This is a genomic window from Spirosoma lacussanchae (genome assembly GCF_005870035.1).
Classification (GTDB): Bacteria; Bacteroidota; Bacteroidia; order Cytophagales; family Spirosomataceae; genus Spirosoma; species Spirosoma lacussanchae.
On the sequence record NZ_SWJG01000005.1, the window covers coordinates 288,358 to 346,028 of the forward strand.

The 57,671-nt window shown below is 54.8% G+C and carries 53 protein-coding genes and 1 pseudogene (2 of these 54 only partly in view); 32 read left to right on the forward strand and 22 right to left on the reverse strand.

Features of this window, described 5'->3' with window-relative positions:
- The 3 genes from FBR45_RS19005 to FBR45_RS19015 all read right to left on the reverse strand — a co-directional run.
- Positions 1–1,707, reverse strand: the 5' portion of a protein-coding gene (locus FBR45_RS19005; RefSeq protein ID WP_246082305.1) for a sialate O-acetylesterase. It extends 1,275 nt beyond the left edge of the window; 1,707 of the gene's 2,982 nt are visible here — the first part of the coding sequence; its start codon is at positions 1,705–1,707; its stop codon lies beyond the left edge, outside the window.
- A 467-nt stretch (positions 1,708–2,174) separates the two neighbouring features.
- Positions 2,175–3,956 (reverse strand): aspartate--tRNA ligase, encoded by a 1,782-nt coding sequence (gene aspS, locus FBR45_RS19010; RefSeq protein ID WP_138505194.1) that lies wholly within the window; start codon positions 3,954–3,956, stop codon positions 2,175–2,177.
- Between the two features lie 121 nt (positions 3,957–4,077).
- On the reverse strand, positions 4,078–5,547 hold the full coding sequence (locus FBR45_RS19015) for an amidohydrolase (protein ID WP_138505196.1): 1,470 nt from the start codon (positions 5,545–5,547) through the stop codon (positions 4,078–4,080).
- A 105-nt stretch (positions 5,548–5,652) separates the two neighbouring features.
- On the opposite strand from FBR45_RS19015, the gene FBR45_RS19020 reads away from it, so the two are divergent.
- On the forward strand, positions 5,653–6,618 hold the full coding sequence (locus FBR45_RS19020) for an HNH endonuclease (protein ID WP_138505198.1): 966 nt from the start codon (positions 5,653–5,655) through the stop codon (positions 6,616–6,618).
- Between the two features lie 318 nt (positions 6,619–6,936).
- On the opposite strand, the gene FBR45_RS19030 is transcribed toward FBR45_RS19020, so the two are convergent.
- Complete coding sequence (locus FBR45_RS19030) at positions 6,937–8,052, reverse strand: ATP-binding protein (RefSeq protein ID WP_317128629.1); 1,116 nt, start codon at positions 8,050–8,052, stop codon at positions 6,937–6,939.
- 105 nt (positions 8,053–8,157) lie between these two features.
- Positions 8,158–9,319 (reverse strand): annotated as a pseudogene (locus FBR45_RS19035) (cysteine desulfurase family protein).
- Between the two features lie 78 nt (positions 9,320–9,397).
- Between FBR45_RS19035 and FBR45_RS19040 the strand changes: the two are divergent.
- Positions 9,398–9,676 (forward strand): hypothetical protein, encoded by a 279-nt coding sequence (locus FBR45_RS19040; protein ID WP_138505202.1) that lies wholly within the window; start codon positions 9,398–9,400, stop codon positions 9,674–9,676.
- Between the two features lie 221 nt (positions 9,677–9,897).
- Here the strand turns inward: FBR45_RS19040 and tnpA are convergent, their stop codons facing one another.
- On the reverse strand, positions 9,898–10,359 hold the full coding sequence (gene tnpA, locus FBR45_RS19045) for an IS200/IS605 family transposase (RefSeq protein ID WP_138505204.1): 462 nt from the start codon (positions 10,357–10,359) through the stop codon (positions 9,898–9,900).
- Between the two features lie 773 nt (positions 10,360–11,132).
- Between tnpA and FBR45_RS19050 the strand changes: the two genes are divergently transcribed.
- From FBR45_RS19050 to FBR45_RS26430, 5 genes are all read left to right on the forward strand, one after another.
- Positions 11,133–12,605 carry an MFS transporter gene (locus FBR45_RS19050; protein WP_246082306.1) on the forward strand — a complete coding sequence of 491 codons (1,473 nt, stop codon included), beginning with the start codon at positions 11,133–11,135 and terminating at the stop codon, positions 12,603–12,605.
- A 134-nt stretch (positions 12,606–12,739) separates the two neighbouring features.
- A complete protein-coding gene (argS, locus tag FBR45_RS19055; RefSeq protein ID WP_138505368.1) occupies positions 12,740–14,554 on the forward strand; it encodes an arginine--tRNA ligase in 1,815 nt (604 codons plus the stop codon).
- A 23-nt stretch (positions 14,555–14,577) separates the two neighbouring features.
- The gene (locus tag FBR45_RS19060; protein WP_138505206.1) at positions 14,578–15,198 is read left to right on the forward strand and encodes a glutathione peroxidase; all 621 of its coding nucleotides are present in this window, start codon (positions 14,578–14,580) and stop codon (positions 15,196–15,198) included.
- A 72-nt stretch (positions 15,199–15,270) separates the two neighbouring features.
- Positions 15,271–16,179 carry a 1,4-dihydroxy-2-naphthoate polyprenyltransferase gene (locus tag FBR45_RS19065; protein ID WP_077921682.1) on the forward strand — a complete coding sequence of 303 codons (909 nt, stop codon included), beginning with the start codon at positions 15,271–15,273 and terminating at the stop codon, positions 16,177–16,179.
- 194 nt (positions 16,180–16,373) lie between these two features.
- Positions 16,374–16,514 carry a hypothetical protein gene (locus tag FBR45_RS26430; protein WP_171044920.1) on the forward strand — a complete coding sequence of 47 codons (141 nt, stop codon included), beginning with the start codon at positions 16,374–16,376 and terminating at the stop codon, positions 16,512–16,514.
- Here the strand turns inward: FBR45_RS26430 and FBR45_RS19070 are convergent.
- Positions 16,504–17,436, reverse strand: a complete 933-nt coding sequence (locus FBR45_RS19070; protein WP_138505208.1) for a TatD family hydrolase — start codon at positions 17,434–17,436, stop codon at positions 16,504–16,506. The genes FBR45_RS26430 and FBR45_RS19070 overlap by 11 nt on opposite strands.
- A gap of 150 nt (positions 17,437–17,586) precedes the next feature.
- On the opposite strand from FBR45_RS19070, the gene FBR45_RS19075 reads away from it, so the two are divergent.
- Together FBR45_RS19075 and FBR45_RS19080 are read left to right on the forward strand one after the other, a co-directional pair.
- Positions 17,587–18,255 (forward strand): DUF4136 domain-containing protein, encoded by a 669-nt coding sequence (locus FBR45_RS19075; RefSeq protein WP_138505211.1) that lies wholly within the window; start codon positions 17,587–17,589, stop codon positions 18,253–18,255.
- A gap of 118 nt (positions 18,256–18,373) precedes the next feature.
- Positions 18,374–19,045 (forward strand): hypothetical protein, encoded by a 672-nt coding sequence (locus tag FBR45_RS19080; RefSeq protein ID WP_138505213.1) that lies wholly within the window; start codon positions 18,374–18,376, stop codon positions 19,043–19,045.
- A 21-nt stretch (positions 19,046–19,066) separates the two neighbouring features.
- On the opposite strand, the gene FBR45_RS19085 is transcribed toward FBR45_RS19080, so the two are convergent.
- The 3 genes from FBR45_RS19085 to rpsU all read right to left on the reverse strand — a co-directional run bounded on the left by FBR45_RS19085 (position 19,067) and on the right by rpsU (position 21,084).
- Positions 19,067–19,741, reverse strand: a complete 675-nt coding sequence (locus FBR45_RS19085; protein ID WP_138505215.1) for an EboA domain-containing protein — start codon at positions 19,739–19,741, stop codon at positions 19,067–19,069.
- A 61-nt stretch (positions 19,742–19,802) separates the two neighbouring features.
- A complete protein-coding gene (locus FBR45_RS19090; protein WP_138505218.1) occupies positions 19,803–20,702 on the reverse strand; it encodes a tyrosine-type recombinase/integrase in 900 nt (299 codons plus the stop codon).
- A 184-nt stretch (positions 20,703–20,886) separates the two neighbouring features.
- Complete coding sequence (gene rpsU, locus FBR45_RS19095) at positions 20,887–21,084, reverse strand: 30S ribosomal protein S21 (protein ID WP_077921676.1); 198 nt, start codon at positions 21,082–21,084, stop codon at positions 20,887–20,889.
- 57 nt (positions 21,085–21,141) lie between these two features.
- Between rpsU and FBR45_RS19100 the strand changes: the two genes are divergently transcribed.
- The 8 genes from FBR45_RS19100 to FBR45_RS19135 all read left to right on the forward strand — a co-directional run bounded on the left by FBR45_RS19100 (position 21,142) and on the right by FBR45_RS19135 (position 28,107).
- Positions 21,142–22,089 (forward strand): Ppx/GppA phosphatase family protein, encoded by a 948-nt coding sequence (locus FBR45_RS19100; RefSeq protein ID WP_138505220.1) that lies wholly within the window; start codon positions 21,142–21,144, stop codon positions 22,087–22,089.
- A gap of 165 nt (positions 22,090–22,254) precedes the next feature.
- The gene (locus FBR45_RS19105) at positions 22,255–23,250 is read left to right on the forward strand and encodes a bile acid:sodium symporter family protein (RefSeq protein WP_138505222.1); all 996 of its coding nucleotides are present in this window, start codon (positions 22,255–22,257) and stop codon (positions 23,248–23,250) included.
- Positions 23,251–23,328: 78 nt separating this feature from the next.
- Positions 23,329–23,745 carry a MarR family winged helix-turn-helix transcriptional regulator gene (locus FBR45_RS19110; RefSeq protein ID WP_246082307.1) on the forward strand — a complete coding sequence of 139 codons (417 nt, stop codon included), beginning with the start codon at positions 23,329–23,331 and terminating at the stop codon, positions 23,743–23,745.
- Positions 23,746–23,780: 35 nt separating this feature from the next.
- Positions 23,781–24,236, forward strand: a complete 456-nt coding sequence (locus FBR45_RS19115; RefSeq protein ID WP_138505225.1) for a DinB family protein — start codon at positions 23,781–23,783, stop codon at positions 24,234–24,236.
- Between the two features lie 14 nt (positions 24,237–24,250).
- Entirely contained in the window at positions 24,251–24,781 is a 531-nt protein-coding gene (locus tag FBR45_RS19120) for a DUF4442 domain-containing protein (protein WP_138505227.1), read from the forward strand.
- Positions 24,782–24,843: 62 nt separating this feature from the next.
- Positions 24,844–25,506, forward strand: coding sequence for an alpha/beta hydrolase (locus tag FBR45_RS19125; protein WP_138505372.1), 663 nt, complete (start codon positions 24,844–24,846; stop codon positions 25,504–25,506).
- A 226-nt stretch (positions 25,507–25,732) separates the two neighbouring features.
- Positions 25,733–26,533 carry an alpha/beta fold hydrolase gene (locus FBR45_RS19130; RefSeq protein WP_138505229.1) on the forward strand — a complete coding sequence of 267 codons (801 nt, stop codon included), beginning with the start codon at positions 25,733–25,735 and terminating at the stop codon, positions 26,531–26,533.
- 2 nt (positions 26,534–26,535) lie between these two features.
- Complete coding sequence (locus FBR45_RS19135) at positions 26,536–28,107, forward strand: sensor histidine kinase (protein ID WP_138505231.1); 1,572 nt, start codon at positions 26,536–26,538, stop codon at positions 28,105–28,107.
- Between the two features lie 25 nt (positions 28,108–28,132).
- Here the strand turns inward: FBR45_RS19135 and FBR45_RS19140 are convergent, their stop codons facing one another.
- Together FBR45_RS19140 and FBR45_RS19145 are read right to left on the reverse strand one after the other, a co-directional pair.
- The gene (locus FBR45_RS19140; protein WP_138505233.1) at positions 28,133–28,828 is read right to left on the reverse strand and encodes a hypothetical protein; all 696 of its coding nucleotides are present in this window, start codon (positions 28,826–28,828) and stop codon (positions 28,133–28,135) included.
- A 16-nt stretch (positions 28,829–28,844) separates the two neighbouring features.
- The gene (locus FBR45_RS19145; RefSeq protein WP_138505235.1) at positions 28,845–29,591 is read right to left on the reverse strand and encodes an SDR family NAD(P)-dependent oxidoreductase; all 747 of its coding nucleotides are present in this window, start codon (positions 29,589–29,591) and stop codon (positions 28,845–28,847) included.
- Between the two features lie 389 nt (positions 29,592–29,980).
- Here FBR45_RS19145 and FBR45_RS19150 point away from each other — a divergent pair, with 389 nt between their 5' ends.
- From FBR45_RS19150 to eboC, 15 genes are all read left to right on the forward strand, one after another.
- Positions 29,981–30,967 carry a glycosyltransferase family 2 protein gene (locus FBR45_RS19150; RefSeq protein WP_138505237.1) on the forward strand — a complete coding sequence of 329 codons (987 nt, stop codon included), beginning with the start codon at positions 29,981–29,983 and terminating at the stop codon, positions 30,965–30,967.
- A 114-nt stretch (positions 30,968–31,081) separates the two neighbouring features.
- Positions 31,082–32,245, forward strand: a complete 1,164-nt coding sequence (locus FBR45_RS19155) for a 3-dehydroquinate synthase (protein ID WP_138505240.1) — start codon at positions 31,082–31,084, stop codon at positions 32,243–32,245.
- An 81-nt stretch (positions 32,246–32,326) separates the two neighbouring features.
- Positions 32,327–33,556: a metabolite traffic protein EboE gene (gene eboE, locus FBR45_RS19160; RefSeq protein WP_138505242.1), complete on the forward strand. Its 1,230-nt coding sequence runs from the start codon at positions 32,327–32,329 to the stop codon at positions 33,554–33,556.
- 43 nt (positions 33,557–33,599) lie between these two features.
- Positions 33,600–34,988: an alkaline phosphatase family protein gene (locus tag FBR45_RS19165; RefSeq protein WP_138505244.1), complete on the forward strand. Its 1,389-nt coding sequence runs from the start codon at positions 33,600–33,602 to the stop codon at positions 34,986–34,988.
- Between the two features lie 39 nt (positions 34,989–35,027).
- Complete coding sequence (locus tag FBR45_RS19170; RefSeq protein WP_138505246.1) at positions 35,028–35,585, forward strand: hypothetical protein; 558 nt, start codon at positions 35,028–35,030, stop codon at positions 35,583–35,585.
- Positions 35,586–35,670: 85 nt separating this feature from the next.
- Positions 35,671–36,198: a hypothetical protein gene (locus tag FBR45_RS19175; RefSeq protein ID WP_138505248.1), complete on the forward strand. Its 528-nt coding sequence runs from the start codon at positions 35,671–35,673 to the stop codon at positions 36,196–36,198.
- A 59-nt stretch (positions 36,199–36,257) separates the two neighbouring features.
- Positions 36,258–37,478, forward strand: coding sequence for an Rpn family recombination-promoting nuclease/putative transposase (locus FBR45_RS19180; RefSeq protein ID WP_138505250.1), 1,221 nt, complete (start codon positions 36,258–36,260; stop codon positions 37,476–37,478).
- 157 nt (positions 37,479–37,635) lie between these two features.
- Positions 37,636–41,118, forward strand: a complete 3,483-nt coding sequence (gene ileS / locus FBR45_RS19185) for an isoleucine--tRNA ligase (protein WP_138505252.1) — start codon at positions 37,636–37,638, stop codon at positions 41,116–41,118.
- A gap of 108 nt (positions 41,119–41,226) precedes the next feature.
- Positions 41,227–41,982, forward strand: a complete 756-nt coding sequence (locus tag FBR45_RS19190; protein ID WP_138505254.1) for a hypothetical protein — start codon at positions 41,227–41,229, stop codon at positions 41,980–41,982.
- Positions 41,979–42,383, forward strand: a complete 405-nt coding sequence (locus FBR45_RS19195; RefSeq protein ID WP_138505256.1) for a DUF2846 domain-containing protein — start codon at positions 41,979–41,981, stop codon at positions 42,381–42,383. Before FBR45_RS19190 ends, FBR45_RS19195 begins: the two co-directional genes overlap by 4 nt.
- Positions 42,384–42,389: 6 nt before the next feature.
- A complete protein-coding gene (locus FBR45_RS19200) occupies positions 42,390–43,418 on the forward strand; it encodes a sensor histidine kinase (protein WP_138505258.1) in 1,029 nt (342 codons plus the stop codon).
- A gap of 2 nt (positions 43,419–43,420) precedes the next feature.
- Positions 43,421–44,104 (forward strand): LytR/AlgR family response regulator transcription factor, encoded by a 684-nt coding sequence (locus FBR45_RS19205; protein ID WP_138505259.1) that lies wholly within the window; start codon positions 43,421–43,423, stop codon positions 44,102–44,104.
- 537 nt (positions 44,105–44,641) lie between these two features.
- Positions 44,642–45,052 carry a hypothetical protein gene (locus FBR45_RS19210; protein WP_246082308.1) on the forward strand — a complete coding sequence of 137 codons (411 nt, stop codon included), beginning with the start codon at positions 44,642–44,644 and terminating at the stop codon, positions 45,050–45,052.
- A gap of 83 nt (positions 45,053–45,135) precedes the next feature.
- Positions 45,136–47,475: a metallophosphoesterase gene (locus FBR45_RS19215; protein WP_138505262.1), complete on the forward strand. Its 2,340-nt coding sequence runs from the start codon at positions 45,136–45,138 to the stop codon at positions 47,473–47,475.
- A 9-nt stretch (positions 47,476–47,484) separates the two neighbouring features.
- The gene (eboC, locus tag FBR45_RS19220) at positions 47,485–48,360 is read left to right on the forward strand and encodes a UbiA-like protein EboC (RefSeq protein WP_138505264.1); all 876 of its coding nucleotides are present in this window, start codon (positions 47,485–47,487) and stop codon (positions 48,358–48,360) included.
- A 122-nt stretch (positions 48,361–48,482) separates the two neighbouring features.
- Here eboC and FBR45_RS19225 read toward each other — a convergent pair whose 3' ends face one another.
- The 10 genes from FBR45_RS19225 to FBR45_RS19270 form a co-directional block, all read right to left on the reverse strand.
- Positions 48,483–48,914: a BrxA/BrxB family bacilliredoxin gene (locus FBR45_RS19225; RefSeq protein ID WP_077921657.1), complete on the reverse strand. Its 432-nt coding sequence runs from the start codon at positions 48,912–48,914 to the stop codon at positions 48,483–48,485.
- Between the two features lie 72 nt (positions 48,915–48,986).
- Positions 48,987–49,301, reverse strand: coding sequence for a DUF59 domain-containing protein (locus FBR45_RS19230; protein ID WP_077921656.1), 315 nt, complete (start codon positions 49,299–49,301; stop codon positions 48,987–48,989).
- Positions 49,302–49,312: 11 nt separating this feature from the next.
- Positions 49,313–49,741 (reverse strand): SufE family protein, encoded by a 429-nt coding sequence (locus FBR45_RS19235; RefSeq protein ID WP_138505266.1) that lies wholly within the window; start codon positions 49,739–49,741, stop codon positions 49,313–49,315.
- Positions 49,742–49,744: 3 nt separating this feature from the next.
- The gene (locus FBR45_RS26895; protein ID WP_138505268.1) at positions 49,745–50,041 is read right to left on the reverse strand and encodes a type II toxin-antitoxin system RelE/ParE family toxin; all 297 of its coding nucleotides are present in this window, start codon (positions 50,039–50,041) and stop codon (positions 49,745–49,747) included.
- Positions 50,020–50,211 carry a hypothetical protein gene (locus tag FBR45_RS19245; RefSeq protein WP_138505270.1) on the reverse strand — a complete coding sequence of 64 codons (192 nt, stop codon included), beginning with the start codon at positions 50,209–50,211 and terminating at the stop codon, positions 50,020–50,022. The genes FBR45_RS26895 and FBR45_RS19245 overlap by 22 nt, the downstream gene beginning before the upstream one ends.
- A 20-nt stretch (positions 50,212–50,231) precedes the next feature.
- Positions 50,232–51,470: a cysteine desulfurase gene (locus FBR45_RS19250; protein ID WP_138505272.1), complete on the reverse strand. Its 1,239-nt coding sequence runs from the start codon at positions 51,468–51,470 to the stop codon at positions 50,232–50,234.
- 134 nt (positions 51,471–51,604) lie between these two features.
- A complete protein-coding gene (sufD, locus tag FBR45_RS19255; protein ID WP_138505274.1) occupies positions 51,605–52,930 on the reverse strand; it encodes a Fe-S cluster assembly protein SufD in 1,326 nt (441 codons plus the stop codon).
- A gap of 70 nt (positions 52,931–53,000) precedes the next feature.
- Positions 53,001–53,762, reverse strand: a complete 762-nt coding sequence (gene sufC / locus FBR45_RS19260) for a Fe-S cluster assembly ATPase SufC (RefSeq protein WP_449448571.1) — start codon at positions 53,760–53,762, stop codon at positions 53,001–53,003.
- A 213-nt stretch (positions 53,763–53,975) separates the two neighbouring features.
- The gene (locus FBR45_RS19265; RefSeq protein ID WP_138505278.1) at positions 53,976–55,766 is read right to left on the reverse strand and encodes a DUF11 domain-containing protein; all 1,791 of its coding nucleotides are present in this window, start codon (positions 55,764–55,766) and stop codon (positions 53,976–53,978) included.
- 30 nt (positions 55,767–55,796) lie between these two features.
- A protein-coding gene (locus FBR45_RS19270) for a GEVED domain-containing protein (RefSeq protein WP_138505280.1) crosses the window boundary here: on the reverse strand, positions 55,797–57,671 show its 3' portion. Its footprint extends 360 nt past the window's final position; only the last 1,875 of its 2,235 coding nucleotides appear in the window; the start codon falls outside the window, past its right edge; its stop codon occupies positions 55,797–55,799.

The window sequence follows — 57,671 nt, forward strand, 5'->3', positions numbered from 1 at the left end:
AACCCCGCCCACGCCGAAGGTAATGGGCGGGTAGTTGCGCAGGTAGTTATAATCGCCGAAGTCGGTATAGTCGGGCGCCTGCGAACTGGGCGGAACGGTGTACCAGCCGGTATCGGAAAAGCTGCCGCCGTCGATTCGTTCGATCCGGCACTGAACGGCGGTAGTGGCTTCGGCCATGAACCAGAAAGCCGGTACAACGGCTTCGTAGCGGTAGCCCATCCGCCGAATGGCCGGGTCGGGCGTACCACCCCGCACGTTCGGCGCGGTGGGGGTAGGCGGGCTGAACGAGGGCGCAAAGAAGTTGACGGTAAACGGTTCGCTCAGAGTGCCGGCCGCACCGGGCAGGGTCGAGAGCGTACGCAGGCGGTACTGCCCATCGGGCAGGTTGCCGGGCAGGGTCAGGGGAATAGGATTGGCGGTGGTCCGGGCCGATTCAGTGACGAGGCTATTGTCCGACGACCGCAGGAGTTGCGCAAAATACTGGCTGGACGCATCGTTGGGGTCGGCCCGGAGCGAAGGAGCCAGTACCGTTTCGCCGGGTCGGCGGGTGAGTGGAAGCGTATAGCTGCTGGTAAGCAGGGCCGACTCATCGGTGGGGGTAAAGGGCGCTGTCTGATAGAAAAAATCATCGGTCAGTGCCTGGTTCCAGCGGTCGGCAAAGCGTCGGAGGCCGTTGCCACCAATGTGTACATCGTCGCCCAGACGGTTGTCCGGGCCGATCATGTCGTCGGTCGAAGGCCCCGGATATACGTTGTTGACTTCGGCAATGAGCCGGTTCTGGGCGGCAATGACGTTGGGGTTTGTCTGGCCCTGGGTATAGCTCACCCGCGACATAAGCCAGGGCAGCTGGTTGAAACCGACCTGCTGGCGGGTTTTCTGAATAACGTATTGAAGGTTAGAGAAATAGGTGTTGTTGCTGCTGCCAATGTCGCCTTCGCCCTGATGCCACAGAATAGCCCGTACACCGGTTCGCAACGCATAATGCTGCAAGGCTACTCCCAGCCGCCGATAGGGGTACGGCCTTCCCTGGGCGTCGGTACTGCCTGCGGCCGATTGCCGCCACTGGTCGCTGGAGGTGCCGGGCTGGCCGCCACCCAGAAACAGCACCGGTACGTTGAGTCGCCGAACGAGCATATCACCCAGCATACCCCAGATATGCGGAGGGTGACTGGGCCCGATGCTGCTGCCGTAACTGACGTGACTGAACCGAAGCGGAAGCAACTGTTCATCCAGCGCGTCCTGTCGAAAATCGACGCACGACACCCGGTCTTCATCGGCACCGGGCTCGCGCTCAAACCCTCCTACGGCGTTCGACTGGCCGGCAATGACGAAGACTTCGCCCACACCCACCCGGTCAACGTTGGTCTGGGTCAGCAGGGTGCTGCCGTTTTTGGCCCGCACCTCCAGCCGGTACCAGCCCCCCGTCGCCAGCACGGAGCCTCGAAAGGCTTTGGTGGTGGCCAGAAAGGGCAGATTTGTCCAGGCCGTGAGCTGTCCCTGGCCCAGGGCGAGGGGCACCAGGCGGGCTTCGACGGCGGTGGCGTTGGAGGGGGCCAGTCCGGCCACCAGGATGTTGGCTTCGTTGTAGAGGTTGCGCTGTAGGACCATGCGGGCCACCGGGCTGCTGATGCTTAGCTGGGCGAAAACTGCACCGGACGACAGACAGGCCAGAAAGAGCCATATCCAGCAAACGTAGTATTTCTTCAAGGGCGTTGGACGGAATCAGATGGGTACTTACAAATCTACTATTCCTAGTGTCTATTAGGAAAACAGTGCAGTATGGCCATATGGTTAGGTACTGATTCTCGACAAGCAATAATTAGGCCTAAGCGACTATAAATAATTTTTGTTTTCTATAAGGTATAAATTAGTTAGAAGACTAAGTAGTTATTTTTTGCAAATATGTCAACTAATTGACTGAGTGTAATGGAGTGCCTTGCACATTATTTTTTATAAACGTAACATAAAATAAGTACGGAAATTACGCTGTAGAAGCGCATTACTTTATTGAGTCGTTTGGCCTGGCCGGAGCGGGCTTCCGTTTATCGACGAAGCAGTCGTGGTTTTACCATTCGATGTAAAGAGCGAAGAGCATAGTTTGCCGGGTCTTCATGAAAAACCCCTGGCAGGGCTTTAGCCACTACCAGGGGTTCGTATAACGTACAGGGCTGGGGTTAAACAACCGTCCTGATCTTCAGCTCGTCGAGTTGCTTATCGGCAATCGTTGAGGGTGAATCGATCATAACATCGCGGCCGGAATTGTTTTTCGGGAACGCAATGAAATCGCGGATCGAGTCGGCCCCGCCAAACAGCGAACACAACCGGTCAAAACCGAACGCGATACCGCCGTGCGGGGGCGCACCAAACTCGAACGCATCCATCAGGAAGCCGAACTGAGCTTTGGCTTCTTCGTCCGAAAAGCCGAGCAGGCTGAACATCCGGGCCTGCAGGTCGCGGTTGAAAATCCGGATCGAACCGCCCCCTACTTCGGTGCCGTTGATGACCAGGTCGTAGGCGTTGGCCCGTACGGCGCCGGGGTCGGTTTCCAGCAGCGGAATGTCTTCCGGTTTGGGCGAGGTAAAGGGGTGGTGCATGGCAAACCAGCGTTCCTCTTCTTCGCCGTATTCGAGCAGCGGAAAGTCGAGTACCCACAGCGTGCTGAACACGTTCGGGTCGCGCAGGCCCAGCCGGGTTCCCATCTCTAGCCGGAGTTCGTTCAGTTGCTTGCGGGCTTTGGCCGCATCGCCCGAAATGAGCAGCATCAGATCGCCCGGCTTAGCCCCGAACCGATCGGCCCAGGCCTTCAGCTCACTTTCGGTATAAAACTTATCGACCGATGATTTCAGGCTGCCATCTTCGTTATAGCGAACATAAATCAGCCCTTTGGCGCCGATCTGGGGCCGCTTGATCCACTCGGTCAGCTCGTCAAGTTGCTTGCGGGTGTACGACGCACAGCCCGGCGCGTTGATGCCGACAACGATCTCGGCCGAGTCGAAGACGCCGAACCCTTTGCCCGAGGTTAGATCAACCGTGTCGACTGTGCCGGATCCCCGGACCGCTTTCAGTTCGGTGAACTCCATGCCAAACCGGGTATCGGGTTTGTCGGAGCCATAGAGCCGCATGGCGTCGGCGTAGGTCATGCGCGGTACGCTGGCCAGGTCGATGCCTTTTACGGTTTTGAACAGGTGGCGCACCAGCCCTTCGAACATCTGCAGAATATCTTCCTGCTCGACGAACGACATCTCGCAGTCGATCTGGGTAAATTCGGGCTGGCGGTCGGCGCGCAGGTCTTCATCGCGGAAACACTTCACAATCTGGTAGTAGCGGTCGAAGCCCGATACCATCAGCAGTTGTTTAAACGTTTGGGGCGATTGTGGCAGGGCGTAAAACTCGCCGGGATTCATGCGGCTGGGCACTACAAAATCGCGGGCGCCTTCGGGGGTCGATTTGATCAGAACCGGCGTTTCGACCTCGATGAACTGCTGCCCATCCATATACAGCCGCGTTTGCTGGGCCATCCGGTGCCGCAGTTCGAGGTTCTGGCGTACCGGATTCCGGCGCAGGTCGAGGTAGCGGTACTTCATGCGGAGGTCGTCGCCCCCGTCGGTTTCGTCTTCGATCAGGAAAGGCGGCAGTTTGGCCGGGTTCAGCACCGTCAGGGCCGATACGCGTACTTCAACGTCGCCGGTGAGAATATTGGGGTTTTTCGATTTCCGTTCCACAACCTGCCCGGTTGCCTGGAGCACAAACTCGCGGCCCAGCGTGCGGGCGGTAGCAAACAGGTCGGCGGCTGTTACGCCTTCTTCAAGGATCAACTGGGTGATGCCATAGCGGTCGCGGAGGTCAATCCAGAGTACTCCTCCTTTATCGCGGATGGTTTGTACCCAACCCGAAAGGGTAACGGTCGTGCTGGCGTCAGAAAGGCGGAGTTCTCCGCACGTGTGCGTTCGAAGCATTTTATGATTAGTGAATTAGCGAATGAGTGGTTGAGTGATTGGTTCACAGCGTAGCTATTCGCTCAATCACTCAATCACTTATTCACTCAATAAAATTTGCTCCAAAGGTACACACTCCGGCTTATTTACGGTAGTCCAGCGCGGGTTTCCGGTCGCCGAGCAGGGCTTCGTATTTGAAATCCTGGCCGCGCTTCTGCACCCACTCGGCGCGGGCTTTCTCGATCAGGGCCGGGGTTTTGTACAAATCGAGGGCCGTTAGCGCTAAGGTCTTGGCTGCTACGATCATACCTTTCTGGCCAATGCTCATCCCGCTGGCCGCCGTCGACTGCCAGCTGTGGGCCGAGGAACCGGGCACCCAGGTGGCCGTCGAGAGGCCTACCGTCGGCACGGTCCAGCTCACATCACCCACGTCGGTGGAGCCGCCACTGGTAGCGCTTTCTGACGCATCGCGGAAATCTTTGACGAGGGCCGCGTTGGTGATGGGTACCTTCTGACCTTCGCCGAAGGTTTCGCTGATTTTCTGGGCAAAGGCCGTTTCGTCGGGGGTATAGGTAATGCCGCCTACCGTTTTCAGGTTTTGGTGCATTACCTCGGCCAGGGTTACGTTGGGCAGGAGGTTAAATACGCCCCCCAGCACTTCCCACTCCACTTTGGTGCCGGTTCCCTTAGCGGCTCCTTCGGCTGCGTTTTCGATGCGTTTCCAGACGCTTTGCAGCACCTCGCGGTCTTTGTGGCGGGCGTAATAATATACCTCCGCGAAAGCCGGCACTACGTTGGGTGCTTCGCCCCCTTTGGTGATGACGTAGTGAATCCGGGTGTCGGACGGGATGTGTTCACGCATCATGTTCACCATGTAGTTCATCGCTTCTACCCCGTCGAGGGCCGACCGGCCGCGTTCGGGCGAGGCTGCTGCGTGGGCCGCAATGCCCCGGAACCGGAACTTGGCGTTCTTGTTGGCCAGCGAGGTGCCCGCATCGGCGGCATTCTGCGAGCCGGGGTGCCAGTGCAGCACCACGTCGACGCCGTTAAAGAGGCCCTCGCGCACCATGTATACTTTTCCGGAGCCGCCTTCTTCGGCCGGGCAGCCGTAGATCTTGACCGTACCCGGCCGCCCCGTCGATTTCAGCCAGTTTTTGACCTCAACCGCAGCGGCCATCGACGCCGTACCGAACAGGTTATGGCCGCAGCCGTGGCCCCCTTTCTGGCCGGCAATAGGCGTAAACTCGGGTTTGGCTTCGGTAGCCAGACCCGGCAGAGCATCGTACTCACCGAGAATGCCGATTACGGGTTTGCCGCTGCCGTAGGTAGCCACGAAAGCCGTTGGAATACCAGCCACGCCCGCCTGAACATCGAACCCTTCTTTTTTGAGTTGTTCCTGCAGCAGCAGCGAGCTTTTTTCTTCCTGGTACCCGAGTTCGGCAAAATCCCAGATCTGCTTCGAAATACCTGCGTACTCGCCAAACCGACTGTCGAGGTTGGCCAGTACGGTCTGTTTGTCTTTGTCAGGGGCGGGCAGGGCGGCCTTTTTCGGTTTAGGCTGAGCCAGCGTCAGCAGGGGCAGCAGAGTAAGCGCAAGGAGTGGTGTTTTCATGCAGGTTGTTTGTTAAAAATGATTGGGCGTTTAAAAATAGGATTTTGTCTGATAGTATCGGCAATCCGGTAGTTTCTGCATATTTGACGAGTAATGTCATGACTCATGAATACAGCCGAAACTCAACGTCTGGCGGTTTATAAACGAAAATTTACCACACTCAGGCAGGGAGGGACTCCCTATGGTAAAGCACCCCATAAGCCGGTTTTTTTGCTAACGCTCCTGGAGTTGATCGAGCAGCAGTATATTACAGAGAATCGAATTGGCATCACGCCTGAACTAGTGGCTACTTTTAAGGAGAACTTCGCCCTGCTGGTCGACACGGCTCATACGGATGATTTTACCCAGCCTTTCTTCTACCTCAAAAACGAAGGGTTCTGGTTACTGAAGCCGAAAGCAGGAGCAACGATCGACTCCCATATCAAAAGTGTGCAGGTACTTTATGATCGACTCGATTACGCCTGTTTTACTGATGATCTCTACCGGTTGCTGACGGCTGATTATCCGCGGCTGTTTTTGAAAAATGCCCTGCTCGATACTTACTTTTCGGCTCGGAAGGCCGAATTCGTACAGGTTAAGCAGGCTGGGCGTAGCTATGTGCAGGATCTCGAAACCTATCTGCTAAACGAGCGGGCGGTGGCGTATCAGACGATCCTGCAACCAACTGCCGACGATGAGGAAACGCGTTTTGTACGGGGTGGTTTATTCAAGAGGCTGGTGCCGAAAGTGTATGATTTTACCTGCGCCATCTCAGGTATGAAAGTCATTGCCGTTGGTGGTTCGTCACTGGTTGAAGCCTGCCATATTGTTCCAATCAGTATTTCTGGTGACGATAGAGTTACGAACGGAATTGCTTTATGCCCGACATTGCACACCGCGTTCGACCGGGGTATGATTGGTATAGATGATCAATTCAGGGTGATCGTGTCTCCTTTGCTGACCGATAATGCAGCCAGTCCGTATAACCTACGTCAGTTTCACGGTCAGCCGCTTCGGTTACCTGTTGGGGCGGTGCATTACCCAAACCGAGAGGGTTTCGATTGGCATCTGAAAGAGCGGTTCAGGGGGTGAGGCTAGTCGCGGAGCCGGGCAATCAGCATAGCTAACAGTTGCAAGCCGCTAGCCCCACATGCCCACGTATGATGCAATTGCGAAACTGGGAAAATAAAATCCCAGTCGGGGCCCCAGACTGCGTTACCGCGCTCGATTCGGAAGCGCTTGAAATTGGCCAAACGGCGGTATTTGTCGTGCTGCGGGTAAGTATGGTTCAATACAAAAGGCTCAAAATCAAAGATTTGTGTAGTTCAATCTGAGAAACTCCACCGCAAACGAAGTTCGCCTACGTGTTCAGCCCCGGTCACTGCCAGCGTTCTCATAGTCTTTTAAGATTTAAGCCAACACACCTGACTCCGCCAGAACCTCCCAAACGTTGGTAATGCTGCATACGCGAACATCTTTTCGTAACCAGTAGCCGTCGGCTTCGGGCGTAACAATCAGGGTTTGTTCCAGGCTGAGGTCCATAATAGCCTGCGTGTTTCCGCGTGTTAAATTGGGGGCGTTGGAGTACCGAATTTCCAGCGCAACAACCGGCTTAACGCCTTTAACCAGCAACAAATCCAATTCGGCTCCATTTTGCGTCCGGTAGTAATAGGGCGTTACGTTCTGGGCCAGCCGCGACACAATTTGCTGTACCACATAGCCTTCCCACGAAGCGCCTAACAACACACTACCCAACAATGCATTGAAATCATCGATACCCGTTAGCCGATGTACCAGGCCGCTATCGCGCACAAAGACTTTGGGAGCCTTCACCAATCGTTTGCCGATATTGGCAAAGAAGGGCGGCAACCGACGAACTAAATACGCATTTTCCAGAAAACTGATGTAGTTCTGAACGGTTGATACGGACAAATCAAGCGAGCGGGCTATATCGCTGTAATTCAGTTGCCCTCCCTGGATACCTGCAAGCATAGTCAGCAAATTACGAACGGTAGAAGCCGGAGCCGATAAACCCAGGTCGGGCAGGTCGCGCTGTACATACGTTTGAATAAAGCTATCCATCCAGAGTTGCCAAATCGGTTCAGTCGGCGCTTGCAGCGCATCGGGGAAGCCGCCCCGTATCCAATGATCGCGGTAGTTGTATTGCGCTTCTACTTCCAGCAGATGTAAAGGAGCAAGTTCCAGGTAAACAACCCGGCCCGCCAGGGTTTCGGATGAGTTCTTGAGTAGATCCGGCGACGCAGACCCCAGCAGGACAAACCGACCGGGAATCCGGTGCTGATCAATCAAGGACCGCAACAAGGGGAACAATTGGGGCATCCGCTGAATTTCATCCAGCACGACCACCTTATCCTGATTAGCCTGAAAAAAAAGATCGGGCTCCCGCAGCCGATTTTGATCGGCAAAGTATTCCAAATCCAGATAAATAACTTCTTTTTCGGAAGTACTTAGCAGTGTTTTGACCAGTGTAGTCTTGCCTACCTGACGTGGACCCAATACAGCCACAGCCGGGAAATAGCTTATACTGGTTTCGAGTAACTTTTGGAGATGACGGGCGAACATTAATCAAGTAAATTTCCAACGAACATATAAATTTACTTGATTAATCCGCTAAACCAGCGCCCGCAAGCTCTCCATTACCTCCTTAACGGCTTTCACAGTAGTAGTAATATCGGCTTCGGTGTTGAAGCGCCCCAGGCTGAAGCGCAGGCAGGAAAAAGCCTCGGTTTCGTTCAGGCCCATGGCCAGCAACACATGCGAGGGGTCAATCGAAGCCGCCGTACAGGCCGAGCCGTTGGAAACGGCTGTGCCTTCCAGGCCCATGATGAGCGCGTCGGAGTCGCAGTTTTCGAAGTAAATGTTGGTGGTATTATAAAGCCGATGGTCGCGACTGCCATTAATCCGCGTTCCCGGAATGGTAAGGAGTGCTGTTTCGAGTTGATCGCGTAGAGACGCGACCGCCCGGCGGCCCGGCCTTCGCGTCAGCCACGGGGGCCAGTTCGGCCGCCTTCCCCATCCCCACAATGCCCGGCACGTTCAGGGTGCCACTCCGCAAACCGCGCTCGTGACCGCCACCGTGCAATAAGGCTTCCAGCTTCACTTTATTCGGCAGTCCAGCCCGGGAACGTCGTTGCCGAATGAACAGACCACCGATGCCTTTAGGGCCGTAAAACTTATGCGCCGAGAAGGTCAGTAAATCGATACCTGACGTATCCACATCAATCGGCAACTTACCCACCGCCTGCGTAGCATCGGTCATGAACAGAGCACCGGCTTCGTGAGCCAGTTGGGCAATTTGCTCAATCGGCTGAATAACGCCCGTTTCATTATTGGCCCACATCACCGACACCAGGATCGTATCTGGCCGCAGGGCAGCTTTAAGGTCGTTCAGATCGAGCAGTCCGTCGGGTTGAACGGGGAGGTACGTTACCTCAAAGCCACGCTTCTCCAGGTACTGGCAAACGTCCAGCACCGCCTTGTGCTCCGTCTGGACGGTAACGATATGCTTTCCTTTGTGCTGATAGCTCTCCGCAGTGCCTTTAATGGCCAGGTTGATGGCTTCGGTAGCACCTGAGGTAAACACCAGTTCGTGGGTTTCGCAGCGGAGTAGATCAGCCAGTTGCTGCCGGGCTACCTTTACCGCTTCGTTAGCCGACACACCGAAGGGGTGGGTGCTGGCCGCGTTGGCGAAGTTATCGGTCAGGAAGGGCATCATGGCGTCAAGCACCCGCGGATCAAGACGGGTTGTGGCGTTATTGTCGAGGTAAATCATTGGGTGAAGTTACGCAGATCCGAGTAGTTTCTCCAGCCAGATGGCTCATTCTGGTACGTCATTAACCACTCGATAGTCATGAAAACCATCACATTCTCGATTGATCTGAAATCGTTCTGCCTGGGCGTACTTACCCTGGGTGGGGTTCTTGTATTAGCCAACTTTACGCCGACCAGCCAGCGTCAGCCGGAGCCGGACCTGATCGACACGCGCCGGTTTCAGGCCGTATCCAGCGAGCGCGAGTCCATTATCCTCGATACGAAGACGGGCCGGTTTGTTATTTCGCCCAGCTACATAGGCAAACCACGCTGGATTCAGGGAGATTTTGAGTCGATACAGCAGGGCGAAAAGCGATGAAGAACCCGCCCCGTCTTCTGCAGATCAATGGCCCATCTATCCCGAAAATGCATCACCATAAAAACACCCCGCCCTAACCCACCGTCCCGTAGGGACACAACAGCGCAGCGTCGGTAGGATCGGGGGATAATTTCCCGCCCCACCGTCCCGTAGGGACGCAACAGCGCAGCGTCGGTAGCCAGGTAGCATGTAGGTAGCCAATCGGTCGCCACCCGCGTCGGTCAAGCAAGGGGTTTGAACACATACCGTTCGTCGTAGTCGATACCCAGGGTGTCCAGCATCTGATTGTATTCTTCAACGAATGATCGGGTTCGGTGATGTTCTTCCTGCGTGTCAATGTATCGGACAACCGCGGGTAGCTGGCTTTTGCTGTAGGAGAACGCGCCGTATCCTTCCTGCCAGGCAAATCGAATCCCGGCCAACTTGTTGTCGTTGATCCATTTGGACGATTCCTGTTTGAGTTGCTGCATCAGGTCAGAAAGCGATTGGGTTGGGCGCATGCCGATCAGGATATGAACGTGGTCAGGCATGCCGTTGATAGCCAGTACCTTGTGTGAATAATTCTGAATGATCCCCGTCATGTAGCCATACAAATCGTATTTCCAGTCGGGGGCGATAACGGCGGCCCGGTGTTTGACCGCAAAGACAAGGTGAAGGTGAATTTGCGTATAGGTGTTGGCCATGATTGGTAACGGAGCAGGTGAGCAGAAATATGGTTGTTTCGAGCCCGTTTGACCACAGATTGTAGACACGGTTTCGCCAGCTATGATGCCGGTTGGGGCCGGGTATACGCATCGGCGCCGTGAGTGAATATGATTATGACGTATCGGGGTGGCCAGCGGTGCATATGCGACCAACATTAGACCGACATGCTACCAACGTATTTTCTACCGACGCTACGCTGTTGTGTCCCTACGGGACGTGGGGTGGAGACAGGGCGTTTGGGCTACGATTTTCTACCGACGCTACGCTGTTGTGTCCCTACGGGACGGTGGGGCGGGAAATTATCCCCCGGCCCTACCGACGCTACGCTGTTGTGTCCCTACGGGACGTGGGGTGGAGACAGGGCGTTTGGGCTACGATTTTCTACCGACGCTGCACTGTTGTGTCCCTACAGGACGTGGGGTGGGGGGAGACAGGGAGACAGGGCTACGATTTTCTACCGACGCTGCACTGTTGTGTCCCTACAGGACATGGGGAGATTGGTAGGTGCGGTGCGATATTTCTCAGAGGCACAACAGAATCACATTGGTAAGCAACTCCTCGTCCCGTAGGGACGCAACAGCGCAGCGTCGGTAGGATCGGGGGATGATTTCCCTCCCCACCGTCCCGTAGGGACGCAACAGCGCAGCGTCGGTAGCAGCATGTGGGTAGCCTGTCGGGCGAATCGACGATCATCTTTGCAAACAACCCGGCAGGGGAGGAGTTATGAAAACGACTCCTTTCCGGTAATTCTGTGATTGCTAATTCGACGGTTTCTCCCCCGGCTGCACCCAACAAATGGCTCGTTCTGGCCACCCTGGCCTTTGGGACGTTCATGGCTACGCTCGACAGCAGCATCGTCAACATTGCCCTCCCGACCATCCGACGTGAACTGAACGCCGGCGACAGTGTGGAGTGGGTGGTGCTGAGCTACCTGCTGACGACAACCAGTACGCTGCTGATCATGGGTAAACTGTCTGACTGGCTCGGTCGCCGGCCGATGTACATAACCGGGTTCGTCATCTTCGTGCTGGGATCGCTGTTGTGCGGACTGTCGTGGAATAGCGCGTCGCTGATCGGGTTTCGGGTAGTGCAGGGGCTCGGCGCATCCATGATTTTTGCCATTGCGCCGGCCATCATCTCCGATACATTTACCCCCGCCGAACGGGGGCAGGCCCTGGGACTCATGGGCGCCATCGTTGCGGCCGGTTCCAGTACCGGTCCGGTTGTGGGCGGGCTGCTGCTGGGGAAATTCGGCTGGTCGAGCATATTTTTTGTCAACGTACCCATTGGCCTGATTGCAATTTGGCGGGCGTCAGTAGTGCTACCCGCGAGTCCCAAACAACCACGGCAACCGTTCGATCTGGTTGGGGCAGGCCTGTTTCTGGTCGGGGTAACGACGCTGCTTACCGGGCTCGATTTCGGTCCCGAGCCCGACTACGGCTGGAGTCATCCGCTGGTACTTGGACTGCTGGGTACGGGCGTCGTACTGCTGGTGCTGTTCTTTTTCTGGGAAGGCCGCACGCCAGCTCCGATGCTGCAACTGAGCCTGTTCCGGATTCGGCCCTACACCTCGGCCATTCTGGCGGCCTGGCTGGGCTTCGTCGCGTCGGGTGGCAATCTGTTCATTATCCCATTTTTTCTGCAACAGCTACTCGGGTTTACGCCCCAGATGGCCGGACTGGTTTTGTTATCAGGGCCGTTGACCCTTAGTATCATTGCACCCATCGGCGGCTACCTGTCGAGCCGGGTCAGTACGCGCTGGCTGGCCAGTACGGGGCTGATGCTGACCGCTGCGGGGTATTTCTCGTTTTCGTTTCTGTCGGCCGACTGGGTTTGGCAGGATGTGGTTTGGCGGAGCTCGCTGGTCAGTTTTGGGTTCGCCCTGTTTCAGTCGCCCAACAGCAGTAGTGCGCTCAACGCGGCTCCGCTGGCACAACGGGGCGTGGCCAGTAGTGTAATTGCCTTTATGCGCAACATGGGGCTGGTCGTTGGCATTGCTCTGGCGGCTGCAGTCTGGTATAGCACCCGAAACCAGTACGCGATGTCACACCAGATCGATCCGGCCAGTCCGGTTGCGCAGCTGGTGGGTATGCGCTACGTGTACTGGGCCATGACGGCACTGATTCTGACCGCAGCGGCTGTTTCGTTCTCGCGCGGAAGCGTCAACACCCGCACTCGCGAACCTGAAGTAGCCGGCGAAGGCGTATCGACCCTGGCGGGTTAGTCGAATTATACCAACTTGCCGGCTTAGTATCGCAACAAACGCGGCCCCGCCATTAGGGTGGCATGGGATACATTGTCCCCTTCTTCGTACTTTTGCCCCCGCAAAACCGGGCTCGCGTGTCCGGGCTATCGTCGATGAATATTCAGGAAGAAATACAAAGTGCCATTCAGCGCGCCGTTACCGAACTGTATCAGCAGACCGTAACGGAGGTGCCGCTCCAGCCAACCAAGAAAGAGTTTGAAGGAACCTACACCTTCGTTACGTTTCCGCTCACTAAAGCCCTTCGCCAGGCGCCCGCGCAGATCGGGCAGGCCATTGGTACGTGGCTAGTCGATCATACGACCATAGTGAGTGGCTTCAACGTAGTACAGGGGTTTTTGAACATCAGTGTGGCCGATGCAGCCTGGCTCGATCTGCTGCGCGACATGGCGGGTAATCCCGCGTTTGGTACCCTCAGCCAGCCCGACGGCGCGTCGGTCATGGTTGAGTTTTCGTCGCCCAACACCAACAAACCGCTGCACCTGGGCCACCTGCGAAATAATTTTCTGGGCGACTCGGTCAGCCGGATTCTGGCGGCCAACGGGTATCGCGTAACCAAAACCTGCATTGTCAACGACCGGGGCGTGCATATCTGTAAGTCGATGCTGGCCTACCGGATGTTTGGCACCGATGCGTCCGGACAACCCGAAACCCCGGCTTCGTCGGGTATGAAAGGAGATCACCTGATCGGTAAATATTACGTACTCTTTGACAAAGCCTACAAAGCGCAGGTCGAGGAGATGGTAACGGCCGGCACGCCCAAAGAAGAAGCCGAAAAGACGGCCCCGCTCATGCAGGAAGTGCAGCAGATGCTGCGGCTCTGGGAGCAGGGCGATCCGGAAACGGTGGCGCTCTGGCGGCAGCTCAATAATTGGGTTTATGCCGGTTTTGACGAAACGTACCGCAACATCGGGGTGAGCTTCGACAAGACGTACTACGAATCGAATACCTACCTGCTGGGTAAGGAAATCGTTGAGGAGGGGCTGGCCAAAGGCGTATTCTACCGCAAAGACGACAGCTCCGTCTGGATCGACCTCACCGACGAAGGCCTCGACCAGAAGCTCGTACTGCGGTCCGACGGAACTTCGGTCTATATGACGCAGGATCTCGGTACGACCGATATGAAGTACAGCGATTTCGGTACCGACCGGCAGATCTGGGTGGTAGGCAACGAGCAGGACTACCATTTCAAGGTGCTGTTCGCCATTCTGCGCCGGCTGGGACGGCCCTATGCCAACGGGCTGTATCACCTCAGCTACGGCATGGTCGATCTGCCGACGGGTAAGATGAAATCCCGCGAAGGTACCGTTGTCGACGGCGACGACCTGATTGCCGAAACCACCGAAGCGGCCGCTACGGCCGCCGACGAAGCCGCTAAGGGAAAGCTCGATGAGTTCAGCGATACCGAAAAAGCCGATCTGTTCCGAATGCTGGGGCTGGGCGCGCTGAAGTATTATCTGCTGAAGGTAGACCCGCAGAAACGGATGCAGTTCAACCCGGCCGAGTCGGTCGATCTGCATGGCAATACAGGGCCGTACATTCAGTACGTACACGCCCGCATCCGGTCGGTACTGCGGAAAGCGGCCAGCGAAGGCATATCGGTCAACCCAGCCGATCTGACCGTTGAAGCCGCCGGTCAGCTGGACCCGATCGAGCAGCAACTTATCTTCCTGCTGAGCCAGTACCCACAGCGCGTTCAGGAGGCAGGTACCGACTACGCGCCCTCGTATATTGCTCAATATGCCTATGAACTGGCCAAAACCTTTAACCAGTTCTACGATAAACTGTCGATCCTGAAAGAGAGCGACACCGCCAAGCTGAAAAATCGCTTAATTCTATCGGCGTTACTGGCTGAAACTATCTGTAAAGCAATGGGTTTATTGGGTATCGAAGTACCCGAAAAAATGTAACGTCCTGATCCCGGCAGACAATCATGAAGAAACCCATTGTTTTCACCCTAATTGGCATTACCCTCGTGGTAGCGCTTACCAGTTTTATGTCCTTAACAACGCTCGTAAAGGGGCTTTTCAGCGACAAGAAAGAAGCCGCTGCCGCGCCCGCCAATGCCAGTGCTCCGACCAAATCGCTGTACGATTTTACCGTCAACAGCATCGATGGCAAGCCCGTTGCGCTGAACGCGTACCGGGGAAAAAAAGTAATTATTCTGAACGTAGCCTCCAAATGTGGCTATACACCCCAGTATGCCGACTGGGAAAAATTCTACAAAGCTCACAAGGATAAGTTTGTGGTGCTGGGCTTCCCGGCCAATAATTTCGCCAACCAGGAGTCGGGCAACAACGAAGAGATCGCCACGTTCTGCCAGAAAAACTACGGGGTTTCATTCCCGATGTTCGAGAAGGTATCTGTCGTGGGTAACGATCAGGCTCCGCTGTACAAATGGCTGTCGACCAAATCGCTGAACGGCTGGAATGACAAAGCGCCGACCTGGAATTTCTGCAAATATGTCGTCAACGAAAAAGGGGAGCTGACTCACTTCTTCGCTTCGGGCGTAAAACCCGACGACGCCGAATTCCGCAAAGCGGTTAATCTCTAACGATGACTGATAACCGATTGGGGTCATTCGTCAACTGAGCCAATCGGTTATCAGTCATAATTCCTCCTTTTCATGAAGTCCTGGATTGCTGCGGCCCGTCCGCGCACCTTGCCGCTGGCGCTGGCCAGTATTATTCTGGGCAGTTTTCTGGCGGCTTCCAACGATCCGCTGGCCGCGGGTCATTTCAGCTGGAAGATTGCCGGACTGGCCGTTCTGACCACCATTTTCCTGCAAATCCTGTCCAACTTCGCCAACGATTACGGCGACGCGGTATCGGGCAAAGACACCGAGCTACGCGTAGGACCGCGCCGGGCCGTGGCTACCGGCGATATCTCGAAAGAAGCCATGCTGCGGGGTATTATCGTTACGGCGGTGCTGTCGCTGGTGTCGGGCGTGTGGCTGCTGGTGGTGGCTCTGTTTGGGGCGGGGTCGCGCGCTTTCTACACGCTGCTGGCGCTGGGGCTCCTTTGTATTGCGGCTGCGGTAGGGTATACCAATGGGAAGCGGCCGTATGGCTATGCCGGCTTCGGCGATATTGCCGTATTGCTTTTTTTTGGTTGGGTAGGCGTACTGGGCACGTACTATCTGCATACGCTGGAGTTTCGACCCCTGTTGCTGTTGCCCGCTACGGCCGTTGGCCTGTTTGCAACGGGAGTGCTGAATATCAACAATATCCGCGATATCGAAACCGATACCATGACCGGTAAAAAGTCGATTCCGGCCCGGTTGGGGTTACCGCTGGCTATTCGATACCACTGGGGGCTGCTGCTGGCCGGCATGGCCTGCGCGGTAGCCTATTCGTTTCTGGTCGATGCGCCCCCAACGGCGTATCTGTACCTGCTCTCGTTTCCTTTGTTCATACTAAACGGACGAGCGGTAGCCACGCACAAACGCGCTGCCGAGCTAAACCCCCGACTGGGTCAGCTAGCGCTTACTACCCTGCTGTTTGTGATTCTGTTCGGTATCGGGCAGGTGATCTAAGAAAAGGACAGCTCATCCCAAAACCCTCAGGGGCGAGATACCCAATATCCGGTAGCGCAATCCGAAGCACCAGCGGTGCGGGATGTCAATAGCCGCCCGACGGCACATTAACCAGAAGCGCCGTAGATGCGGTATGTAGATCGATCTACATACCGCATCTACGGCGCTTTTCTACACAATAACCTGCTGTGGACATGTCGCGCCTACGGCGCTGGGTCGATATGTCGTTTGTCGGCTATGGACATGCCGCACCGCCGGTTCTGTTCGAATCGGCGGTGGTCCGAACCCAACGCGATTCCTGTATAATCAATCCGGTATTGGCGTTTATCGGATAATGGTCGATTCTTTGTCGACACGCGGGGCCTGTCCACCGCGCAGGACCGAGCTACCATTAAAACGCTGGCTCTGGTCGATGGTGAGGGGCTGCGCCAGGTCGTCGAGGCTGAGCTGTCCGCTCTGGGCAAAAGCCGTTACCGCATTTTCGAACGTAACGAGCCGGATGGCCTCGTCCGATATGCCGTGCTGCCTCATCAGAGCCGCGGTTTTGGGGACGGCGAGCGGATCGCTGATACCCCAGTCGGCGGCTGAGTTGATCATGATGCGTTCGGGACCGTACTGCTTTACAATCTCGACCATGCGCTCATTGCCCATCTTCGTGAACGGGTAAATGGTGAAGCCAGCCCAGAAACCCCGGTCCAGCACTTCCCGAACGGTTTCTTCATTATTATGATCAACAATGACCATGCCGGGTGCAAGGCCGTGTTCGATGGCGATGTCCATGCTGCGGCTGGTGCCCTGTTTCTTATCGCGGTGGGGCGTGTGGATCTGTACCGGCAGGGCAGCTTCGCGGGCTAGTTCCAGCTGCGCCCGGTAGTATTTTTCCTCGGCCGGGGTCTGATCGTCGAACCCGATTTCGCCAATACCGACCACGCCTTCCTTGTAGATGAATAGCGGCAGGATGTCCATGACCTGCTCGGCCAGGGCTTCCTGATTGGCTTCTTTCGAGTTGAGGCCGATGGTGCAGTAATGCCGGATGCCAAACTGCGACGCCCGAAACCGCTCCCAGCCAACCAGCGTCGCAAAATAGTCGCGGAACGAGTCGACACCGGTGCGGGGCTGGCCCATCCAGAAGGCCGGCTCAATAACCGCCACTACACCCGCGTCGGCCATAGCCTGATAATCATCGGTAGTACGGGAAATCATATGGACGTGCATGTCGAAAAAAGACATGCCACGTATCGAATCCAGAAAATCCATGCGTGTACAGGGTTCGTTATAATCTATCGTCGCAAAAGTACGGCTTATAGAAACACCTTGCCGGGCTATTTCTAATCCGATTCTAACTACATTTCTGTAAACTTCAGCTTAGTCTATTCGTTAAGATGATAAGTAGGATAACATACAAGTATGAAAGCGCTCCAACAGATAAATGGGAAAACATGGGGAATTTACGCAGTGCTGCTGCTAACCCTCAGCGGTGGGCTTGTTGCCTGTCGGGATAATGCACTGAACGGCCTGACTCCGCAGGATAGCCAGGTCTACATTACGAACTACGACCGCTCCGTTAATTTCAGCCAGTATCGCACCTTTAGCCTGCCCGATTCGGTCGTGATTCAATCGAACGACCGGTTTACTACATCGACGGGCAGTGTTGAAAATCGATTTGTTACCAACGTAGCCAGCGCGCTGACGAGCCGTGGTTACCAGCGGGTTGCGCAGGGCCAGTCGGCCGATCTGGGCGTAGCTGTCGTGCGGGTCAATAACCGCTTTACGGGCGTGGGGGTAGATCCGTACTCGTATTACTCCAACTACTGGCTGGGGTATGGCGGGCTGGGTGGATACGGTTTAAATCCATATTATCCGAGCTATTATACGTACCAGGTGAGTGAGCAGTACTGGCAGGTGCAGATCGTCGACCTGAAAAACCGGCCGGTTTCCAACGGCCCCGATCAGGTGCAGCTGAACGTGATCTTCGACGCTACCATTCGCGGAGCCGATATCACCGAAACGACCGATGTCGATACGGCGATAACTACCATTTTCAACCAGTCGCCATTCCTGCGGGCTACTCAATAAACCGATGCACGGCATGTGGCTTTGCTGACGCATGAGTGAGACCACTCTTGTGTCAGCAAAACCGCATGGTAACCCCCCGAATTTCCGAAGACCGAAATCTTATTTCATTAGAGTTATCATGAAACGCATCTTAAGTATAGTAACCCTGTCGCTGCTGAGTGTGGCGACTTGGGCGCAGCAGACGTCACCCCGCAACAACGATGTATTCGCGTCGCCTTTCGACCGGTACGTGTCGTTCAATATATCGGCTCGCTATGGGGTGGCGATGCCGCTGGGTGGGCAGAAAACCTATATCGATCAGGTGTCGCCGGCCAACCTCGCCATTGACGGGGAGTGGTTGTTTCCGCAGCGGTTCGCTATCGGTTTGAAAACCGGCTACCAGTACAGCCAGCTGCGACGGCCCCGCGAGCTGGTGTCGTTTACAGATGGCAACAGCGTACAGGACGTCTCGGCTGTCCAGACCCGCACGCTGACCGTTATACCGGCCATGGCATCTCTGTCGTATTATTTCGCCGAGAACTCCACGGCCCTGCGTCCATATGTGCAGGTAGCCGGGGGGGGCGCCTATGTTGATTACGTTAATTTCTTCGGGTCGCTGTCGGATCAGAAAACCGGTTTCCGAACGGCTTTTGCACCGGCGGTTGGCGTGAAGTATTATGGTCAGCGCGAGCAGGGGTTCGGAGCTGAGCTACAGGCCCAGTACCAGCGCATTAACTTCAACTATGACCGCTTGCCCGGCAACGCGTCGTCGGTGATGCTCTCGGCGGGTATCGTATACCGGTTCTATTAGCCGAACAGCTTATCTTTTTGATTACATGAGCCGCTCGATATGGGGCGGCAGGCTGCGCCCGGCAGCCCGGCGTTCGGCGGCATAGTCGGCCAGCGTCTGGGCGAGCCGGGCGTTTTTTCGTTCATCCAGGCCGATGATCTGCGTTACGTCTTTATCGGTAAAAAAAGCTTTCAGAATGAGCTGATTCCAGGCGGCTTCGTCGAGATAATCGGCGGGGTAGGGATTGTGGAGCATGATGGCCGACTGCACATCGGCAATGTTGTTCCGGATGCCTTCGGTAGCCTGAAACCGCCACGCTTCGGGGTAAGCCAGCACGGGCAGGGCCGAGTACAGCGCCACCAGTTCGTTTAACTCCCCGGCTTTGAACAACTCCGTGATGGTACTGACGTAGGTCGACTGCTCATCGGTGGGGAGCTGCAGCAGCCACCACACCCGCGCCAGCCGGTCACGCGTCCAGCCCGATACGCTGAAACCCGGTCGGGCCTGCTGGAGCGCAAACGCCATATCGGCCGGAACCGTAAGAGGCTGTTTGCCAACAAAGCGGGGGAGCGCCGTAAAGACCCGGTAGAACGCGCTCTTCTGGGGGTTGGTATGAAACGCATCGACCTGCTGGCGGAGATAGCTGACCGCAGCGGCCGAGTCGGGTTGTTGTTCAATCAGGTAAAATAACGTCTGACTAAGCTGGAGACTATTCATAATATAATACAGCGCAGATGCAATCCGCTGGTGGGGTTAGTGTGACCAGTGTGCACCCGCATCATTTTTTAGCCTTCGGGTGGGCCTGGTCGTAGGTTTTTTTGAGTTGTTCGAGGCTGGTATGGGTATAAATCTGGGTAGCGGCTAAACTACTGTGACCCAGCAAATCTTTAATCGCGTTTAGGTCGGCCCCCCGGTTGAGGAGGTGCGTGGCGAAGGTATGCCGAAGCACGTGGGGACTGCGGGTCGACAGAGTCGTAACGAGCGTCAGGTGCCGTTTGACAATCCGCTGGATCAGCACCGGGTAAGCCGCAACGCCTTTGTCGCTCACGATCAGCACCGATCCGTCGGCTTTACCGCCAAACTCGGCTTCTTTCAGCTGGCTGTATTGCCGGATCAGGTCCAGCAGGGGTTGGGTAAGCGGAATGATGCGGTGCTTGTTACGTTTTCCCAGCACCATAATGGTTTGTTTGTACAGATCGACGTCGTTTGTTTTGAGGCCGATCAGCTCGCTCAGGCGAATGCCGGTGCCGTAGAGCAGTTCAAGAACCAGCTTGTCGCGAACGCCATCGAAGGTATCCGGAAAATCAACGTCCGTGAGCAGCGTTTCCATGGGTTTTTCTTCCACATAGACCGGCAGTTTTCGGCTGGTTTTGAGCGCCTGAATTTTGGCCATGGGGTCGGTCTCGATCAGCTTCCGGCGCAGCAGAAACCCGTAGAAGTTACGCAGGGTCGCAATCTTACGGTTCACTGACGATTTGTCGAGGCCGCTTTCGACCAGACTGACGATCCAGGACCGGATCTGCCGGAAATCGGCCCGGTCGGGCTGGCTAACGTTACATTCTGTAGCGAGAAAGGAGCTGAACTGCTCCAGGTCTTTGGCGTAGGCGGTGAGCGTATGATGACTCAGCCGTTTTTCGTAACGAATATGCTGGAGGAAGTCGTCGGAACCGAGGCTCATTGTTGTCAGACGATGCGTATACCGTCAAAGCTACAGCATTTTGCCGAGGCAGGCTAACGAACGGGCCAACAAAAAAGCAGCAAACATCCCTGCTTGCTGCTCCTGTTCTCGGGTCAGTGACCTTCTCTGCTGACTGCGCATTCAACAGATAGCGGTCTACTGCGCACCACCGGCGGCCTATGGCCTATTGCTCGGTGTGGTTGCCGTACATCCGCTCTTTGTACGTGGCTTTGATGATCTCGGTGCGACGTTTTACCGACGGTTTCTGGAAAGCCGTCCGCGCCCGCAACTGCCGCAACACGCCCGTCTTTTCGAACTTCTTTTTGAAGCGCTTCAGGGCCTTGTCGATCGACTCGTTGTCTTTAACGTTAATGATAAGCATGTTCTAAATGTTGTGTTTTAGCTAAAACCGGACGGCAAAGGTAGTAGTTTTGCTGGTATGAAGCAAGCGATTATCGACTTAGGCACCAATACGTTTCATCTCTTTATTGCCGACAAAAGCGATACGGACCACCAGACTCTTTTTCGCGAGAGCCGCCCGGCCAAAATTGGCATGGCTGGTATCAATCAGGGAATTATTACCGACGAAGCTATTGGTCGGGCGCTGGATGTGCTGAGCTACTTCCGGGAGGTGCTCGATCAGTATGGCGTGGCGCCGGAGCAGGTCGTGGCCATCGGCACCAGCGCCATCCGGGTGGCCCGGAATCAGGCCGAATTTATAGCGCGAATCCGCCAGGAAACCGGCATCCAGATCCGGGTTATTTCGGGCGAGCAGGAGGCTGATTACATCTACCATGGCGTTCGGGCGGCCGGCGCCCTCGATGACCGGATAGCGCTGGTGATCGATATTGGCGGGGGGAGCGTTGAGTTCATCCTGGGTAATCAGCAGCGTATTTTCTGGAAACAGAGCTTCGAAATTGGTGGCCAGCGACTGCGCGAACGGTTTATGCCCGGCGACGGCTCCGAACCTATCAGCGCGGGTAGTATTCGCCGGCTCAACGATTTCTTTCAGGAAAAGCTGCTGCCGCTGGCCAATGCCGTTCATCAGTATCAGCCAGCCGTGCTGGTGGGGTCGTCAGGTTCGTTCGATACGCTGGTCGATATGTGGTACAAGCAGGAGCGGGGCTACCTGCCTCCGCCCAATTACACCGCTTTCGACCTACCCCTAGCCGAGTTTTACCGGTCCTACGAACTGCTCATCAGCCGTAATCATGCCGAACGGATGGCCCTGCCCGGCATGATCGAGCTGCGTGTAGACATGATCGTTGTAGCTGTCTGCCTGATCGACTACGTACTGAAAGCCTGCGGGATCAGCCAGATTCGGACATCGACCTATTCGCTGAAAGAAGGCGTGATGGCCCTGGGAGTGATCGAGGATCAACGCTGAGTTCGTAGCCATGCGTAACGATGGGGGGAAGTCGCTCAGCCACAAACGGGTATGAGTTAGGGAAAAGGTGCTTTACTAAGCAATCTGAATGTCTATTGTACATAACTCATTCTTATTTGTACATTATCTGCGTCCCGATTTTCCCATATTCACTAGCCACTTATCATGAACTCTGAAACTGGGGCCCGTTCCTCTTACCGAAATCTGGTTTACACCGCGCTGATCATTGCTGTAGTGGTACTGGCTATGCTATTTCCGGCCCCATTCCGTGAAATTGGTGGTTTTCAGCTAAAAACACTTATAATCCCCTTGCTACAGATCATTATGCTGGGCATGGGTACAACCATGTCGCTGGCCGATTTTGGAGAAGTGGCCAAACAGCCCCGCGCGGTGCTGATTGGGCTACTATGCCAGTTTACTATTATGCCGTTTATGGGGTACTTTCTGGCAAGTTCGTTTGGGTTTCCTCCCGAGATAGCCGCTGGGGTTATCCTCATTGGTTGCTCACCCAGCGGTTTAGCTAGTAACGTGATGTGCTTCATTGCCAAAGCGAACGTGGCCTTGTCTATTACCATAACTTCACTGGCAACCCTACTGGCGCCCCTGATGACTCCGACTCTGATGAAGCTACTGGCCGGGCAGTTTATTGCGGTAAGCTTCTGGGATATGATGATTGATATTCTGAAAATTGTTATCGCGCCCGTTGTGGTAGGTCTGGTTCTGAATCGCGTACTTCGAAAATCGGCTGTACTGCTTAATCGGGTGATGCCGCTCATCTCAATGGCAGGTATCGTGCTTATTGTCGGAATTATTACCGCAGCGGGGCGCGAAAGTCTGCTGACCGTAGGCTGGACACTGGGCCTGTGTGTACTGCTTCATAATCTGAGCGGCTTCGTACTGGGGTACTCAATGGCGCGGCTTCTGCGGATGCCGGAACAAAGTTGCCGGACGGTAGCCATTGAAGTAGGTCTGCAAAATGGTGGTCTGGCATCCGGACTGGCTCTGCAAATGGGTAAAGTGGCAACGGTCGGCCTGGCTCCGGCCCTGTTTGGTCCGATCATGAATACAACGGGTTCGCTGCTGGCTACGTTCTGGAGCCAACGCCCGCCCAAATCGGTAGCCGATCGGGTATCCCAGCCAGTATCTGCCCAGAAAGCATAAGCGGGTAAGCCCGTTTTGACCGGGCTGTAGGAGGTCCGGTCATTTTTTTATCCAAAAGTTGCATATACAACTTTTAGTATGCATGTTTACGGTATGGAGGCAGGTACGTACTGTATTGCGGGGCGGCTGCGGATGCTGGCGCGCTTAATCACGGGGCGCTATAACGAAGCGTTTACGGCCGAGGGCGTTACGTTTGCCCAGGCGGGGTTGCTCATGCGCATTTTTGCCCAGCCCGGTATTCGACAGAGCGTCCTTGCCCGCCAGTTGCAGATCGAAAAGTCGGCCATGAGTCGCGATGTGCAGCTGCTCCAGAAAAACGGCTGGCTGACCGACAACCGGCGCAAAGGCCTCTTTCTGACCGAAGCCGGCACCATACTGGCTAAACGATGTCATAAGCGGTGGAAAGTGCTGAACGCCCAGGTCCACGACGAACTCGGGGCCGACGTCGTTAACGGCCTGACCCTTCTTTCTGAAAAACTGATCCCAACCCCATAAACCAGCACCGTACCCTTACGGTGTCTATGCTGACTATGACTGCTAAACTACTGGCTAATCTCTGGCGCATCAACCAAGCTTCGGCGGCCGGGCCCATTCAGAAACTGACCCCCGAAACCTACCGCCATCGGCTAAACCCCCAAACGGCTTCGGCGGGTTTTATTGCGCTGCATACAGCCGAGTCGATGCATCGCTTCGCGGCTATGCTCTTCGGTCACCAGACTACCCTCGAAATGCGGGCTACGGGGGGCGTTTCGGACGATGGTAGCCCGCTCGACCTGGCCGCTGTTCAACAGGCCGTTGCGGACGCCTACGCGATGATTGCGGCCTATATTCTGGAAACACCCGACGAAAAATGGGCCGAAGTCATTCCGACTCCGTTTGGCGATACTCCTCGCATGGGCGCACTGGCCTTCCTGATGCACCATAATTCGTACCATGCCGGTCAGATTGCGCAGGCCGTTAAAAAAGGCCAACCCTTGGTAAGTTAATCACGACCGACGGTATGAAACCTGCTTTTCTGCAAACGAACCGGACCGAGTCGTTCCGCTCCTGGCGGTTCCGGACGCTGATGAACTGGTATCCGATGTACGTCGGTACGGGGGGTAAAATCCTGTTCTGGTCGGCTGATTCGCGGGAGGTGCATCTGCGCCTGCGCCGGAATATATGGACCTACAACTACGTCGGTACTATTTTTGGAGGCAGTATGTTTGCTGCATCGGACCCGTTCTATATGCTGATGCTGCTGCGCGTACTGGGGCACGGGTTCGTAGTCTGGGATAAGTCGGCCAGTATCCGGTTTCGGAAGCCGGGCCGCACGACGCTCTACATGCGGTATGAACTGACCGACGAACTGATCGACTCGATCCGTAGCGACGTGGCGACTCACGGCCAAACTGAGCGAACGTTCAGGTTGCAGTGGGTCGATGAAGCCGGTACCGTTCATGCGGAGCTGGAGCGGCTGTGTTACATCGCTGATAAAACCCATTACGAACAACAGAAGGGAGATCGGCAGCGCTCCCGGTTTCAGCGATAAGGGGCTAATACGCTGACTCGATACCAACCAACGATCTACCCGGCCAGGTGGCCTTGCAGAACATGACTGAGCATCACTTCACGGTACAACGAACGGCCCGCTACTATACGCTTGGCCAACTGACCGGCGAGACCCGGCATGTCTGGTTTTGCCTCCACGGGTTCGGGCAGTTGGCCCGGTATTTCAGCCGCAAGTTTACCGACTTTGCCGACCAGGAAACCTGCATCGTTGTGCCCGAGGGGCTGTCGCGGCTGTACCTGAACGGCGCCTACGATCGGGTCGGCGCGTCGTGGCTGACCCGCGAAGACCGCGATGTCGAAATACAGGATTTCCTTGGGTATCTGAACGGGCTCTACGACCACATCCTGGCTGGATGCTCGCCCGAGACGCTTCAGATAACCCTGCTGGGATTCTCGCAGGGGGCTGCTACGGCCTGCCGCTGGCTGGCGAATGAACACATTCGGGTCGACCGGCTGGTGTTATGGGCTGGATTCTTTCCCAACGGATTCGCGGATATGATCGATCCGGCCCGGCTGACTACCGTCGATGCCCATTACGTATACGGACGGCAGGACGAGTACATCCGCGACATGCCCGACCCGCAGGCCTACATCGATCAGATACAACGTCACGCTCCGGGGCTTCGTATAACCGCATACGAAGGCGGTCACAGAGTCGAGCCGGCTGTGCTGAAAGAAGTACTCCTAAGCGGGCCAGCATACTAACTGCGGGGGCGAGCTGCCTGAGCAGTTCACTGGAATGAATCCGAAAGAAATGGAATTATTCGGAGAAAGTATGGATAGTTGCATCTGAATTGTTACTCCTTTCGTATATACTTCTCATAAATCATATAGCATTATTTCATATATCCGCTATTTGGTGTCTGTTTTGACATTATAATTGGCTTAATTTGCTTTTTATTAACCTGTGAAGTATCGATAAACTCTACCTATGTCGGTTGTAAAACGCAACAATGTTCAGGTGCTGGGTAAACCTGATGCTGCGGAAACTCTAGTGTTTGCGCATGGATTTGGCACCGACCAAACTGCCTGGCAGGACGTTGCAGAAGCCTTTGCAGATAAGTACAAAATTGTATTATTTGACTATGTAGGGGCCAATGAGAAGACCACTCCCTTCTTCAATACCCGGAAATACAAGCACCTGCAAGCGTACGCGGATGACATACTGGATGTGCTGGAAGAACTGGCTCTTCGTCAGGTAATCCTGATTGGCCATTCGGTAGGCGGCATGACCGGCGCGCTGGCGGCCATTCAGGAGCCATCCTGGTTTTCTAAACTGATTCTGGTCAATGCGTCGCCCCGCTACGTCAATGACAGCGACTATCAGGGTGGATTCGACCAGCAAACCCTCGACGAACTGTTTGCGCAGATGCAGCGTGACTTTCATGCCTGGGCCGGTGGGTTTGCGCCCCGGATCATGGCCAATGCCGATCGGCCTCACCTGGCTAACGGATTTATTCAAACCATTTCGGCCATGCGTCCGGATGTGGCGCTGGCCATTGCGCGGGTCATTTTTCAGTCTGATCACCGGGCCGATATTGCGCAGCTTCAGCATCCAACGCTGCTCATTCAGGGTACGCACGACCTGGCCGTACCCCATGCAGTCGGGCATTATATGGAGAACCATATGCCCAACGCCTGGTTGACATTCATTGACGCAGAAGGCCATCTGCCTCACATTAGTCATGCCGATAAAGTCGTGCAGGCCATACGGCCATTTCTGCTCTCATAATCATGCTGGATTGTCGTATACTCGAACGAAACTTTCAACGAATTGCCACCGATGTGATTGGTCCTAAACGACTGGAGGCCTATGCTGCCGAAGTGGTGGCTCATCTGGATGCTGACTATTGTTACGTTGTTCAGGAGCGCGACGAGTGGACCGCCACGGTGCTGTTCTCAACCGCGTCGGCTGAGCCAATGCCTGCTTTCAATCCCGTTCAGCTAAACGAAATGACGGGCGAAAGCCCTTTTTTTCATCAACAGCCCTTTGTGGCCCGTCGGGCCCTGAAAAGCCTCTTCGGCACGTGTAAACAAGTATCGGGCTTCCGGCTGGAACACTATACTTTCAAAGGCTGGATACTCATTGGCTGGAAAGAACCCGTAGAGCACACCACGTTCGATATTGAGAACGCCCTGTTTCGCTTCGGCGACAAAGTGCTGATCAACTACCTCTCGCTGCAACGCATAGCACTGGAGCAACAGTATCGATTTCTGTTTTCGGTGGTGCCACAGGCTATTGTACTCATCAACGAACTGGACGATGTGGGCTGGGTAAACCAGGCGGCCATCGAACTGCTCAATCTGGAGCCCGATGAATTGCGCCCCCCGGCGGCTGCTTTGTCGGCGGGTATGCTGGCCCTGCGTAACCGGACCCTGAACAAAGAAGCGATCCAGGAAACGGCCGCTCAGCTGCTGAGCAACCCAAACTTCATGAGTAAAGAATGGATATGGACGTTTCCGGAACAGGTGCTGTCGGTGTTGACGCGCCCCATTCACTCGCCGTATTTCAAAGGTCGTATCTGGCTCTTTAACGATGTGTCGGAACTGTACACCAAAACGCAGCAACTGACGGAGGCCAACCGCGAAATCGAAAACCTGATCAGCGTTATTGCCCACGATCTGAAATCGCCCCTGGCTACGCTCAGCTTTATTTTTAATTTTCTGCCGATGCATGGCCCGCTGAACGATGAGCAAACGGACAACATCGAATACGGCCAGAAAACCATCAAGCGGGGGCTCGATTTGATCGACAGTATCGTTTATTTCAACAAGCTGATTAGCTCGAACCAGCCGCTGACCATGTACGACGTCGAGCTGGACGACCTGGTCGATGTAGTGGTTGACGGATTTGTGGCTCAGGCTTACCAGAAAGAGATTACCATTCACCGCCAGCGCACCGACCAGCCGGTGCTGCTGCATACTGACCCGGAGTCGCTGGTGCGGGTACTGGACAACCTGATCAGTAATGCGCTCAAGTTCTCGCCGTTTGGTCGGCAGGTCTATGTAGAGACCGAATGGCGCGGCCCTGAACTGACCATTGCCATCCGCGACGAAGGCCCCGGCATCTCGCCCGACGATCGGGTCAAACTGTTCCGGCGCTTTCAGCGTCTGTCGGCTCAGCCTACCAACAATGAAGGCTCGTCGGGGCTGGGGTTATCCATCGTGAAATCGCTGACCGAGAAGATGGGGGCCTCGGTAGAAGTTGACAGCACGCTCAACGTGGGTACGGTGTTCAGACTGGTATTTCCGGCTGAGTATGTACGCATCGGCGACGAAGAAGAAGTCAGCAACAATCGGGCGTAAGAGCCTCGGTGAGCCGATCCTATGCCTAGTTCAGGTTAAGTCCAAACAGAACCCCGAACCAGGGCTGGTGCTGATACAGCCACGACCGGCGGTTACTGTCCATCAGGCTGTCGACGCCAACGGCCAGCCCGACGTTGAAAATGTGCGCGTCGAAGATCGTGGCCACCCCCGCGTTGATCACGACCCCTTCGTACTCATAGGGAATCTGGTTGCTGGTAACGAGATCGTTGATCGTGGCCGAACCGATGCCCATGAACAGACCATAGCCAAACCCCTGGCTTTTCAGCGTGCGCGTGCCGAAGGTAGGCGTGACAGACCGGTAGCCGTACCGATGAAAATCGAGCCGCCGGCCCAGATACACGGCCGCGTTGAAGTTCGAATTAAGCTGGGGCGGTAACGCGCCTTTGGCCGGTCTGATCTTGAACGGCAGCGTGAATACGTCTATGTCTACTTCCGTCTGCGCAAAGGTCCAGCCTGCCGAGGCTTTTCCGGTGAGGTGCCGGCGCCCGTCCGTATGGGGCAGAATCAGCTGCAGACTATCCTGGCTGTCGGTTAGATAAACGCGTTTATGGAGCATACCAGCCTCCGGCGACCGGCGCACCGAGTAATAGCCGGCATCGAGCGTTTCAATCGGCGCACTCACCCGGCAACCCGTTACCAAACCGATAAGACACAGGCCGACCAGCCATACGCAACCCGGCCAGCAGGTAGTTATGTTCATCAACAAATCAGGTTGGCTATTTCCGGACAATAGTGGTAGCGGCTGCCTGGGCGCCGGCCAGAATGGTCAGATCGGCAATGGTAACATGGGCAGGGGCCGTTACCGCATATACGATGGTGTCGGCAATATCGTCGGCCGTCAGGGGCGTAAAGCCTTCGTATACTTTGGCTGCCCGTTCGGCATCGCCTTTGAAACGGACCATCGAGAACTCCGTCTCGACCGCTCCCGGCGCTATGTTGGTCACCTTGATGCCATGCTGGGTGAGGTCCAGACGCATGCCGGTGCTGAGGGCTTCTACGGCGGCTTTACTGGCGCAGTAAACGGCACCGTTGGCATAGGTTTGTTTGCCGGCTACAGAGCTCAGGTTTACAATATGGCCCCGCTGGCGCGCTACCATGCCCGGAATAACGGCTTTCGATACATAGAGTAATCCCTGTACGTTGGCGTCGATCATCTGGTCCCAGTCGGCCGGGTCGCCGTCCTGAATGGGCGACAGACCGTGGGCATTCCCGGCGTTGTTGACCAGGATATCGATAGCCTGCCACTCGGCCGGCAGCGATTGAATAGCGGCTTCTACGTCGTTCCGGTCGCGTACGTCGAAAGCCAGTGTCGTTACGCGGGTTTGTTCGCTGAGCTGGTCTTTCAGCGCGTCGAGCCGATCCTGACGACGGCCGCACAGAATGAGCTGGAAATCGAGGTCAGCAAAGGCCAGGGCGGTGGCGTATCCAATGCCTGACGTGGCGCCGGTAATAAGAGCGATCATAAAAAAGCAGTTAACGCATGTCGATGCTGCAAAGCTACGGGAAAACTGCAGCACGTTTGTTGTCGATTCCGGAAGATGAGCGAGGTTACAAGCCGGTGAAAACAGTTTTTATTCGGTAAACGTATAGGAGGAAACGGTTTCGGCCTGGATTTTGCATGTTACCGTTATTGGGTAGTTGTCAATAAGTTTTAATTGATAGATTTACCTATTGCACTACCGGGTAGTATTTCGTGCCGTTTGCTCAGTATAGACCAGTTCTATAAACTGACAGGATAATAGCCGACGTTATAGGTCCCTGATAGACAGCCATTCACAATCACACGGGTAGTCGGCTCCGGCCGTTTTGGAGAGGAAGCCAGCCTGCCCGTTTGATACACACCGTTTTACTCATGATCCCGCATTTTTCGGTAGTCATACCGACCTATCAGCAGCCGGCTCTATTACTCAAATGCCTCGATGCGTTGGGTAGGCAACGGCTCCCGCGCGATCAGTTCGAGCTGATTGTCGTAGACGATGCCAACTCGTCCGAAACCGCGGCTGCCGTAGCGCTGTTCACGCGGCAGATTGCACGGGCGGGTGGTCCGCTGGAGGTGCGCTATCTGGCTCAGCCCGAAGAGCGGGGGCCGGCAGCCGCCCGCAACCGGGGCTGGCGTGCGGCCCGGGGGCGGGTGGTAGCGTTTACCGACGAAGATTGTCTGCCCCAGGCTAACTGGCTGGCCTCGGTACTGCCCAGCTTCGAGCGGGGGGCGCAGGTTATTACGGGGCAGATGCACCTGACATTGCCCGACGGAACAGCACCCTACAGCCCCAGGAGCCTGTACCTGGACTCGAGTGAGTTGATCTCGGCCAACTGCTTTTGTCGAAAATCAGCGCTGGAGCGGGTGGGTGGTTTTGAAGAAGCGTTTGATTTATCGTGGCGCGAAGACAGTGACCTTCAGTTTAAGTTTATCCAGGCCGGTATCCCGATCAGTAAATGCCCCGAAGCCGTCGTGGTGCATCCTATGCGGGAGACGCCCTGGTACACTCCGCTGACCAACGAACAAAAAAGCCGGTATGATGCTCTGTTGTACAAGCGCCACCCCGAGCTTTTCCGGCAACGAATCGAAACCGACCGGGCACTCGTGCTGGAGTACTATGCATCGGTGCTGGGGGTATTGATGGGGGTGCTGGGCGCGCTGATCAGTAGCTCGTTAGTAGCGGTAGTTGGTTTCGGCGTCTGGGGCGTACTGTCGGTCAACCTGATCCGGCGTCGCTGGCCCGACCAGCCCAGCCGCCCGCTGGTTCAGCAAACCATCCTTACCTCGCTGGCAACGCCTTTTCTGGCCGTCTACTGGCGTCTGTACGGCGCTATCAAATACCGGGTTCTGTACTGGTAATAACCAATATATGCTGTTTTTTTGCACGAATGCTGAATTCAGGGAATCATTCCCGATTTGATTGTATTTTTGAGAGATGAAAGCGGCTCTATTTTACTCCGCTTTTGTCCGTTCATGGATCATTTACACCAATCGTTCGCGGTTCGGTTCTCGTATACCGTATTCTTTACCGAACGACTTTTTGATACAGCCAATCCTCTTTTTGCCGACTATTTCAGCCAGCCGACAGTGTCGGAAACGCCCAAAAAACTGCTCTTCGTGCTCGATTCGGGCGTAGTTGACACGCATCCCCATCTGCTGTCGGTCATTCGGCAGTATGTTGATCGGCCAGGGATGCCGGTTACGCTGGTGCCCGACCTGCTGGTCATACCCGGTGGCGAAGCAGCCAAGAACGACCCGGCGTTGGTTGAACGGATCGTTGACGCTGTTGACCGCTACGGTATCGACCGGCATTCGTACATCGTGGCCATTGGCGGGGGTTCAGTACTCGATCTGGTGGGATATGCTACGGCCATCTCGCACCGGGGTATTCGTCATATCCGGATTCCTACAACGGTACTCTCGCAGAACGACTCGGGGGTAGGCGTTAAAAACGGGGTGAACTATCGGGGCAAGAAGAACTTTCTGGGTACGTTTGCCCCGCCGGTAGCGGTGTTCAACGACAGCGATTTCCTGGCCACGCTCGACGATCGCGACTGGCGGGCGGGTATCTCCGAAGCGCTGAAAGTAGCGCTGATCAAAGACCGGCTCTTCTTCGACTGGATCGAAGCGAATGCGGCCCTGCTGGCGGCCCGTGATCTGTCGGCTATGCAGTACCTGATCCATCGCTGCGCCGATATGCACCTTCAGCACATTGCCGGGGGCGACCCGTTTGAGCAAGGATCGTCGCGACCGCTCGACTTTGGCCACTGGAGTGCCCATAAACTGGAACAACTCACCGACTTTACCCTCCGTCATGGCGAGGCCGTAGCGATTGGTATAGCCATCGACACTCTCTATTCCAACCAGCTGGGCTGGCTTTCGGAAACTGATACCAACCGGGTGCTGACGACCCTTCGGACGCTCGGTTTTTCCCTGTATCACCCCATGCTCGACGCCGACCATAGCGCGGGTATCCTGAAAGGGCTGTCGGAGTTTCGGGAGCATCTGGGCGGGCAGCTTACGATCATGCTGCTGCAGGCGCTGGGGCAGGGCGTTGAGGTTCACGAAATACAAACGGATGGGGTTCGGCAAGCCATTGCCTCCCTGCGCGAAAGCGAATTATCGACTACGGTCTAACCCAGTTTACTCATGATCGGGCCAGCAGCTGGAACGGTTCGTGCTGTGGGCATCAATGAGGTATTTGATTTGTTAGTACGTATGAAAACACCCCTCGGACATCTCGGTTACTGCACCAATATTCACCCCGGCGAGTCGTGGGCTGATCATTTTGCCGCACTGCGGCAGGCCCTGCCAGAGCTGAAACAACGACTGTCGCCCGGTGCTCCTTTCGGTATTGGCCTCCGCTTGTCGAACGAAGCCAGTGAAGAGCTTGAACAACCCGAAAACCTGGTGGCGTTTCAGCGGTGGCTGGCCGAAAACGACTGCTACATCTTCACCATGAACGGGTTCCCGTTCGGGGGCTTTCACCATACCAGGGTGAAGGATCAGGTGCACGCGCCGGACTGGACTACCGAAGCCCGGGTCGAGTATACCAAGCGACTGTTCCGGATTCTATCGGTACTGCTCCCCGTCGACGAGCTGGCCAACGGCATACCGGGTGGGGTGTCGACCTCTCCGCTGTCGTATCGGCACTGGTTCGAGTGGGAGCAGCCAGCCGCCCGCGACTATATATTTTCGCAGACTACGCAGAATGTGCTCGAAGTCGTGGCTGAGCTGATCAAACTCCGGCAGCAGACCGACCGGCTGATGCACCTCGATCTGGAACCCGAACCGGATGGTGTGATCGAAACCGCCGATGAGTTCATTGCCTGGTTTACAGATTATCTGCTGCCAATGGGAATCGAGCAGCTGAGTGAGCAGTTCGGACTGACCGACGAAGCCGCCGAAGCAGCTATCTGCGAGCACGTTCGGCTGTGTTATGACGTATGCCACTTTGCCGTCGGGTACGAACGCCCGGCCGAGGTGCTCGACAAACTAAAACAGTATGGCCTGCGGGTCGGTAAAATCCAGATCAGCGCGGCTTTGAAAGCTGAGTTTCCAACTGATCTGGCCGGTCGCGAAGCCGTACGGAAAGCCTTTGAGCCCTTCAATGAGCCAACCTACCTGCATCAGGTCGTAGCCCGGACTAGCTCGGGCGAGCTGGCTCGGTTCCCGGATTTGCCCGAAGCACTGGCGGCTTTGGACGATACGCATACCGAATGGCGGTCTCATTTTCACGTGCCTATCTTCGTTTCGGACTATGGACTGCTGCAATCCACGCAGGACGATATTCGGGAGGTATTACGGCTACAGACCGAACGGGCCTTTACCAATCAGCTGGAGGTAGAAACCTACACCTGGGACGTGCTGCCCGGCGAGCTGAAAGCCGATCTCGTGGACTCGATTGAGCGGGAAGTAAAGTGGGTAAAAGATGTAACGAACGAGTGACGCCACCCGGTAGGCACCCCTTCACTCGTTCATCCTGTTGCTTATGAAAAAGACCGTAGTACTCGACGTAGTAGGGCTATCGTATTCGCTGATTGGCGAACACATGCCTTTTCTGAAACAGTGGATAGCCGGTAAACAACGCGCTACCATCGACCCCATGCTGCCGGCCGTAACGACTTCGGTGCAGTCTACGTTTGTTACCGGCCAGTGGCCATCCGAGCACGGCATCGTTGGTAACGGCTGGTACGACCGCACCGACGCGGAGGTGAAATACTGGAAACAGTCGAACAAACTCGTGGCGGGTGAGAAGATCTGGGAGCGCGCCCGTAAACTCGACCCCGGCTTTACGGTCTCGAAAATGTTCTGGTGGTATAACATGTACTCGACCGCCGACTTTTCGGCCACGCCCCGGCCGCAGTATCCGTCAGATGGCCTCAAGTTTCCGGACTGTTACACCCAGCCCGGCGACCTGCGCGATCGGCTCCAGCGCGAACTGGGTACCTTTCCGCTGTTTCAGTTCTGGGGGCCGTCGACAACCATTAAAAGTACCCGCTGGATTGCCGACGCAACGATGTTGGTCGACCAGTGGCATAACCCAACCCTGACGCTCGTTTACCTGCCGCATCTGGACTACTGCCTGCAGAAGTTCGGTCAGGACATGGCCAAAATTGCCCCTGATCTGCGCGAGATCGATGACGTATGCCGGGATATGATCCAGTTCTACGAAAAGCAGGGGGCCGAGGTCATTGTGCTGTCGGAATATGGCATTACGAATGTGCATAAACCGATTCATATCAACCGGATTCTTCGCGAAGCCGGTATGATCCGGTACCGCGAAGAGCGGGGGCTGGAGCTGTTCGATGGGGGAGCATCGCCTGCTTTCGCCACGGCCGATCACCAGATTGCGCACGTATACGTGAACGACCCGTCGGTGTACGACAAGGTCCGGTCAATTCTCGAAAAAACGCCGGGTATCGAACTCGTGCTCGACCGGGAGCAGCAGAAAGCCTACCATATTGACCACGAGCGCTCGGGCGATTTTGTAGTTATGGCCGACGCCGAGAGCTGGTTTACGTATTACTACTGGCTCGACGATGCGCGCGCGCCCGATTTTGCCCGCCTGGTAGCCATTCACCAGAAACCCGGCTACGACCCCGTAGAGTTGTTTATGGACCAGACAAATCCGCTCATCAAGCTGAAAGCGGGGTATAAGCTGGCCCGGAAAAAGCTCGGGTTCCGCTACCTGATGAACGTAATTTCGCTCGATGCCACGCTCATAAAAGGATCGCACGGGCGGCTGGAGGCCGATCCGCACCTCCATCCGGTATTTGTCGGGAGCCATCCGGTATCGGAGCGGCTGACAGCTCCGGAGGTGTGCAACCAGATCTGGCGAACGCTGACGGCCGACGTTCTGGCGAAACAGACAGACTGAATTCTTGGTTGTTAGAGCAAAATGACGTAATTTAATTGTATGAGAGCTTGCGTCGCCCTTCTCCTCCTGGCTGCGGCCTGTACCAGCAACCGCCCGCCCGCCGTGAACGCTCCGGCCGACGGGGCTGAATATTACCAGCCTGGCCAGCCTACGTACGGAGGGCAGCAACGACTCTATCCTGACCCGCAGGGCGGAATGGGCCATTCGCAGGACCCCGACATCCGCGTTACTGACGTTCGGCTAACGGCCAGCTACACCGTTGTGTATATGACCTTTGCCAAAGACCGGAACGATCGGAACAGCAATTTCTTCGGAGCGAGCAGTATTTCGTTTAACCCCAAGGCCGTGCTGGCCACCCGCGACGGCAAGCGGACGTATAAGCTCGTCAAGACAACCGGAATCCCGCTCTCGCCCGAAACCCGCGAAATCCGAAACGACGAGCGCGTGCCGTTCGTGCTGTATTTTGAACGGATCGATCCGGATGTGAACCAGTTTGACTTGTTTGAGTGCCAGAGTGATAGCAATAATTCGTGCTTCAACGTGGCTGACATCAACGTCGAAAACAACTCACAGTCTACGTCCACCAGGTCGAACTAAGTATATATTTTTCGAACAGCCCGTACAACGAAGTTGGTGAGCAGGCGTTAGGATTATATTGTTGCTTAGTAGACTTAGTGTAATTATGTCCTTTCTCTCGTTATCAGGCAAACGTTTTCGCATTTCCCGTTCTTTACTCATTATCTTCCTCTTTTCGTTGCTAAGCCTGTTTGCACTGGCTCAGGTTAACCTCAAATATCGGCTGCTCAACGGCTATTCGCTAAGTACGGAGGCCACCGTTAACAAAGGGAAACCTACCTTATTTGTGTTCGAGCAGGCCGAAACATTCGAGCAGGTATTCAAAGCCGCTCCTACATCGACCAAACGCCCTGACCAGCCTAATTTCAGTAAAGAAATGGTGGTTGGTGTTACCATTACCGCTACCAACAAGCCTCCGCGCCTGAGTGTGAGCCGGGTATTCGTGCAGGATTCGACGCTGACCGTTCGCTATATCCGGCAAGTCGACAGCTCTATGATCAATAACCCCCAGGCGTTTATGTCGCAGCCTATGCTGCTGATCGCGATTCCTAAACAGACCGTGTTGCGGACCAAACTCGTCGAGAACGGCCGCGTGGTTCAGACGCTGAAGAAGAAGGAAGAAAAGGATCAGTAGTTTATTAAATCAAAGAAAATGTAGATATATTGTCGAGTCGCTTTCAGCCGTAGCCTGTTATGTCGCCCGACAATCCACACGACAAATTCTTTAAGGAAGCGTTTTCGCAGCCTGAGGTGCTGATCGACTTTCTGCACCTGTTCGCTCCAGAAGCCGTTTGCGAGCGTATTGATTACGCAACGCTGGTTCGGGAGGCTGACTCGTTTACGGACGATCAACTGGCCGAGCACTTTGCCGATCTGGTCTTTTCGGCCCAATACGGCGAGCAGTCGATCCGGCTCGTATTGCTGCTCGAACACAAAAGCTATACTGAAGAGCATCCGCATTTTCAGATTAACCGGTATCTGCTCAACGTATGGGAGAGTCAGCTTAAACAGAAGCAGCCACTTACGCCCGTACTGCCCGTTATTGTTTACCACGGCAAACGGCGCTGGAAACAGCGCCGGGTAGCGGATTATTTTGCTCCGGTCGATGAGTCGCTGCGCGTTTACCTGCCTGACTTTGACTACCTGCTTGTGGACTTGTCGACCCTGTCGGATGAGCGGTTGCCCCTGCTGAGGTCCGACTATGCCCGGCTAACGGCTATACTCCTGCAGAACAGTCGTCGTAAGCGTGAACTAGCCCGCCTGCTCGATACGTTTGCCGATGTGGTCAGGCGGTTGGTCGAAACGCCGGCTGGTCAGCGGTTTGTTGGCACCGGCTTCCTGTATCTGACCTATACATCGGCCTTGACCCGGGTTGAACTATTCACTATTTTTAGCCGTATCTCATCACAAACCGATACAACGACCATGACCGTCGCCGAAGAACTAATCCGCGAAGGCGAGAAACGAGCCATGACCGTCGCCGAAGAACTAATCCGCGAAGGCGAGAAACGAGCCATGACCGTCGCTGAAGAACTAATCCGCGAAGGCGAAAAGCGCGCCATGATCGTCGCTGAAGAACTAATCCGCGAAGGCGAAAAGCGCGCCATGACCGTCGCTGAAGAACTAATACGAGAAGGTAAAGAGCGTGCTATGAAGGCTGCTGAAGAACTCGTGCGCCAGAAAGAAGAGCGTGCTATGAGAGATGCTGAAGAACTCGTGCGCCAGAAAGAAGAGCGTGCTATGAAGGCTGCTGAAGAACTTGTACACCAGAAAGAACGGGAGGCTTCGGTTAAATTCATTGGCGCGATGCTGAAACTGAATCTGGACGTAGCAACGATTGCATCGGCAGCGGAATTGCCACTGACCGACGTAGAAGCGATTGTCGCTGAAATTAACCGCACGGGAGCCGCCTGACGGTAACGCTACGCAGGACATAGAGAAAAGCGAACCTACGGGATTCGCTTTTTTGTTGCTCTAAAATAGAGGGTACGGTAACGAACTGACGTCCAGAGCAGACGTTTTCCGTATCTTTGCACTTATTTTTTTCGGACCGCTCCGGCGGCTTTCTCATATGCCCGGCTTGACATATCCTCAATACGAATCCCTCGACTACGCCCAGATTGCGGCCGAGGTTCTGACTTACTGGAATCAAAATCAGGTATTCGATCGGTCGGTAACCACCCGCGACGGAAACCCTACCTTTACGTTCTACGAAGGACCGCCCTCGGCGAACGGAGCGCCTGGTATTCATCACGTTATGGCCCGAACCATCAAGGACATTTTTTGCCGGTACAAAACGCTGCAGGGCTTTCAGGTCGAACGGAAAGGGGGGTGGGATACCCACGGCCTGCCCATCGAGCTACAGGTTGAGAAAGAACTCGGTATTACCAAAGACGATATCGGCAAGAGCATCAGCGTGGAGGAATACAACCGCCGGTGCCGAGAAACGGTTATGCGGTTTACGGACCAGTGGAACGACCTGACCCAGAAAATGGGCTATTGGGTCGACCTCGATAATCCGTATGTGACCTACAAAAACGAATACATCGAGTCGGTCTGGTCATTGTTGCGGCAGCTGTACGACAAGAACCTGCTCTACAAAGGCTACACCATACAACCTTACTCACCCAAAGCGGGTACAGGCTTGAGCTCGCACGAACTGAACATGCCCGGTACGTATAAAGACGTTCGGGATACCACCATCGTGGCGCAGTTCAAAGTAAAACATAATGGCAAGTCGTTCTATTTGTTCGACGCGGCTTATGAGGCTTCTAACGGCGTACAGAATGATATCTTCATTCTGGCCTGGACCACTACGCCCTGGACCCTGCCCGCTAACTCGGCGCTGACCGTTGGGAAGGACATCGATTATGTCTTGATCAAAACGTTTAATCCGTATACGTTCCAGCCGATGCACGCCGTGCTGGCCAAAGCGCTGGTAGGCCGGTGGTTTACCGAAAAGGGACGGCAGGATACGGTCGACAGTCCGGCGTTCGACGCTTATCTGCCAAACGACAAGGTAATACCCTGGGCCGTAGTCGACATCCCCGGCTTCAAGGGCGAACACCTGGAAGGAATCGAATACGAGCAGCTGATGCCGTACGTACAACCCGCCGGATCGGCTGCATTCCGGGTGATTCTGGGCGATTTTGTGACAACTGAAGACGGAACCGGGGTCGTGCATACCTCGCCAACGTTTGGTGCCGACGACTTCCGGGTGGCGCAGCAGGCGGGTATTCCGGCTATCATGGTCAACGACGAGACCGGCAAGGAGGTGCCGATCGTAGACCGTCAGGGCCGGTTTGTCGCCGAGATCACCGACTTTGCGGGCCGGTATGTGAAAGAAGAATATTACAGCGATGAAGAGCGGGCCGACCCGGACTTTAAACCGACCGACGTACTCATTGCCATCAAGCTGAAAGAAGAGAACAGGGCGTTCCGGGTGGAGAAATACGAACACCCCTATCCGCACTGCTGGCGAACTGATAAGCCCATACTCTATTACCCGCTCGACAGCTGGTTTATCCGGACAACGGCGGTGAAAGACCGGCTGGTTGAACTGAATAAAACCATCAACTGGCAACCCGAAAGCACCGGTACCGGCCGTTTCGGCAACTGGCTCGAAAACCTGGTCGACTGGAACCTCAGCCGCAGCCGCTACTGGGGAACGCCACTGCCGATCTGGCGCAGCGAAACCGGCGAAGAGGTATGCATCGGGTCGGTGGCCGAGCTGCTCGAACGCGCTAAAAAGGCGATCGAAACGGGCAACCTAAACGAGGAGCAGCTGGTAAAAAACGAAGCCTTTGTGGCCGCCGTAGAGGCTAGTAAGCTGAATCCCAACGGGGCGTCGTTTGACCTGCACCGCCCGTATGTCGATGAGATCTATTTCGTATCGGAAACGGGGCAGCTGATGCAGCGCGAAACGGACCTGATCGACGTCTGGTTCGACAGTGGGGCCATGCCCTATGCGCAGTGGCATTATCCGTTCGAGAACAAAGACGTTTTCGAAAAAGCGTTTCCGGCCGACTTTATCTCGGAAGGCGTTGATCAGACGCGGGGCTGGTTCTTTACCCTTCACGCCATTGGGGTGATGTTGTTCGATTCGGTTGCGTTCAAAAACGTGGTTTCAACGGGCCTGGTGCTGGATAAGAACGGCAACAAGATGTCGAAGCGACTGGGTAATGCCGTCGATCCGTTTGCTACCCTGGCTCAGTACGGTCCTGATGCCACCCGTTGGTACATGATCACCAACGCCGAGCCCTGGGATAACCTGAAGTTCAATATCGAAGGCATTGGTGAGGTGCAGCGCCGGTTCTTCGGTACGCTGTTCAACACCTATAATTTCTTCGCCCTCTACGCTAATCTGGACGGCTATACCGTGGCCGACCGGGTGCCGCGCGAGCAACTGCCCGAACTCGATCGCTGGATTCTGTCGAAGCTGAACACGCTGATTCGTGAGGTTACGGAGCAATATGAAGCCTATAACCCCACCAAAGCCGGGCGGTTGATCCAGGACTTTGTGAGCGACCAGCTCTCGAACTGGTACGTACGCCTGTCGCGTCGGCGGTTCTGGGCCGGAGCCTCTAATACAGGGTCTGTTTCGGTCGACAAACGGGCGGCCTATGAGACTCTGCACCAGTGTCTGACTACGGTAGCGCAACTGATGTCGCCCATTGCGCCGTTTTTTGCCGACTGGTTGTACCGGAGCCTGACCGATGCCCAGCGGGCAGAGTCAGGAGCCAGCAACCCGCTCCTCGGGCCTGATTCGGTGCATCTGACCGACTGGAGCCGGGTCGATGAGGCCTGGATCGATACTGACCTGGAGCGCTCAATGGAGCTGGCCCAGCAGGTATCGTCATTGGTTCACTCGCTGCGGAAAGGGCATAAGCTGAAAGTACGCCAGCCGCTGAGCCGGATCCTGATACCGGTCCTGAACGCCGATACGCGTCGGCAGGTTGAGCACGTTAGTCCGCTCATTATGTCGGAGGTCAACGTGAAAGCCGTCGAGTTCGTCGACGATGCCAGCGGAATCTTGAAAAAGCGCGTCAAACCGAATTTCAAAGCCCTCGGTCCCAAGTTCGGAAAGCAGATGAAAGACGTAGCTGCCGCTATCACAGCCATGACCGAAGAGCAGCTGAAAGAGCTGGAAGCTGCCGGGAGCTGGCAGTCGTCGGTAGGTACGATTGCACTGGCCGACGTTGAGATCGTAACCGAAGATATTCCGGGCTGGCTCGTAGCAAGCGAAGGCGGCTTAACCGTTGCGCTCGACGTGACCGTAACCGACGAGCTGCGTCGGGAAGGTATTGCCCGCGATGTGGTTAATCGCATCCAGAACCTGCGTAAAGACCGCGGTTTTGAGGTGACCGACAAGATCAGTATCGAACTCGAGCGGAACGATGCGGTGCTGGCCGAAGCCGTAGAGGCCAACCGGTCGTACATTCAGCAGGAGGTTCAGGCCGTTTCGCTCCAGCTGGTCAGCGACCTGAACGGGTCGGCGGCCGAGATCGAAATGGACGAGTTTGTGCTACGCGTGAAGGTAGACGTGGCCCGCTAGAAGACCACGTAAAATACAGGTTTCATCACAAAGACCGCTTCGTTGACCACATGCCCTTGGCTGGTCAGCGAAGCGGTCTTTGTTTTGGGTCATTTCCCCAAAAAATATATGAAAACGTATCTTTTACTCGCTATGCTGACCGCCCCCGGAGCCTTTTGTCAGCCCATCGATTCGAGCGGCACATTTCCGGTAAAGAGCCATTTCAGGCGTGGCATACTCACCGAGTTTGGCCTGGCAGGAACCGTTACCGGACTTTCTAACCTTCGTTCGTTTTTTCGGAATAACCAGATTCGGGGCGCATCTATCTTTGATTTATACGTGAGTATAGGGGGGGGCGTTCGGCTAAACCGGGTTAAGATTCTGGCACAATATGGGTTTGGCCTAAAAGATGATAAAGCCTATTTTGATTTAGCCCAAAATGGAGATGAGATCGTAGCGAGAAATACATTGGCCAACTATTCGGCGCTCTTTGTCGGCTATGACATCATCGATGCGCGAAACCGTCGACTCTACCTGAACGTAGGCCTGGGTGGGCTGGAGTACGGATATACTATATTCAGGCGAAGCAGCCAGCCAGTTTCGTTCCCAACCATTTTATCTGCCAGCCAGCCTGGTACGGTACCGTCGCTGCTGTTGCGAAACGCGGGGTTTGTAGACGTTAACCTGGAGTACGCCCACCGTGAGAAGAAGAAGAGAAGCATCGAGTACACCATTCGCCTGGGCTACCGACGCGGTACGGTAGCCAAAGCCTACGAGTCAGATGCATTCCCGTTGGTTAATGCCCCCCGCGACCGGATTAATCAGTGGTATCTGCAAACGGTTTTCAATATGTCGTTGAACGGAGAAAAACTGCGTTTCCGATGAACTGGCTACTGAATATAGGCTGGTGGTTACTGTTACTCGCGCAGCAGCCGCGCACGGAGTCGGCCCGGCTGGTTATCTACCGACAGAAAGAATTTGGTGGCAACAGCTACCGGATTTACATAAATGGCAAAACGAAAGAGGTTTTGCCGCCCAACCGATATTGGCAAGTCGACGTATCCCCGGGTCGAACAAAAATCGAGTCTGGTAAAGATTACTATACCGATATACAGACGGTATGGCTGACGCTTCAGCCTGGTCGAACATATTATATTAAAGCTGTAGAAGAAATTGACTTTTTGTCGCGTACCTTGCTTATGAAGGCTGTGGATGAGAATCAGGCTCGGCAGGAGCTTCGTAAAATAAAGCCTATTGAATCGTCGCTGGTAAATCAACTGGACTAGTCAGCTGTGTTGTCCATCCGGAAATCGTCCGCTATACTATTACTGGGCAGTGCGCTGGGTAGCCTGCTCACGTATTGGGCCTGGCTCCTGTATAAAGCGGGTACGTGGCAGCCCGTAAACGACGTCTGGCCCGATGTTGGTGGCCTGATGCGCTATCTGCTGGGCATCATTGTCGTACTGGCTACGCTGGTCGCAGTGGCTGAAGCGAACTACCGGCTGGCTTTTCAGCGGTGGCTGCTCAGGCCAGAAACGCACTGGTATTACTGGGTCTGGCAGTGCCTACTGGCCTGGCTGACGTTCGAAACGCTGCAATGGCGCACAGGGTATGATCCTGACTTCGTTGATGAAAATATAGTGGTTACGGGTGTATTGCTCGCGCTTATAATTGCCTATGGATATGTAGCTGATTCGTTTCGTACCCGTCGGGAGCGGATTCAACTGCGTCAGCAGAAAACAGAAGCGGAGCTGACGGCGCTCAAAGCGCAGATTAATCCGCATTTTCTGTTCAATGCCCTGAATACCATTTACAATGAAGCGTTGCTGGCCAATAATGAGCGGGTTGCTGACCTGATTCAGCAGCTGGCCGGAATTATGCGCTTTACCCTACAGGAGGCCCGGCATCCGCTTATTTCAATCAATACCGAATTGCAGTTTCTGGAAAAATACCTGGCTCTTCAACGCGCCCGCTTGCCGCATTCCAGCCCTATCCGGTTAGAAACGCAATTCGACTGGGACGGCCAGGAAGCTCAGATTGCGCCTTTGTTGTTAATTCCGTTCGTAGAAAATGCGTTTCAGTATGGTATCAGCCTGGTGCGTCCATCCTACATCAACCTCGACCTGCGCATTGAAAACCGGCAGTTGTGTCTGGAACTGGCCAACAGTTGCCCGCCTGTGCAGGTCGACAAACGAGGTATGGGAACAGGTATAATCAACGCTCGGCAACGGCTTGCCCTGATCTACCCGGCCCGGCATGCACTGACCATCCGGCAGACTACCGATTCTTTTATTGTAAGCCTGACGCTCGATCTCAACTAACTATGGTTAACGCGATTGCCATTGACGATGAACCGGCGGCTTTGGAGGTACTCCGTCACTATGCCGACAAGGTTCCCTTTCTCAACCTGGTGCAAACCTTTGTGGGTACGGCTGATGCACTGGCGTTTCTGCATACCGAACGGGTAGATCTGATTTTTCTGGATATTATGATGCCCGACCTGTCCGGTACTGATTTCGCCCGGAGTATAGCTCCGCTGCAAAAGTCAATCATATTTACTACTGCCTTTACCGACTACGCTGTAGAAGGCTTTAACCTGCAGGCGCTTGACTATCTGTTAAAACCCATCGAATATGGCCGGTTTCTGCAGGCCTGTAACCGAGCGTATGCGCAGCTGATGACCCAGCGCGGGGCGTTATCAAGCATATTCGTCAAGGACGGTTACGATTGGATTCGGGTCAACCTCGAAGAAATCCTTTACATTCACTCTGATACGAATCTGTTGTTCATTCACGAACAAAACCGCCAGATTTCTACCCGAATGACGATTACAGATATGCTGGCTACGCTACCCAATGATCAGTTCATTCGCGTTCACAAATCGTACATCGTAGCCCTGAGAGCCATTCGGCGAATTGAGCGTCATCAGTTAACGGTTGGGACGGTGACTATCCCATTGGCAGGCAGTTACCGGGATACGGTGGAGCAGCGTCTTTTACGAAAATGACAGGATTACTCCTTTTATCAGTAGATAAGTTTGATAGAGCAAGCACTCCGTAAAGAACAGAGGTTATCTTTTGTGTACGTAAACTAGGTATAGTGTATATAAAGAAAAGGGGTATGAAATCACAATAATTATGCCTGATATAAATCTATAAAACCAATATAAGTAAATGTATATAAAAAAAATGTTGCTAAAAAAGAGTGCTTTTTACCTACAAAAATAGACTCTGGTGGCTATACACATGGTTTCTGGGCTCGCTCAGTACGTAGTATCGCTTGCGTAAAAAAATAAATCATACGGGTGGCATAGTTTTCGTAAAGCCTTAGCAGATAAGTAACATCTGGACATGCTGTACCAGTCGGCTTCTGCCTGTCTCTTCGGGATATGTAGGGCGTCGGAGCGGGGCGGTCAGCGTGGCAGAATCACAAGAGCACCGGCTTTACCAGTCATCAGTGCTTAACGCGGCCAGTTCGCGTACCCATGTAAGTGCATTCCGTAACTCGTATAGCAGATGTATCTGCTACCTCATTAAATCCTCTCATGGCTTTGACAGATCATTTACTTAACTCACTTCGCTCGTTTGTCAATAATTACCAGGCCGTTATGTGGCGGCTGCGCGAGTGCTCACTCAATGATGAGCAATTGGGAATAGCCCTGGGGGTCAGCGGAAACGCGATCCGCAACCGGCGGGCCAAACCCAGCCTCTGGAAATTGTCTGACGTTCAGCGACTGGCGGATCATTTTTCCCTGCCGACAACAGCCTGTACCCAGTTGAATCAGCTTTTACACGAACTGCCCGACCGGCTCCGGACAATGCCAGCCGCTGAACGTCGGCGTATTGAACGGATGATGGCAATCAAAGTAGCTCAGTTGGAGACCTACAATCGAAGCGACTGGCCCGTGCGTCACCTGCTCCGTATTCAGCAGGCGCTGGTAGATTCCAGTCAATAGAAGTTGCCAGATGGATAGCTCGCATATGCCGGTAGGAATGTCCTGTCGGCATATGTACTTTTACGGTGACCTAACGACACCGTATGATTACTCCTCTCCGTATTTTACTACTTTTATTTCTCGCTGGTTACCAGGCAGTAGCGCAGTCGCCCGCTCTAACGCGGGGGCCTTACTGGCAGGTCGTTACGCCTACGTCGGCTATTGTGCGCTGGCAGACCAGCCAGCCCACTACCGGCCGGGTTTGGTTCGGGACTAACGCCAACTCGCTAAGCGGCACTATCCGCGAAACACAGCCGTCTACGGACCATGTACTAACGCTGACGGGACTGCAACCCGCCACGCGCTATGCCTATGCTGTTGGGTATGACGACACTCAACTGGCCGCAGGGCCCGATTATTACATCAAAACGGCTCCCTTATCCGGTAGTACCCAGCCGTTTCGGGTATGGGTACTGGGCGATTTTGGCAACGGAACGGATAACCAGCGGGAGGTATATCGGGCGTATCGGGCCGCTACAACCAACCGATCCTCTGATCTGTGGGTATGGCTGGGCGACAATGCATATTGCTGCGGAAAAGACGATGAGTACCAGCGATACGTGTTCGACGTGTATGGGCCAAGTCTGCGTAACATCCCTATCTTTCCGACACCTGGCAATCATGATTACGCCGATAGCCGCACTAACTTCGACATTGCTTATTATCGCCTTTTCTCGTTTCCGGAGCGGGGCGAGGCTGGTGGAGTCGCTTCCGGTACGAAAGCGTATTTTTCGGCCAACTACGGCAACGTACACCTGATCTCGCTCGACTCGCAGGCCCAGCAGCCCGATGATCAGAAGCGGCTATACGATACAACCGGTAGCCAGGTGCAATGGCTCAAGCGCGATCTGGCGGCCAACCGGCTTCCCTGGACCATTGTTATATTCCATCACCCTCCCTATAGCAAAGGCTCGCATAACTCTGATACAGAAGAGCAGATGCGGCTCCTTCGCGAGAACCTGACGCCCATACTGGAACGCTACGGCGTTGATCTAGTGCTGAATGGACACAGTCACGGCTACGAACGCTACTATCGGATGCGAGGGCAAACAGGACTAGCCAATACCTTCGATCCGGCCAGACACATTGCTGAACCGACATCGGCCCGTTACGATGGTTCGCCCAATTCCTGCCCGATTCTGACCAAAGGTACCGGAACGGTCTATGTTGTTAACGGTTCGGGGGGCGCGCAGGGGGGCGTATCGGCCGATTATCCGCACAGAGGTATGGTAGCGGGTTATCGGGGCGATACCTGGGGCGGGTCAATGCTGCTCGACCTGAACGACAATCGGCTCGATGCGCAGTTTATCGCGTACGACGGTTCGGTGCAGGATAAATTCACTATTATGAAGCAGGTAAACAAAACCGCCACGCTGACTACCGAGTTTGCCGATACGCTCCAGCTAGTGGCCTCATGGCCCGGCGACTCGCCGGGAGCCTATCGATGGACCAGCGGGCAAACGAGCCGGAGTATTCGCTACGTAGCTGATAAAGCCGGTACGTTTCCGCTTACGGTCAGTGACGACAAACAGTGCCTGACTGATCAGTTTACCATAACGGTGCCACAGCCGCCCCGGCTTACCGCAGTCCTGTCCGGAATAACCACGGCCTGTGTAGGCGCCGTTCTGCCCGTGACCGCAACGCCCGAGAATACGACCAAGGCGAACGGCTGGCAGTACGATGTGCTGCTTTCCGACGCGGCCGGGAATTTCGCTGCGGAACAAGTGGTTGGATCGGGAACACTCAACGCGCTCCGGGCTACGCTGCCGACATCGCTACCGGCCGGAGCGGGCTATCGGCTCAGGGTGCGGCCACGCGGCATTTCCTACGCTACGCTGATTGCCAGTCCGGCTTTCGCCGTACGAAGCCAGCCAACCGTTAGTCTGAGCGGTTCGGCCACGGTTCTGGCTGGCGAACCAGCTTCGCTTACTCTTGCTTTTACCGGCGATGCGCCCTGGCGAGGGCTGCTGTCGGATGGTACCGCCTTCACGGCTACAACCAGTCCATTCCTGGTGTCGGTAAAACCCATGCAGTCGACCAGCTATACGGTCAGATCTGTCGAAAATGCCTGTGGAGCCGGTGCTGCAGCTGGTCAGGCCACGATTACGGTATTACTGCCAACGGCCACGCAGGCGCTGATCGACAGCCGTTTACGGGTTTATCCTAACCCGGTTCAGGACCGTGTGATCGTAGAATGGCTGCCGGGCCGACAACAGGATGTAACTTTGAGCCTGATTGACGGGCAGGGGCGCGTCGTATATCAGAAACGAGTTGGCCAGGCGGCTTCGTTTACTGAATCAGTTCTTTTACCGGCGGCAGGGGTTTATCTGCTGTCGGTACAGGCTGGCCAGGAAGTACGTACCCAAAAGGTCGTTAAACAGTAAAGACTATTGATGTTTCGCGCTTTTTTGAGCCTTACCCGTCCAGCCAATCTGGTTACGGCTATCGCAGATGTGCTGGCTGGTATGGCCATTGCCGGTTATTTTCTGACCTCGGCGCCTGACCCGGCTCCGGTTGGCTGGCTTTGTCTGGCTACGCTGGGCCTGTATGGGGGAGGGGTTGTTTTTAACGATGTTTTCGATGCCGAGCTGGATGCTATTGAGCGCCCTGAGCGGGCTATTCCGAGTGGGCTGGTCAGCAAGTCGGCGGCTACGGGATTGGGCGCTGCGCTGCTGGGCCTGGGTATCGTTGCTGCGTTTCTGGCCAATCAAACGGCCGGCTTAATCGCCGTTGGCATAGCGGTAGCTTCATTGGTTTACGATCGGTTCGGGAAACACCATGCGCTGCTGGGTCCGTTGAATATGGGTCTCTGCCGCGGATTGAACCTGCTGCTGGGCGTGAGTATCTTCCCTGAGCAGCTGGGCCCCTGGACCTGGGTCGGTTTGGTACCAGTAGTCTATATTGCCGCTATCACCATGATTAGCCGGGGTGAAGTTCATGGCGGCAAGTCTGGAACGATGCGGGCGGCTGGACTGCTCTATGCACTGGTTATTGGCTGCGTTGCTGCGCTGGCGCAACAGCGTGGGCAGTTAGGTACGGCCCTGCCATTTCTGATTTTGTTCGGCTACTATATTTTTCCGCCCCTTTGGCGAGCCGTTCGGAACCCGATAGGTCCCAATATCGGTATGGCCGTCAGGGCCGGGGTGCTGTCGCTGATTGTCATGAACGCGGCCTGGGTGGCGGCTTTCGCATCGTTTCCATTGGCCATGCTGGTGTTCTGCCTGCTGCCGCTTTCCCGCCTGCTGGCTAAGGTATTCGCAGTGACCTAGGCGCTTTCGGTTGACATCAATATCACACCAAAACGATCAAACGCAAAAACTCCGGTTTCGGAAACAGAGCCAACAGGCTCAGTTGCTTCCGAAACCGGAGTTTATAGTATTGTAACGTATGCTTAGGCGTTAGCCGGTGTGCAGAATTCTTCCAGTGCCATTTCGAGGTGCTGCGCAATCATTTGCGCTGACCGGCCTTCGATGTGGTGCCGCTCAATGAAATGAACCAGTTCGCCATCTTTAAAGATGCCAATTGCGGGCGACGACGGCGGGTAGGGGAGCAGGTACTCCCGCATCCGGGCCGTAGCGTCAACATCGCCACCGGCAAAAACGGTTACCAGCTGATCGGGTTTTACGGTGCTGGCGGCCAGCGCTGCTTTAACGCCGGGACGAGCCGCACCCGCTGCGCATCCGCATACCGAGTTCACAACCACCAGCATGGTGCCCTGTTGGTTGGTCAAAGCCGCGTCAACGTCGGCAGCAGTCGTCAGCTCCTGAAACCCAACGCTGGTCAGGTCTTCCCGCATGGGAACAAGCAAATGAGGAGGATACATAAGTAAGTGTACAGTTTTAGTTTACAGTTTGATTAACAGCCCCGGCCCGAATTGCCCCGGCCGGTCGTTGGTTTACATAAAGCCCAGTTCCAGCTTCGCTACCTCAGACATTAGTTCGGTAGAGTAAGGCGGATCAAATGTAAGCTCAACGCTCACATCGTTCACACCCGGCACTGACCGGACTTTTTCTTCAATTTCGCCCGGTATAGACCCGGCCGATGGGCACGAGGGCGAGGTCAGCGTCATCAGGATATAGACGTTGTTGACCGGAAATATCTTGATATCGTAGATGAGTCCAAGCTCGTATACATCGACCGGAATTTCGGGGTCATATACGCCTTTGAGGGCCAGGATGATCTGTTCTTTCAGTGCTGCTTCGTCGTTCATGGGTTTACCCGTTAGGCGGTTTGGTTCGCGTAGGTACGTCCGTATGCTTTCATGCGCTCGATCATGGAGGCCAGCCCGCCCGCCCGTAACGAGGTGATCAGGTTGCCCATACCGACGCGCGGTATAAAGTAAAGATCGGCATTGGCCACATCGTCGGGTTTTTCGCCCGAGAGCACCCGAATTAGCAGACCAACCAGCCCTTTCGATATTTGAGCTGTTGGTTCGCTGTCGCCGTAAAAATAGAGCCGGTCGTCTCTTAGTTCGGCGTCGACCCACACCTTCGACTGACAGCCCATGATCCGGTTCTCATCCGTTCTGGCCGATTCGGGCATGGGCGGCAGCTTTTTGCCGAGGTCAATGATATACTGTGTCTTGTCCAGCTGGTCGTCGAACAAGTCAAATTCTTCGATAATTTCGTCCTGTTTCTCGTTGATGGTCATTGCTTACAATTTTCCTAGCTGACTAGCCTGGTGTCGCACAGCTATTATCGTTATCATGTCGTGAAAGTATATATACAGCAGACGATAGTTGCCAACCAAGACCTCTCTAAGGTGACTCAATTCCTTTTCCGGGACTTTACGACCCATCTCCGGGAACGATTCCAATAGCTTTAACTTCTTCGTCAACTCGTCCGACCAGTTTTCAACATAAGCTGACGGAGATCGCGACAGGTAGTGTAGGATGTCTCGTAAATCTTCTTTGGCTTCGTCCTTCCAAATTACTGGCGTGGCTGTATCCATTCCTTCATTTCGCGCATGACATCTTCGTTTTTATGGCCTTTGCCCTGGTCCATTTCTTCCATGGCGCGTTCGTAGCGATCCAGAATAATGAGTCGTTCAACTGCTTCATCGAGCGAAATTTTTTCCGGTAGCTGGCGAAACGATTCAATAACTGCGGCAGTGCTAATCATAAAACAATAAAGTTTAGCAATCACAACATCATTTTCTGCACCCGGCGCAGCCCTGCGATGAGCCGGTCAACTTCGTCTTTCGTGTTGTAAACGGCAAACGATGCCCGCGTAGTTCCGGCAATGCCGAAACGCTGCATCAGGGGCTGGGTGCAATGGTGACCCGTTCGGACGGCAATGCCCTGCTGGTCCAGAATGACGCCCGTATCCTGGTGGTGAATACCATCCATCACCCACGATACCACGCCGATTTTTTCTTTAGCCTGACCAATGATGCGCAGCCCCTCAAGTTCGCTCAGCTGCTCGGTCGCGTATTGAAGAAGCTCGTGTTCGTGGGCCGCTATATTCTCTTTGCCTAAGCCTGCCATATAGTCCAGCGCCGTTTTGACGGCAATGACATCGGCAATGTTGGGTGTACCCGCTTCGAACTTGTAGGGGATTTCGTTGTAGGTAGTTTTGGCGAAGGTAACTTCCTTAATCATTTCGCCCCCGCCCCGGTAGGGTGGCATGGCGTCGAGAAGGGCTTTTTTGCCGTACAGCACCCCCATGCCGGTCGGGCCGTACAGCTTGTGAGCCGAGAGAACGTAAAAATCGGCGTCGAGCGCCTGTACGTCGAGATCAATATGCGACGAAGCCTGCGCGCCGTCAATCAGCACGACGGCGCCAGCCCGGTGGGCCATGTCGATGATGGTTTTGACGGGGTTGATCGTTCCCAGCGAGTTCGACACGTGAACGCAGGACACGAATTTGGTGCGGGCCGACAGCAGTTTCTCGTATTCGTCGAGAATCAATTCGCCGTTATCATCGACCGGGATCACCTTCAATACGCAGCCGCGCTCTTCGCAGAGCATCTGCCAGGGGACAATGTTGGAGTGGTGCTCCATGGTCGAGATGATGATTTCATCCCCTTCGCCCAGAAACCGGCGGCCGTAGGTCTGAGCTACCAGATTGATGCCGTCGGTGGTGCCGTAGGTAAAAATGATTTCTTCCCAATGTCTGGCATTCAGAAACTGCTGGATAGCCCGGCGCGACGCTTCAAAAGCGGCCGTAGCCTGCTCGGCCAGGTGATGAATACCCCGGTGAATATTGGCGTTGTAGCCTTCGTAATACCGCGTCAGGGCATTGATGACGGGCAGCGGTTTCTGGTTGGTTGCCGCGTTATCGAAATACACCAGCGGCCGACCGTTGACCTGTTGATCGAGGATCGGGAAGTCCTGCCGGATTTGCTGAATATCGAGGGTTGTAACGGGTGCCGATTGCATAAGTATTGCAAGATGGGTTGTACTAAAACAACAAGCCAGATGGGGGAAAGGTGCTTTAAAAATGATGAATGATGAACGATGACTGATTTTTATCAAACCGTTCACCATTCATCATTCACCACTGACCAATACGCTTACTTTCCCAGCTTCTGGGTTACCACGTTTTCGAGGTACTCGCGGATGGGTTGAATTTTAATCTGGCTCAGCACGTCCTGCGAGAACGCGTAAAGCAGCAGCGTGCGGGCCTCGTCTTTCGGAATACCCCGCGAGCGCATATAGAATAGAGCTTCGTCGTTCAGCTGACCGGTCGTAGTACCATGTGAGCACTTCACGTCGTCGGCAAAAATTTCGAGCTGCGGCTTGGTATTCATCGACGCGCCCGGTGCCAGCACTACGTTTTTACACGACTGGTAGGCATTGGTTTTCTGCGCGTCGGGCCGAACGTAGATTTTTCCGTTGAAGACGCCCGTACCGTTATCGTCCAGAATACCTTTGTAGAGTTCACTGCTGTACGAATTGGGCATGGCGTGATCAACCAGCGTGTGGTTGTCGACATGCTGTTTCCCGTTTGGCATGTACAGGCCATACATGAAAGCCTCGGCATGCTGGCCGTTGAGCACGATGTTCAGGTTGTTGCGAACAAAGTTGCCGTTGAGGGTAACCGTAGCTGAGTAAAAGTGGGTATTGTCGGTCTGGTTAACCTGGGTAGTACCAATATGATACGACTGCTCGGTTTCGTTCTGCACTTTGTAGTATTGCATACGGGCGTCGCGCTCGAGCACAATTTCCGTCACTACGTTGACAAAGCTGGCCCGATCGCCCAGCGTCCGGTACGACTCGGCTACGGTGACCTCGGCGTTTTGGCCGACCAGAATAAGGTTTCGGGGTTGAGAGGCAATGTTTTTCTGGCGACCGTCGGTGATGAAGCGTAGAATTATAGGCTGCTCAACCGTGGTATTGTCCGGAATCCGGATAACGGCTCCATCGGTGGCCAGCGCCGTATTCAGGGCCGTAAAGGCGTTATCCTGATAATCGGCATAGCGGGCAAAGTGGGAGCCAATAAAGTCAGCGTCGGCCTTCAGCGCATCGGCTAAGCTGGAGATCTGAACCTGACCGGCGGGGCTAATGATCCGCGACAGTTCGGGGTGGTACTGGCCGTTGACAAAGTACAGAATATTGCCATCGAGATTGGGAATTTCCAGCGTAGCCAGATCATCGGTGGTGATGGGGCTCAGTTCATCAAGCTCGAAAGCCTCTTTAAACAGCCCGCTCACGTTCGAGTATTTCCATTCTTCGTGCCGGATTGTCGGAAAGCCCAGCAGGTCGAACTGTTTCAGCGCAGCCCGCCGAACCTGGTGTACAGGGGTCCGGGACTCGCCGTTCATGCGCGCTTCGTTGGTCCGAAAAGCCGCCAGCAGCTGGTCCTTAAACTGATTGTATGATGAGAAAGAAGGATTCATTGTGTTAATGATGAATGATAAACGACGAATGACAGATGAGAACTAGGCATCATCGATCATTGATCATGGATCATTGGTTTACTTCAGCTTCGGCTTTGATCCAGTCGTATCCTTTTTCTTCCAGTTCCAGCGCCAGTTCTTTGGGCCCCGACTTCACGATGCGTCCTTTGTAGAGTACGTGAACGTAATCAGGCACGATATAATCGAGCAGGCGCTGGTAGTGGGTAACGACGATGGTTGACCGCTCGGGCGACCGCAGCTGATTAACCCCCTCCGCCACGATACGAAGCGCATCGATATCCAGACCCGAATCGGTTTCGTCCAGAATAGCCAGTTTGGGTTCCAGCATGGCCATCTGGAAAATCTCGTTCCGTTTCTTTTCACCACCCGAGAACCCTTCGTTGAGCGATCGGCTCAGCAGCGACTGATCGATGTTGACCAGTTTCATTTTTTCCTTCATCAGCTTCAGAAACTGAACGGCATCGAGCTGATCCTGACCCCGATGTTTCCGAATTTCGTTCATGGCCGTTTTCAGGAAATTGGTCGTGCTGACGCCCGGAATCTCAACCGGGTACTGAAATGCCAGAAATATACCTTCGGCAGCCCGTTCTTCAGGGGCCATTTCCAGGAGATCCTGCCCTTCAAAAAGTACGCTGCCACCTGTTACTTCATACTCTTCACGGCCAGCCAGTACCGACGCCAGTGTACTCTTGCCGGCGCCGTTGGGTCCCATAATGGCGTGAACCTCACCGGGATTGATCTGTAGACTTAATCCTTTTACTATTTCTTTTTCGCCAATCCTGGCATGTAAATTACTGATGGATAACATAATAGGTTGGTTCGTGTCAGCTCAGATGAAGCCGCAAAGTTAGCAGACTGATTGGTATCTGTCCTGGTAGGGTAACAAAATCAGGCAGTTAAAAGTTGACGCTCCGCTCAGATAGCCCCAAAAGATCAGCACCGTAGCGGATATGTAAGGACCATATCCGCTACGGTGCTGATAAACCAGGGTACTTACCGCTACCCTTTAGTGTAGCTCCGGGTGTTATCGATTAAGCCGCTGAACCGAGATGAGCAGACATTTTGGGTCGGGGCAAACACAGGAGGGCTGTGTAATCTGAACCGTTTGATCCCGGTAGCAGCCAGCCTGATTATACACTCGTACAGTATAGGTGCCAGCCTGGAGTGCGCTGTTGAGTACACCATTGGCCGGAATCGGCAGGGGCGTGGGGGTTAGGCTCGTCGCGCTGGTAAACGATGCGCTTTGAGTAAGCTGATAGGTGTAGACCGCCATTTGGCTATCCGTCAGCCCGGTCAACGTAATGCGTCCATTCATCTGTACGACCGTTCCAGAACAAGTAGGTGAGAGGGGAGTGAGGCTGAAAGCGGCTACCTCATCTATCTCTTCAATGATAAATGGGCAACACGAACCCGTTGTGCAGGAAGATGGTGAGCTCGTTCCGCCGATCAATACGCTGTAGGAGCCGGCCTGAGTAGCTATGGTTGTGTAGGCTGTTGCACCTGTAATAGCTACGCCATCGTGATACCACTGGTAGCTGCTTTGACCGGCTTCGGCTGCCAACAGGAAGGCATAATCAGTCCCTTTACAAACCTGGTAGGGAACAGACGTGCAGACCGAGACGGTATCGCCGGGTAAACTGGCTGTATTATAGGCAATACCTGACCCAGCTACGCTCACGCTGAAAGTGGCCGTAGCCGAACCGTTAGCGGGTAGCGTGGCGGCTGTCCAGACCAGTATTGTGGCAGTTGATGCGTTAATGGTTCCGCTTGTTGTAGTTGCACTGCCCGTAAGAAGCACTACGTTCGGCGCATTCAGTATATCGGTGACGACGATGCTGGAAGCGGCTACGGCTGAGGTATTGGTCAATACGAGTGTGTACGTCAGGACATCCCCTGGCTTAGCTACGGATTTGCTTACATAGGTTTGCAGGACAACGGCTGCGGCTCCCGGCGCTCCGACAGTGCAGGAAGCTGGTGCCGTGTAGGTCAGGCTGGTTGTACTGCAGGCCGAAGCACTACTTAATATCGATACCGTTTTGGGCAGGCCATCTGACGGTAGCCCGGTGAGGGTATAACTAGCCAGCCCATTTCCGGTCAATGTCGCAGTAGTGGTTTGGTCCCCTACGGTAATGGTCATTGTTTGAGCGCCGGTGGTGTTTGTAGCCGATACCGTACCTGCCAAGGTGTAGGTATTGGTAGCCGTATCACAATTCCCCGGGCTTGCTGTGGCCGTCAACGAACAGACAGGAGTAGGACAACGAAGCGCCCCTGGCTGATTAACGCCCGTGTACTGCCCGATCGCTACAAGTGCCTGCCCGTTGTTGGCAGGAACGGCATTGAAACTGCTGAGGGCAGCGTCGAACTGTAACATTGGGTTAGCATCGGGGTCACGCACGCGAAAGGTCAGCGTACCTATGCTGATCCAGTCAGCCGTCGTAATAAGGGGGCAACTGATGGAAGACCCATTCAGGACCATAGTAAGGTTAAAGAGACCGGGGGTGGCTCCATCGATGCTATGAGCCTCCCAGAGCCCTATGCCACTACAGAGCGTATTGAGGTCAAAATTTTGTGACTCATAACTGACAAAGGACAAGGAACTGGGCGAATACGTCAGAAAAAGGGATGAAGTGCCAATGGAAAATGAGGTAGCGTCGCTCGCCCGGATCTGAAGCGTAGCGGAGTAGAGGCCATCTGCGCAGTTGAGTTGCGTGGCTATGCGCAGGTGGGCCGTCTGGGCCTTGACCGATAGCGTTGTGGCAAAAAGTATCAGCAGGCCGCTGATGCAATAGAATAATAGGTTTCGTAGACAAGTCATGGCTATTTTCGGCTGAAGATTATGGGTAGACTATAAACCAGGGATACCTATTTTGGAGCGGTTCAGCATCCAGCGATTAAAGTCCTTGTTGTTGACTATGCCATTGCCGTCACCGTCTATGGGCAGGTACTTACCAATAGCCGAGGCACTGACTTTCCATCTGTTGAAATCGCTGCTGTTAATGACCCCGTTGGCATCGTAATCGCCGGAGAACATGGCAAACCATTGGCCGAGCTGGTTGAGCGGAATGGCACCTCGGGCAGCGGCTTTGTCAGTTGTAAAATCAACAAGGGTTCCGGCATCAATGGCTTTGTCGGTCAAAATAGCCAGGTGGCTACGATGATGAATCGAGGCATATACTGGCTCCGATACGGCCGGAAACCAAACCCCCTCTGTTCGGTCCGGGCTGATTATTGTACCGTCAGTGCGCAGTAGGGCGGCCCGACGTGCCAGCACGTCTCCAGATGCATTGCGGGCCATGACCAACACCCAGTCCGTTACATCGGCGGGCACAGTGATCAGTTGCTCGGTACCCATGTAAAACCAGGGACTTCCGGAGAAAGGCTGCTGTTTGGGAAGCAGACTTTTGCTGACCAGCAGGCCATGCATTTGGCCAGTTTGGGGGTCAGCAAAGCCTTCCAGTAATACCTTAGCCCGAAACCATACCGGCTGGGGGCAGTTGGTTACCCATACGCTGGAATTTGCTGTACGGCGACAACCCTGCTGGTCGGTTACCGTCACCGAATAGGTTCCGGATTCTGTAACGGTCAGTATGTTTCCGGTTTGCCCGGTTTGCCACTGGTATTGGCTACCTCCACTAGCGGTTAGTGCAAGTGGCTGGCCATAGCATACCGTTACGTTCTGAGGCAGAACGGAGGCTAAACTGCCTGAATGGACCAGTACTGTGGCGGTGGCGGTGGCTACTTGTACAGGGCAACCGATCGAGTTAGTGAGGCTGTGCAGCTGGTACGTTGTAGTATATGCTGGATATACCGGTAAGGTAGATCCGCTACTATAGCCCGATATCGTGCTCAATGAAACGCCGTCGGATAGCTGAAGCTCATAGGGACCGCTACCATCCGATATCAATACGGACAAGGAGACAACGTCTCCCGGGCAAATGGTTGACGCGCCAGTCAGACTAGCCGTGGCTTCTACGGGAGCACTAACCACAATCGCCAGTGTGTCCCGACAGGCATTGGCATCGCTCACAATAGCGGTGTAGAGCCCTGCTGACAAACCACTGAAGAGTCCGGTAGAGTTAGCCTGACTGTTCAGGCTATAAGAAAACGGAGCTGTACCCCCCTTTGTCAGCACTTGAACGCTACCATCCTGGCTAATTGGGCAGCGGGGCAATGCTACCGTAGCAGAGAGGCTAAAGCAGTTACTAACGGGCGCTTCTTCCACTTGTAACAGATAGTCTTCAGCCTCTCCTAGTGTATAGGTGGAGCAGGGGTTCTGAACCAGGCCATCATCCACAAACTGGCTGCGCACCCGTAATCTGTACGAACCCGGTGCAGAAGTAGGGAGCCGAATAGTCCCTCGTATCGTGGGATTCATCAACTGCTGGGCTGAGGACTGAAATAGAATTTCGGACTCGCTAAAAATGCCGTCCTGATTGCTGTCTATCCATATCGTCAGGTGCTGGGGGGCAAAGCTACCTGTTGCGTTCGTAGCCGCACTGGCCGTAAAAGAGTACGGATGGCCTGCCAGCACCGCGTGCGATAGAGTCGTGAAATCAGCGTAGCCAGTCTTGTTTCTACCGCTAGCGACAGACCGAAGAGTAGACCTGATGCCGGTAAGTATAAAGTCGTCGATTTTTGCCGTCGACCCTTCGCCCGACCATGTGTAGCCAGGAATACAATAAAACCGTCCCGTATTGATAGAGGCAACCTGGCTATACTG

Bases quoted from the DNA above. Each gene is read 5' to 3' on its own strand.
- FBR45_RS19060 (WP_138505206.1), top strand. From the start codon at position 14,578: ATGAAGAAACCCATTGTTTTCACCCTAATTGGCATTACCCTCGTGGTA.
- FBR45_RS19130 (WP_138505229.1), top strand. From the start codon at position 25,733: ATGTCGGTTGTAAAACGCAACAATGTTCAGGTGCTGGGTAAACCTGAT.
- FBR45_RS19110 (WP_246082307.1), top strand. From the start codon at position 23,329: ATGCATGTTTACGGTATGGAGGCAGGTACGTACTGTATTGCGGGGCGG.
- FBR45_RS19145 (WP_138505235.1), bottom strand. From the start codon at position 29,591: ATGATCGCTCTTATTACCGGCGCCACGTCAGGCATTGGATACGCCACC.
- FBR45_RS19235 (WP_138505266.1), bottom strand. From the start codon at position 49,741: ATGACCATCAACGAGAAACAGGACGAAATTATCGAAGAATTTGACTTG.
- FBR45_RS19155 (WP_138505240.1), top strand. From the start codon at position 31,082: ATGGATCATTTACACCAATCGTTCGCGGTTCGGTTCTCGTATACCGTA.
- FBR45_RS19135 (WP_138505231.1), top strand. From the start codon at position 26,536: ATGCTGGATTGTCGTATACTCGAACGAAACTTTCAACGAATTGCCACC.
- FBR45_RS19175 (WP_138505248.1), top strand. From the start codon at position 35,671: ATGTCCTTTCTCTCGTTATCAGGCAAACGTTTTCGCATTTCCCGTTCT.
- FBR45_RS19040 (WP_138505202.1), top strand. From the start codon at position 9,398: ATGAAAACCATCACATTCTCGATTGATCTGAAATCGTTCTGCCTGGGC.
- sufD (WP_138505274.1), bottom strand. From the start codon at position 52,930: ATGAATCCTTCTTTCTCATCATACAATCAGTTTAAGGACCAGCTGCTG.
- FBR45_RS19265 (WP_138505278.1), bottom strand. From the start codon at position 55,766: ATGACTTGTCTACGAAACCTATTATTCTATTGCATCAGCGGCCTGCTG.
- eboC (WP_138505264.1), top strand. From the start codon at position 47,485: ATGTTTCGCGCTTTTTTGAGCCTTACCCGTCCAGCCAATCTGGTTACG.
- FBR45_RS19170 (WP_138505246.1), top strand. From the start codon at position 35,028: ATGAGAGCTTGCGTCGCCCTTCTCCTCCTGGCTGCGGCCTGTACCAGC.
- FBR45_RS26430 (WP_171044920.1), top strand. From the start codon at position 16,374: ATGTCGCGCCTACGGCGCTGGGTCGATATGTCGTTTGTCGGCTATGGA.
- FBR45_RS19105 (WP_138505222.1), top strand. From the start codon at position 22,255: ATGAACTCTGAAACTGGGGCCCGTTCCTCTTACCGAAATCTGGTTTAC.
- FBR45_RS19230 (WP_077921656.1), bottom strand. From the start codon at position 49,301: ATGAACGACGAAGCAGCACTGAAAGAACAGATCATCCTGGCCCTCAAA.
- aspS (WP_138505194.1), bottom strand. From the start codon at position 3,956: ATGCTTCGAACGCACACGTGCGGAGAACTCCGCCTTTCTGACGCCAGC.
- FBR45_RS19125 (WP_138505372.1), top strand. From the start codon at position 24,844: ATGACTGAGCATCACTTCACGGTACAACGAACGGCCCGCTACTATACG.
- FBR45_RS19080 (WP_138505213.1), top strand. From the start codon at position 18,374: ATGAAACGCATCTTAAGTATAGTAACCCTGTCGCTGCTGAGTGTGGCG.
- FBR45_RS19015 (WP_138505196.1), bottom strand. From the start codon at position 5,547: ATGAAAACACCACTCCTTGCGCTTACTCTGCTGCCCCTGCTGACGCTG.
- FBR45_RS19020 (WP_138505198.1), top strand. From the start codon at position 5,653: ATGAATACAGCCGAAACTCAACGTCTGGCGGTTTATAAACGAAAATTT.
- FBR45_RS19205 (WP_138505259.1), top strand. From the start codon at position 43,421: ATGGTTAACGCGATTGCCATTGACGATGAACCGGCGGCTTTGGAGGTA.
- FBR45_RS19245 (WP_138505270.1), bottom strand. From the start codon at position 50,211: ATGATTAGCACTGCCGCAGTTATTGAATCGTTTCGCCAGCTACCGGAA.
- FBR45_RS26895 (WP_138505268.1), bottom strand. From the start codon at position 50,041: ATGGATACAGCCACGCCAGTAATTTGGAAGGACGAAGCCAAAGAAGAT.
- FBR45_RS19210 (WP_246082308.1), top strand. From the start codon at position 44,642: ATGGCTTTGACAGATCATTTACTTAACTCACTTCGCTCGTTTGTCAAT.
- tnpA (WP_138505204.1), bottom strand. From the start codon at position 10,359: ATGGCCAACACCTATACGCAAATTCACCTTCACCTTGTCTTTGCGGTC.
- FBR45_RS19250 (WP_138505272.1), bottom strand. From the start codon at position 51,470: ATGCAATCGGCACCCGTTACAACCCTCGATATTCAGCAAATCCGGCAG.
- FBR45_RS19090 (WP_138505218.1), bottom strand. From the start codon at position 20,702: ATGAGCCTCGGTTCCGACGACTTCCTCCAGCATATTCGTTACGAAAAA.
- ileS (WP_138505252.1), top strand. From the start codon at position 37,636: ATGCCCGGCTTGACATATCCTCAATACGAATCCCTCGACTACGCCCAG.
- FBR45_RS19085 (WP_138505215.1), bottom strand. From the start codon at position 19,741: ATGAATAGTCTCCAGCTTAGTCAGACGTTATTTTACCTGATTGAACAA.
- FBR45_RS19065 (WP_077921682.1), top strand. From the start codon at position 15,271: ATGAAGTCCTGGATTGCTGCGGCCCGTCCGCGCACCTTGCCGCTGGCG.
- FBR45_RS19150 (WP_138505237.1), top strand. From the start codon at position 29,981: ATGATCCCGCATTTTTCGGTAGTCATACCGACCTATCAGCAGCCGGCT.
- FBR45_RS19115 (WP_138505225.1), top strand. From the start codon at position 23,781: ATGACTGCTAAACTACTGGCTAATCTCTGGCGCATCAACCAAGCTTCG.
- rpsU (WP_077921676.1), bottom strand. From the start codon at position 21,084: ATGCTTATCATTAACGTTAAAGACAACGAGTCGATCGACAAGGCCCTG.
- FBR45_RS19075 (WP_138505211.1), top strand. From the start codon at position 17,587: ATGAAAGCGCTCCAACAGATAAATGGGAAAACATGGGGAATTTACGCA.
- argS (WP_138505368.1), top strand. From the start codon at position 12,740: ATGAATATTCAGGAAGAAATACAAAGTGCCATTCAGCGCGCCGTTACC.
- FBR45_RS19195 (WP_138505256.1), top strand. From the start codon at position 41,979: ATGAACTGGCTACTGAATATAGGCTGGTGGTTACTGTTACTCGCGCAG.
- FBR45_RS19165 (WP_138505244.1), top strand. From the start codon at position 33,600: ATGAAAAAGACCGTAGTACTCGACGTAGTAGGGCTATCGTATTCGCTG.
- FBR45_RS19225 (WP_077921657.1), bottom strand. From the start codon at position 48,914: ATGTATCCTCCTCATTTGCTTGTTCCCATGCGGGAAGACCTGACCAGC.
- FBR45_RS19100 (WP_138505220.1), top strand. From the start codon at position 21,142: ATGAAGCAAGCGATTATCGACTTAGGCACCAATACGTTTCATCTCTTT.
- FBR45_RS19120 (WP_138505227.1), top strand. From the start codon at position 24,251: ATGAAACCTGCTTTTCTGCAAACGAACCGGACCGAGTCGTTCCGCTCC.
- FBR45_RS19140 (WP_138505233.1), bottom strand. From the start codon at position 28,828: ATGAACATAACTACCTGCTGGCCGGGTTGCGTATGGCTGGTCGGCCTG.
- FBR45_RS19190 (WP_138505254.1), top strand. From the start codon at position 41,227: ATGAAAACGTATCTTTTACTCGCTATGCTGACCGCCCCCGGAGCCTTT.
- eboE (WP_138505242.1), top strand. From the start codon at position 32,327: ATGAAAACACCCCTCGGACATCTCGGTTACTGCACCAATATTCACCCC.
- FBR45_RS19070 (WP_138505208.1), bottom strand. From the start codon at position 17,436: ATGGATTTTCTGGATTCGATACGTGGCATGTCTTTTTTCGACATGCAC.
- FBR45_RS19215 (WP_138505262.1), top strand. From the start codon at position 45,136: ATGATTACTCCTCTCCGTATTTTACTACTTTTATTTCTCGCTGGTTAC.
- FBR45_RS19180 (WP_138505250.1), top strand. From the start codon at position 36,258: ATGTCGCCCGACAATCCACACGACAAATTCTTTAAGGAAGCGTTTTCG.